This is a genomic window from Pseudomonas sp. 2hn, assembly GCF_019646095.1.
Taxonomy (GTDB): domain Bacteria; phylum Pseudomonadota; class Gammaproteobacteria; order Pseudomonadales; family Pseudomonadaceae; genus Aquipseudomonas; species Aquipseudomonas peradeniyensis.
The window spans coordinates 1698691-1756023 of sequence record NZ_CP081016.1 but is presented as its reverse complement, the minus strand read 5'-3'; the positions used below and the strand labels follow the sequence as shown (position 1 = coordinate 1756023).

At 63.9% G+C, this 57333-nt stretch carries 51 protein-coding genes (2 of these 51 cut by a window edge); 29 read left to right on the top strand and 22 right to left on the bottom strand.

Annotated features, from left to right (window positions below; all coding sequences use genetic code 11):
- Both pyk and K2O50_RS08130 read left to right on the top strand, forming a co-directional pair.
- A protein-coding gene (gene pyk / locus K2O50_RS08135; RefSeq protein WP_050706609.1) for a pyruvate kinase crosses the window boundary here: on the top strand, positions 1-1221 show its 3' portion. Its footprint begins 195 nt before the window's first position; only the last 1221 of its 1416 coding nucleotides appear in the window; the start codon falls outside the window, past its left edge; its stop codon occupies positions 1219-1221.
- 183 nt (positions 1222-1404) lie between these two features.
- On the top strand, positions 1405-2271 hold the full coding sequence (locus K2O50_RS08130) for an urea transporter (RefSeq protein ID WP_220689985.1): 867 nt from the start codon (positions 1405-1407) through the stop codon (positions 2269-2271).
- Here the strand turns inward: K2O50_RS08130 and K2O50_RS08125 are convergent.
- Positions 2264-3037, bottom strand: coding sequence for an RHS repeat-associated core domain-containing protein (locus tag K2O50_RS08125; RefSeq protein WP_082337807.1), 774 nt, complete (start codon positions 3035-3037; stop codon positions 2264-2266). The two genes, K2O50_RS08130 and K2O50_RS08125, sit on opposite strands and share 8 nt — an antisense overlap.
- Positions 3038-3202: 165 nt before the next feature.
- Between K2O50_RS08125 and K2O50_RS08120 the strand changes: the two genes are divergently transcribed.
- Positions 3203-4024 (top strand): ion transporter, encoded by an 822-nt coding sequence (locus K2O50_RS08120; RefSeq protein WP_050706611.1) that lies wholly within the window; start codon positions 3203-3205, stop codon positions 4022-4024.
- A gap of 221 nt (positions 4025-4245) precedes the next feature.
- Complete coding sequence (locus K2O50_RS08115; protein WP_050706612.1) at positions 4246-5244, top strand: sulfate ABC transporter substrate-binding protein; 999 nt, start codon at positions 4246-4248, stop codon at positions 5242-5244.
- 111 nt (positions 5245-5355) lie between these two features.
- Here K2O50_RS08115 and K2O50_RS08110 read toward each other — a convergent pair whose 3' ends face one another.
- A complete protein-coding gene (locus tag K2O50_RS08110; protein ID WP_050706659.1) occupies positions 5356-6285 on the bottom strand; it encodes a class I SAM-dependent methyltransferase in 930 nt (309 codons plus the stop codon).
- Positions 6286-6446: 161 nt separating this feature from the next.
- On the opposite strand from K2O50_RS08110, the gene K2O50_RS08105 reads away from it, so the two are divergent.
- From K2O50_RS08105 to K2O50_RS08090, 4 genes are all read left to right on the top strand, one after another.
- Positions 6447-7100 (top strand): DsbA family protein, encoded by a 654-nt coding sequence (locus tag K2O50_RS08105; RefSeq protein WP_050706613.1) that lies wholly within the window; start codon positions 6447-6449, stop codon positions 7098-7100.
- A complete protein-coding gene (locus K2O50_RS08100) occupies positions 7097-8200 on the top strand; it encodes an efflux RND transporter periplasmic adaptor subunit (protein ID WP_050706614.1) in 1104 nt (367 codons plus the stop codon). The genes K2O50_RS08105 and K2O50_RS08100 overlap by 4 nt, the downstream gene beginning before the upstream one ends.
- A 36-nt stretch (positions 8201-8236) precedes the next feature.
- Positions 8237-11314 (top strand): MexW/MexI family multidrug efflux RND transporter permease subunit, encoded by a 3078-nt coding sequence (locus K2O50_RS08095; RefSeq protein ID WP_050706615.1) that lies wholly within the window; start codon positions 8237-8239, stop codon positions 11312-11314.
- A 77-nt stretch (positions 11315-11391) separates the two neighbouring features.
- Complete coding sequence (locus tag K2O50_RS08090) at positions 11392-12759, top strand: TolC family outer membrane protein (RefSeq protein WP_050706616.1); 1368 nt, start codon at positions 11392-11394, stop codon at positions 12757-12759.
- A 635-nt stretch (positions 12760-13394) separates the two neighbouring features.
- Here K2O50_RS08090 and K2O50_RS08085 read toward each other — a convergent pair.
- Together K2O50_RS08085 and K2O50_RS08080 are read right to left on the bottom strand one after the other, a co-directional pair.
- Positions 13395-14294, bottom strand: a complete 900-nt coding sequence (locus K2O50_RS08085) for a LysR family transcriptional regulator (RefSeq protein ID WP_036986826.1) — start codon at positions 14292-14294, stop codon at positions 13395-13397.
- 450 nt (positions 14295-14744) lie between these two features.
- Positions 14745-14951, bottom strand: coding sequence for a hypothetical protein (locus K2O50_RS08080; RefSeq protein WP_162232977.1), 207 nt, complete (start codon positions 14949-14951; stop codon positions 14745-14747).
- Between K2O50_RS08080 and K2O50_RS08075 the strand changes: the two genes are divergently transcribed.
- From K2O50_RS08075 to K2O50_RS08040, 8 genes are all read left to right on the top strand, one after another.
- The gene (locus tag K2O50_RS08075) at positions 14874-16061 is read left to right on the top strand and encodes a hydroxymethylglutaryl-CoA synthase (RefSeq protein ID WP_050706617.1); all 1188 of its coding nucleotides are present in this window, start codon (positions 14874-14876) and stop codon (positions 16059-16061) included. The genes K2O50_RS08080 and K2O50_RS08075 overlap by 78 nt on opposite strands.
- Before the next feature lie 5 nt (positions 16062-16066).
- Positions 16067-16849, top strand: coding sequence for an enoyl-CoA hydratase-related protein (locus K2O50_RS08070; protein ID WP_052896064.1), 783 nt, complete (start codon positions 16067-16069; stop codon positions 16847-16849).
- Positions 16850-16929: 80 nt separating this feature from the next.
- Entirely contained in the window at positions 16930-18873 is a 1944-nt protein-coding gene (gene asnB / locus K2O50_RS08065; protein WP_050706618.1) for an asparagine synthase (glutamine-hydrolyzing), read from the top strand.
- Positions 18870-19994 (top strand): NAD(P)/FAD-dependent oxidoreductase, encoded by a 1125-nt coding sequence (locus tag K2O50_RS08060; RefSeq protein WP_050706619.1) that lies wholly within the window; start codon positions 18870-18872, stop codon positions 19992-19994. Before asnB ends, K2O50_RS08060 begins: the two co-directional genes overlap by 4 nt.
- A 10-nt stretch (positions 19995-20004) precedes the next feature.
- Entirely contained in the window at positions 20005-21081 is a 1077-nt protein-coding gene (locus tag K2O50_RS08055) for an acyl-CoA dehydrogenase family protein (RefSeq protein WP_050706620.1), read from the top strand.
- Between the two features lie 11 nt (positions 21082-21092).
- Positions 21093-21530 (top strand): PaaI family thioesterase, encoded by a 438-nt coding sequence (locus K2O50_RS08050; protein WP_028692820.1) that lies wholly within the window; start codon positions 21093-21095, stop codon positions 21528-21530.
- A 207-nt stretch (positions 21531-21737) separates the two neighbouring features.
- Complete coding sequence (locus K2O50_RS08045; RefSeq protein ID WP_050706621.1) at positions 21738-22385, top strand: FMN-dependent NADH-azoreductase; 648 nt, start codon at positions 21738-21740, stop codon at positions 22383-22385.
- 1 nt (position 22386) lies between these two features.
- Positions 22387-23247, top strand: coding sequence for a glutathione S-transferase C-terminal domain-containing protein (locus tag K2O50_RS08040; RefSeq protein WP_050706622.1), 861 nt, complete (start codon positions 22387-22389; stop codon positions 23245-23247).
- A gap of 208 nt (positions 23248-23455) precedes the next feature.
- Here K2O50_RS08040 and K2O50_RS08035 read toward each other — a convergent pair whose 3' ends face one another.
- Complete coding sequence (locus K2O50_RS08035; protein ID WP_050706623.1) at positions 23456-24361, bottom strand: DMT family transporter; 906 nt, start codon at positions 24359-24361, stop codon at positions 23456-23458.
- A gap of 133 nt (positions 24362-24494) precedes the next feature.
- On the opposite strand from K2O50_RS08035, the gene K2O50_RS08030 reads away from it, so the two are divergent.
- From K2O50_RS08030 to K2O50_RS08020, 3 genes are all read left to right on the top strand, one after another.
- Positions 24495-24932, top strand: a complete 438-nt coding sequence (locus K2O50_RS08030) for an Lrp/AsnC family transcriptional regulator (protein ID WP_050706624.1) — start codon at positions 24495-24497, stop codon at positions 24930-24932.
- Positions 24933-25429: 497 nt separating this feature from the next.
- Positions 25430-26965 carry an NCS1 family nucleobase:cation symporter-1 gene (locus K2O50_RS08025; RefSeq protein ID WP_050706625.1) on the top strand — a complete coding sequence of 512 codons (1536 nt, stop codon included), beginning with the start codon at positions 25430-25432 and terminating at the stop codon, positions 26963-26965.
- 18 nt (positions 26966-26983) lie between these two features.
- Positions 26984-27712 (top strand): aspartate/glutamate racemase family protein, encoded by a 729-nt coding sequence (locus K2O50_RS08020; RefSeq protein ID WP_028692810.1) that lies wholly within the window; start codon positions 26984-26986, stop codon positions 27710-27712.
- Positions 27713-27801: 89 nt separating this feature from the next.
- On the opposite strand, the gene K2O50_RS08015 is transcribed toward K2O50_RS08020, so the two are convergent.
- The 5 genes from K2O50_RS08015 to K2O50_RS07995 form a co-directional block, all read right to left on the bottom strand.
- Positions 27802-28995 (bottom strand): D-amino acid dehydrogenase, encoded by a 1194-nt coding sequence (locus K2O50_RS08015; protein WP_050706626.1) that lies wholly within the window; start codon positions 28993-28995, stop codon positions 27802-27804.
- 45 nt (positions 28996-29040) lie between these two features.
- Entirely contained in the window at positions 29041-29703 is a 663-nt protein-coding gene (locus K2O50_RS08010) for a histidine phosphatase family protein (RefSeq protein ID WP_186732943.1), read from the bottom strand.
- 300 nt (positions 29704-30003) lie between these two features.
- Positions 30004-30249, bottom strand: coding sequence for a hypothetical protein (locus tag K2O50_RS08005; RefSeq protein WP_156329660.1), 246 nt, complete (start codon positions 30247-30249; stop codon positions 30004-30006).
- 179 nt (positions 30250-30428) lie between these two features.
- Positions 30429-30767, bottom strand: coding sequence for an FKBP-type peptidyl-prolyl cis-trans isomerase (locus K2O50_RS08000; protein WP_050706629.1), 339 nt, complete (start codon positions 30765-30767; stop codon positions 30429-30431).
- Positions 30768-30840: 73 nt separating this feature from the next.
- Entirely contained in the window at positions 30841-31254 is a 414-nt protein-coding gene (locus K2O50_RS07995; RefSeq protein ID WP_050706630.1) for a GFA family protein, read from the bottom strand.
- Positions 31255-31403: 149 nt separating this feature from the next.
- Here K2O50_RS07995 and K2O50_RS07990 point away from each other — a divergent pair, with 149 nt between their 5' ends.
- The 5 genes from K2O50_RS07990 to K2O50_RS07970 all read left to right on the top strand — a co-directional run bounded on the left by K2O50_RS07990 (position 31404) and on the right by K2O50_RS07970 (position 40584).
- Positions 31404-31826, top strand: a complete 423-nt coding sequence (locus tag K2O50_RS07990; protein ID WP_220689984.1) for a hypothetical protein — start codon at positions 31404-31406, stop codon at positions 31824-31826.
- Complete coding sequence (locus tag K2O50_RS07985; protein WP_052896068.1) at positions 31774-33396, top strand: hypothetical protein; 1623 nt, start codon at positions 31774-31776, stop codon at positions 33394-33396. Before K2O50_RS07990 ends, K2O50_RS07985 begins: the two co-directional genes overlap by 53 nt.
- Before the next feature lie 256 nt (positions 33397-33652).
- Positions 33653-35878, top strand: a complete 2226-nt coding sequence (locus tag K2O50_RS07980) for an autotransporter outer membrane beta-barrel domain-containing protein (RefSeq protein ID WP_050706633.1) — start codon at positions 33653-33655, stop codon at positions 35876-35878.
- Positions 35879-36086: 208 nt separating this feature from the next.
- Positions 36087-38165: a hypothetical protein gene (locus K2O50_RS07975; protein WP_050706634.1), complete on the top strand. Its 2079-nt coding sequence runs from the start codon at positions 36087-36089 to the stop codon at positions 38163-38165.
- 304 nt (positions 38166-38469) lie between these two features.
- Entirely contained in the window at positions 38470-40584 is a 2115-nt protein-coding gene (locus K2O50_RS07970) for a hypothetical protein (RefSeq protein ID WP_156329661.1), read from the top strand.
- Positions 40585-40655: 71 nt separating this feature from the next.
- On the opposite strand, the gene K2O50_RS07965 is transcribed toward K2O50_RS07970, so the two are convergent.
- Together K2O50_RS07965 and K2O50_RS07960 are read right to left on the bottom strand one after the other, a co-directional pair.
- Complete coding sequence (locus K2O50_RS07965; RefSeq protein ID WP_050706636.1) at positions 40656-41444, bottom strand: PhzF family phenazine biosynthesis protein; 789 nt, start codon at positions 41442-41444, stop codon at positions 40656-40658.
- Between the two features lie 297 nt (positions 41445-41741).
- Positions 41742-42680, bottom strand: coding sequence for a 2-hydroxyacid dehydrogenase (locus K2O50_RS07960; RefSeq protein WP_050706637.1), 939 nt, complete (start codon positions 42678-42680; stop codon positions 41742-41744).
- Positions 42681-42929: 249 nt separating this feature from the next.
- Between K2O50_RS07960 and K2O50_RS07955 the strand changes: the two genes are divergently transcribed.
- A complete protein-coding gene (locus tag K2O50_RS07955; protein ID WP_156329662.1) occupies positions 42930-43712 on the top strand; it encodes a hypothetical protein in 783 nt (260 codons plus the stop codon).
- Between the two features lie 43 nt (positions 43713-43755).
- Here the strand turns inward: K2O50_RS07955 and K2O50_RS07950 are convergent, their stop codons facing one another.
- Genes K2O50_RS07950 through ccmA form a run of 10 tightly spaced genes read right to left on the bottom strand, consistent with a single transcriptional unit; the run spans position 43756 to position 51101 of the window.
- Positions 43756-44181 carry a hypothetical protein gene (locus K2O50_RS07950; RefSeq protein WP_050706639.1) on the bottom strand — a complete coding sequence of 142 codons (426 nt, stop codon included), beginning with the start codon at positions 44179-44181 and terminating at the stop codon, positions 43756-43758.
- A 12-nt stretch (positions 44182-44193) separates the two neighbouring features.
- Positions 44194-45381: a c-type cytochrome biogenesis protein CcmI gene (gene ccmI, locus K2O50_RS07945; RefSeq protein WP_050706640.1), complete on the bottom strand. Its 1188-nt coding sequence runs from the start codon at positions 45379-45381 to the stop codon at positions 44194-44196.
- The gene (locus tag K2O50_RS07940) at positions 45374-45850 is read right to left on the bottom strand and encodes a cytochrome c-type biogenesis protein (protein ID WP_050706641.1); all 477 of its coding nucleotides are present in this window, start codon (positions 45848-45850) and stop codon (positions 45374-45376) included. The genes ccmI and K2O50_RS07940 overlap by 8 nt, the downstream gene beginning before the upstream one ends.
- Positions 45847-46383 (bottom strand): DsbE family thiol:disulfide interchange protein, encoded by a 537-nt coding sequence (locus K2O50_RS07935; protein WP_050706642.1) that lies wholly within the window; start codon positions 46381-46383, stop codon positions 45847-45849. The genes K2O50_RS07940 and K2O50_RS07935 overlap by 4 nt, the downstream gene beginning before the upstream one ends.
- On the bottom strand, positions 46380-48353 hold the full coding sequence (locus tag K2O50_RS07930) for a heme lyase CcmF/NrfE family subunit (RefSeq protein WP_177330856.1): 1974 nt from the start codon (positions 48351-48353) through the stop codon (positions 46380-46382). The genes K2O50_RS07935 and K2O50_RS07930 overlap by 4 nt, the downstream gene beginning before the upstream one ends.
- 11 nt (positions 48354-48364) lie before the next feature.
- Positions 48365-48820, bottom strand: coding sequence for a cytochrome c maturation protein CcmE (gene ccmE, locus K2O50_RS07925; RefSeq protein WP_028691020.1), 456 nt, complete (start codon positions 48818-48820; stop codon positions 48365-48367).
- Complete coding sequence (ccmD, locus tag K2O50_RS07920; protein ID WP_011534872.1) at positions 48817-48993, bottom strand: heme exporter protein CcmD; 177 nt, start codon at positions 48991-48993, stop codon at positions 48817-48819. The genes ccmE and ccmD overlap by 4 nt, the downstream gene beginning before the upstream one ends.
- Positions 48990-49757, bottom strand: coding sequence for a heme ABC transporter permease (locus K2O50_RS07915; protein WP_050706644.1), 768 nt, complete (start codon positions 49755-49757; stop codon positions 48990-48992). Before K2O50_RS07915 ends, ccmD begins: the two co-directional genes overlap by 4 nt.
- A gap of 46 nt (positions 49758-49803) precedes the next feature.
- Positions 49804-50472, bottom strand: a complete 669-nt coding sequence (gene ccmB / locus K2O50_RS07910; RefSeq protein ID WP_028691018.1) for a heme exporter protein CcmB — start codon at positions 50470-50472, stop codon at positions 49804-49806.
- The gene (ccmA, locus tag K2O50_RS07905) at positions 50469-51101 is read right to left on the bottom strand and encodes a cytochrome c biogenesis heme-transporting ATPase CcmA (protein WP_050706645.1); all 633 of its coding nucleotides are present in this window, start codon (positions 51099-51101) and stop codon (positions 50469-50471) included. The genes ccmB and ccmA overlap by 4 nt, the downstream gene beginning before the upstream one ends.
- Positions 51102-51287: 186 nt before the next feature.
- On the opposite strand from ccmA, the gene K2O50_RS07900 reads away from it, so the two are divergent.
- The 4 genes from K2O50_RS07900 to K2O50_RS07885 form a co-directional block, all read left to right on the top strand.
- Positions 51288-52850, top strand: coding sequence for a flagellar hook-length control protein FliK (locus K2O50_RS07900; RefSeq protein WP_050706646.1), 1563 nt, complete (start codon positions 51288-51290; stop codon positions 52848-52850).
- The gene (locus tag K2O50_RS07895; protein ID WP_050706647.1) at positions 52847-53188 is read left to right on the top strand and encodes an EscU/YscU/HrcU family type III secretion system export apparatus switch protein; all 342 of its coding nucleotides are present in this window, start codon (positions 52847-52849) and stop codon (positions 53186-53188) included. Before K2O50_RS07900 ends, K2O50_RS07895 begins: the two co-directional genes overlap by 4 nt.
- Positions 53189-53293: 105 nt before the next feature.
- Positions 53294-56002, top strand: coding sequence for a dermonecrotic toxin domain-containing protein (locus K2O50_RS07890; protein WP_220690028.1), 2709 nt, complete (start codon positions 53294-53296; stop codon positions 56000-56002).
- A 116-nt stretch (positions 56003-56118) separates the two neighbouring features.
- Positions 56119-57333: the beginning of a dermonecrotic toxin domain-containing protein gene (locus K2O50_RS07885; RefSeq protein ID WP_050706649.1), read on the top strand. Its footprint extends 1503 nt past the window's final position; only the first 1215 of its 2718 coding nucleotides appear in the window; the start codon lies at positions 56119-56121; the stop codon falls past the right edge of the window.

Sequence of the window (57333 nt, the reverse complement as noted above, 5' to 3'; positions counted from 1 at the left end):
ATCCTCATGGACCTGCAGGGTCCGAAGCTGCGGGTCGGTCGTTTCGCCGACGGCAAGGTCCAGCTGCAACGCGGCCAGGCCCTGCGCCTGGACCTGGACAAGACCCCGGGCGACAGCCGCCGGGTCAACCTCCCGCACCCGGAGATCATCGCCGCGCTGGAGCCGGGCATGGACCTGCTGCTGGATGACGGCAAGCTGCGCCTGCGCGTCACCGCCAAGCACGGCGACGCCATCGACACCGAAGTGCTGGCCGGTGGCGAGCTGTCCGACCGCAAGGGCGTCAACGTGCCCCAGGCGGTGCTGGACCTCTCCCCGCTGACCGAAAAGGACCGCCGCGACCTGGCCTTCGGCCTGGAGCTTGGCGTGGACTGGGTAGCGCTGTCGTTCGTCCAGCGTCCTGAAGACATCGTCGAGGCGCGCCAGCTGATTGGCGAGCGCGCCTACCTGATGGCCAAGATCGAGAAGCCCTCGGCGGTCGAGCAGCTGCAGGCCATCGCCGAGCTGTCCGACGCGATCATGGTCGCCCGTGGCGACCTGGGCGTGGAAGTGCCGGCCGAGAGCGTGCCGCAGATCCAGAAAGGCATCATCGGCACCTGCCGCCAGCTGGGCAAGCCGGTGGTGGTGGCCACCCAGATGCTCGAATCGATGCGCTTCTCCCCGGCCCCGACCCGCGCCGAAGTCACCGACGTGGCCAACGCCGTGGCCGAAGGCGCGGATGCGGTGATGCTGTCAGCCGAGACCGCCTCGGGCGACTATCCGCTGGAAGCGGTGCAGATGATGAGCAAGATCATCCGCCAGGTGGAGAACGGCCCGGACTACCAGGCCCAGCTCGACGTCGGCCGGCCCAAGGCCGAAGCCACGGTGTCCGATGCCATCAGCTGCGCGATCCGTCGCATCAGCGGCATCCTGCCGGTGGCGGTGCTGGTCAACTACAGCGAGTCGGGGAATTCCACCCTGCGCGCCGCCCGCGAGCGGCCACGGGCGCCGATCCTCAACCTGACGCCGAACCTCAATACGGCGCGCCGCCTGAGCGTGACCTGGGGCGTGCACTCGGTGGTCAACGACCGCCTGCGCCAGGTCGACGAGGTGGTCTCCACCGCGCTGGAGATCGCCCAGGCACAAGGCATGGCCAGCCGTGGCGACACGCTGCTGATCACCGCCGGTGTGCCTTTCGGCAAGCCGGGTTCGACTAACACCTTGCGGATCGAGACCTTGGTTTGAGATCGCCGGGGGCGCTCTGCGCCCCTTTCGCGGCACAAGGCCGCTCCTACAGGAGACCGCGATCCCTTGTAGGAGCGGCCTTGTGCCGCGAAAGGAGGGCAAAGCCCTCCCGATGCACCGAACCTGCGGAAAACCGAGGCCCAAAGAGGCCCACCGCTCCCCCACTCACCTTGCCGACTGCCCATGTACACCAAGAATTTCGTTAACCCGTGCCCCGACTGGGCCACGGCCTTGCTCAACGGCTTCAGCCAGGTGCTGCTGCTGCGCAATCCCCTGTGCGGCCTGTGCTGCCTGCTGGCCATCCTGCTGACCGCGCCGAACCTGGTCGGCGGCGCCCTGCTCGGCGCCCTCGCCGGCCTGCTCACCGCCCAGCGTCGTGGCTACGACCGCGCCGACCGCCAGGCCGGGCTGTACTGCTACAACGGCGTGCTGATCGGCATCCTGATCAGCGCCGTGCTGCCTTGGTCGGCGATCCTGCCGCCGCTAATCATCGCCGTCGGCGGCCTGTCGAGCATGCTCACCCACCAGTGGCGCAAGCGCGGCGGCAAGCTGCTGGTCGCCTACACCGCGCCCTTCGTGCTGCTGGGCTGGGCCACCTTGCTGCTGGCCGAGCCGTCGGCCAATAGCTATGTCGAGGCCGATCCGGTGTACGCCCTGCTGGGCGGCGTGGGGCAGATCTTCCTGCTCGACAAGCCCATGGCCGGCCTGCTGATTGTCATCGGCATGTACTTCGCCAATCCCTATGCCGCCACCTGGGCGCTGATCGGCTCGGCCATCGGTGGTGGTGTCGCGTTGCTGGCGGGCGAGGCACAAGGGGCCTGGCTGGGACTGTATGGCTTCAATGCGACGCTGGCCGCGCTGGCCTTCAGTCGCCAGGGTGAGAAGCCTTGGGTACCCCTACTGGCGATTGCACTGGCGCTGCTGTTGCAGCCGCTGTTCAAGTTGTTGCCCATTGCCGGGTTGACTGCACCGTTCGTGATTGCTTGCTGGCTCCTGAACCTAATCATGACACTCATAAAGACAAGTAAGCGCATACCTCAAATCACTTAGAATTATTACGATTCGCCCCCATTTTATCCTGAACATAGGTCAAATCGCGCGAATATACAAAATCTTGTTTTGAAGCAGTACCAGTTACTTCTGGAATCGGTCCTTCCGGGGCCGGTTTAAACCCAAGGCCGCGCATCAACCCATATGTTTGATCGGTAGGATTAATGATAAATAAATCCCCCTTCCGATAAAACTCCTCAGAACCAGAAACCTCCTTAGGTCGCAGCCTAGTGATGGCCTTGCCCCCGATCATTCTGAAGTCCACCCCACCTTTTCTATCCTTGCCCGCGTGATAGAACTCGACTGTTTCACCTAGATTCAAGCGTGCTTTCAGGTAAGGTTTCAAATCGCTTGAAATCCCGGCATATTTCATCTTCTTAGTAAGATCTGTTTTCCCAAAAAACAATTTCTTGATACTGAATTTCCCATCAGGATCAAAGTTGTTAACCGGCTCACCTTCACAATAGGCATAAGCATTTAGCCCCCCTTCTCCAAATGGACTGAGGGCGTCTGGGCTTGAAAAACGCATAAACGGTAGATAATAGAGCCTGTGTCCATTCCCCAGCAGATAGCCGTGCACGTCACCTTCCAGCAACTGCCCATTGAAACCAACCGCGCCCTTGCGCACCGGGTCAGCCAAGTATCCATAGGCCGTGTAGCTCAGCATTCGCTGCGCCGTTCCGTGTGCGCTCAACACTGAACCTGCCAGATCACACTGAAGCAGCGCGCAGGCGGGCACCTTCAAATCATTGATCCGCTCAGACATGCCAAGAACTCCATCTCCAGGTAGGTTGCTTTTCAGGCCCATGGTGCGCCAACCCGGCAAGTCGCAAAACTGGCATTTCTACCAGGCCGCCCTGGCGGCTCAAGACGTTGCAACCAACGGCAGCAACCTTCTACGCTTGCTGTTCACGCTTTCGGAACCCGCCCCATGTCCACCCCGCCCTCCCTGCGCGAACGCCTCTACATCATCGTCTTCCAGACCGACACCGTCGCCGGGCGTCGCTTCGACAAGATCCTCCTGCTGATCATCCTCGCCAGCCTGGTCACGGTGATCCTCGACAGCATCGACGATGTTCACCAGAACTACGCCGGGCTGCTGGCCGGCATCGAGTGGGGTTTCACGGCGATCTTCCTCGCCGAGTACATCACCCGCCTGTACTGCTCGCCCAAGCCGCTGCGCTATGCCTTCAGCTTCTACGGGCTGGTCGACCTGCTGGCGATCGTCCCCGGGATCATCGCCCTGTACTACAGCGACGCCCAGTACCTGCTGATGATCCGCGTTATCCGCATGCTGCGGATCTTCCGCGTGCTCAAGCTCAGCCCCTACCTGAAGCAAGCCCACTACCTGCTGGCGGCGCTGCAGGGCAGCAAGCAGAAGATCATCGTGTTCCTGGTCAGCGTGTCGACCCTGGTCACGGTATTCGGCACATTGATGTACGTGATCGAAGGGCCGGAGCACGGCTTTACCAGTATCCCCAAAGGGATCTACTGGGCCATCGTCACCCTGACCACCGTGGGCTTCGGCGATATCGTGCCGAAGACGCCGCTGGGGCAGGTGCTGTCATCGCTGGTGATGATCACCGGTTACTCGATCATCGCCGTGCCCACCGGGATCTTCACCGCCGAGCTGGCCAATGCCCTGCGCGGCGAGCAGTTGCAGCATGACTGCCCGACCTGTGCCAAGCACCACCATGAGCATGGCGCGGCGTTCTGTTCGCGCTGTGGCAATGCGTTGTTTCCCAAGCAGTGAGGCTGCCTGTGCTGGCCCTTTCGCGGGTAAACCCGCTCCCACAGGGATATCGCAGTATTCAAGAGCTGCTCTATACCTGTGGGAGCGGGTTTACCCGCGAAGAGGCCGGCACTGACAACGACATAACCAAAGACCGTTTTGTTCTTTAACCCACGCAAAGCCACCCGCTATAGTCGCTGGCAAAGCGCCAACCCTTTGAACCAGAACAAGGAATGCCCCCAGTGAAAAAACTCTTCAGCGCCTCGCTGCTCGCCGCGGGCCTGGCCCTGGGCAACCTCGCCCAGGCCGCCCCGACCCTGCTCAACGTCTCCTACGACGTGATGCGCGACTTCTACAAGGACTACAACCCGGCGTTCCAGAAGCACTGGGAGAAAGAGCACAACGAGAAGGTCAACCTGCAGATGTCCTTCGGCGGCTCGAGCAAGCAAGCGCGCGCGGTGATCGATGGCCTTCCGGCCGACGTGATCACCATGAACATGGCCACCGACATCAACGCCCTGGCCGACAACGGCAAGCTGGTGCCGGACAACTGGGTGAGCCGACTGCCGAACAACAGCGCGCCGTTCACCTCGGCCACCGTGTTCATCGTGCGCAAGGGCAACCCCAAGGCGCTGAAGGACTGGCCGGACCTGCTCAAGGACGGCGTGCAGGTGATCGTGCCCAACCCCAAGACCTCGGGTAACGGCCGCTACACCTACCTCTCGGCCTGGGGCTACGTGCTCAAGCAGGGCGGTGACGAAACCAAGGCCCGCGACTTCGTCGGCAAGCTGTTCAAGCAGGCGCCGGTCCTGGACACCGGTGGCCGCGCCGCCACCACCACCTTCATGACCAACCAGATCGGCGACGTGCTGGTGACCTTCGAGAACGAGGCCGAGATGATCGCCCGCGAGTTCGGTCGCGACCAGTTCGAGGTGATCTACCCGAGCGTGTCGGCCGAGGCCGAGCCGCCGGTGAGCGTGGTGGACAAGGTGGTGGCCAAGAAAGGCACCCAGGCCGTGGCCGAGGAATACCTGAAGTACCTGTGGTCGCCCGAGGCCCAGGAGATCGCCGCGAACAACTACCTGCGCCCGCGTGACGCCACCGTGCTGGCCAAGTACACCGACCGTTTCCCGAAAGTCGACTTCCTGTCGGTGGAGAAGACCTTCGGCGACTGGCGCACCGTGCAGAAGACCCACTTCAATGACGGTGGCGTGTTCGACCAGATCTATACCAACAAATAACCAACGTCCCCTGTAGGAGCGGGCTTGTCCCGCGATGGCGTCAGACCAAGCAATGATGTTGCCTGTTCTGACGCCATCGCGGGACAAGCCCGCTCCTACAAGAGTCCTGCCTCAGGCCTGCTGGCGGAACACCAGCGCCTTCAGGCCACCTTCCGGATCCGCATCCGGAAACTCCGGCGGATTCTCCAGCCGCTCGACGAACGCCAACCCCGGCGCCTGCTCGGCCATCCCCTCGATGAGAAACTGCGGCCCGATCCCCGGATCGTTGACACAGGCCAGCACCGTGCCGCCTTCGTTCAGCAACTCCGGCAAACGCCGGAGGATCTTGGCGTAGTCCTGGGTCAGCACGAAGCTGCCGCGCTGGAAGGTCGGCGGGTCGATGATGATCAGGTCGTACGGCCCGTACTTGCGCACCTTGCCCCACGACTTGAACAGCTCATGCCCCAGGTACGCGACCCGCGAGGCGTCATGGCCGTTGAGCCGGTGGTTGTCGCGGCCCCGTGACAGCGCCGACTTGGCCATGTCCAGGTTGACCACCTGCTCGGCGCCGCCGGCGATCGCCGCCACCGAAAAACCGCAGGTGTAGGCGAACAGGTTGAGCACGCGCTTGCCGCCCGCCTGCCCGCGTACCCAGCGTCGGCCGTAGCGCATGTCGAGGAACAGGCCGTTGTTCTGGCGCACGCCCAGGTCGAGCAGGTACTTCAGGCCATCCTCGACCACCTCGCGCTGCTGGCACGGCTCGCCCCACAACCACTGGCCGGGGCTGTCCGGCAGGTAGCGGTGCTGCAGCAGGATGGCCTGGCCGGTCCACTGCGGGCGTTCGGCCAGCGCCATCAGCATCGCTTCGAGCTCCGCCAGCTGGCCCTCGGGCGGCTCGCGGAACAGCGCCACCAGCAGCACGCCATCGAGCCAGTCGACGGTGATCTGCTCAAGGCCCGGCCAGCAACGGCCACGGCCATGGAACAGGCGGCGGGTCTCCTGCGGGGCGGGATCGAGGGCGGCGAGCAGGTGCTGCTCGAGGGTGGCGATGGCTGGGCTCATGTCGGCTACGGTCAGGCAAAAGCGCCATTCTACCCGCTCGCGGCCGGGCCGGGCGGTCATCGATGAAGGGGATGAGAGGGTTTGCGGCACTTTTGTCGCTTTTTTCTTGCCGGAGCGCTGTGGATAGTGCGGCCATCCCTCCCAGAAACCGGATCACTGCCATGTCACCCTTGAAAGTCGAATTCTTCCACGATGTCGTCTGCGGCTGGTGCTTCGTCCTCGCCCCGCGCCTCAAGCAGCTGCAGGACGAACTCAACCTGGACATCCAGCACCGCAGCTTCATCCTGCAGACCAGCCGCGAGGCGATGGTCGAGCGCTTCGGCTCGATGCCCAAGGCCAAGGAAACCATCCTCAGCCACTGGCTGTCGTGCTCGCGCGCCGAGGACGTCAAGCGTATCAACATCGAAGCCATGCGCCAGCAGGACTTCGAATACCCCACCGGCCTGCTCGCAGGCCTCGCCTGCCAGACCGCCAAGGCACTGGGCGGCAACGAAGGCCATGAGCGCCTGTTCGACCGCCTGCAGGAAGCCCACCTGGTGCAGGCCCGCAACATCGGCGACCGCGCCACCGTGCTGGCGGTCGCCGCCGAGGCCGGCTTCGACCCGCAGGCCTTCGCCACGGCATTCGACCAACAGGCCCCGCAGATGCTCGATGAAGAACTGGCCCTGGGCCGACGCCTGGGCATCAGCTCCGTGCCCAGCCTGGTGATCGATGGCCGCTACCTGGTCCCCGGCGCCCTGAGCCTCGAGCAACTGCGCCAGACCTTCATCCAGGTCCGTGCCAACCAGAACCAGGCACAAGGAGCCGCACAATGAACAATCGCTACTGGATCGCCGCCGGCGCCTCGCTGTCGCTGCTGACCATGGCCCTGCTGCCCGCCCCGAAGGTGATGGCCAACGACGCCCCCGCCGCCCAGGTCAACGCCACTCCGGTGGCGGTCGCCCGGGTGCAGTCCGGCCCGATGCCGCAGGTGCTCAGCGCCGTCGGCACCCTGGAGGCGGTGCACCAGGTCAATGTCTCGCCGGAAGTCGGCGGGCGCATCACCGCGCTGGAGTTCACCGCCGGCAAGGCCGTGGCCGCCGGCCAAGTGCTGGTCAAGCTCAACGACGCGCCCGAGCGCGGCGAGCTGGCCAAGCTGCAGGCCCAGGCCAAGAACGCCAAGCTGGCCCTGGAGCGCACGCGCAAGGTGCTGCCGCTGGCCTCCACCCAAGCCCAGCTGGACCAGGCCCAGGCCAACTACGACCAGTTGCTTGGCGAGATCGCCCAGGTCCAGGCGCAGATCGCGCAGAAGACCATCCGCGCCCCGTTCGCCGGCGTGCTGGGCATCCGCAAGGTCAACCTCGGCCAGTACGTCAGCCCCGGCGACAGCCTGGTGACCCTCACCGAGCTGTCGCGCCTGCACGTCAACTTCCCGCTGCCCGAGCAGTCCGCCGCCGCCCTGCAGGCGGGCCAGGCCATCACCCTCAAGGTCGATGCCTGGCCGCAGCAGCGCTTCGTCGCCGCGGTGACCACCCTGGAGCCGCAGATCGATCCGGGTGCCCGCTCCATGCAGGTGCAGGCGACCCTCGACAACCCTGGCCAGCAACTCAAGCCGGGCATGTTCGCCAACGTCAGCATCGAGCTGCCGAGCCACGCCGACGTGCTCAGCGTGCCGGAAACGGCGATCAGCTACAGCGCCTACGGCAACTCGCTGTACGTGCTGCGCGAGAAGGACGGCGCGCTGCGCGTGGAGCAGGTGTTCGTCAAGCTGGGCGCGCGCCGCGACGACCGCGTGGTGGTGCTCGATGCGCTGACCCCGGGCGACCGCGTGGTGGTGTCCGGGCAGATCCGCCTGAGCAATGGCATGCCGGTGCGGGTCACCGACGACACCCTGGCCGCCAGCACCACGCGCAAGCCGGACCTGGCCCAGCAGTAATGGGTTTGCGTGCCACTGAAAAGGACCTGTAGCACCATGAAATTCACCGACCTGTTCATCCGCCGCCCGGTACTGACCCTGGTGGTCTGCGCGATGATCGTCATGCTTGGCCTGCTGGCGCTGCTGAACCTGCCGATCCGCCAGTATCCGCAGCTGGAAAGCGCGACCATCACCATCACCACCGAATACCCCGGCGCCCGCTCGCAACTGATGCAGGGCTTCGTCACCCAGCCCATCTCGCAAGCCGTGGCCTCGGTCGACGGCGTCGACTACCTGAGCTCGACCTCGACCCAGGGCAAGAGCGTCATCAGCGTGCGCCTGAAGCTCAACGCCGACTCCAACAAGGCCCTCACCGAGATCATGGCCGCCGTCAACCAGGTCAAGTACCGCCTGCCCGAAGGCGCCTACGACTCGGTGGTGGCCAAGTCCTCCGGTGAAGGCACAGCGGTGATCTACATCGGCTTCTCGAGCAAGGACATCGGCCTGCCGGCGATCACCGACTACATCTCGCGGGTGGTGCAGCCACGCGTGGCGGCCATCGACGGCGTGGCCGAGGCGCAGATCCTCGGCGGCCAGAAGCTGGCCATGCGCCTGTGGCTGGACCCGGCGCGCATGGCCGCGCGCAACCTGTCGGCCAGCGACGTGGCCGAGGCCATCCGCCAGAACAACTTCCAGGCCGCCCCCGGGCAGACCAAGGGCCAGTACGTCTCGGCCAACATCAACATCAACACCGACCTGACCAGCGTCGACCAGTTCCGCCAGATGGTGGTGCGCCGCGACGGCGACACGCTGATCCGCCTGAGCGACATCGGCACCGCCGAGCTCGGCGCCACCTCCTATGACACCAGCGGCATCATGGACGGCGAGCCGGCGGTGTTCATCGGCCTGCACGCCACCCCCGCCGGCAACCCGCTGACCATCGTCGGCGCGGTGCAGGAGATGATGCCGCAGATCCGCGAGACCATGCCGCCGGGCATGACCGCCAACATCGTGTTCGAGGTGGCGCGCTTCATCCAGGCGTCCATCGATGAAGTGGTCAAGACCCTGATCGAAGCCGTGGTGATCGTCGCCGTGGTGATCTTCCTGTTCCTCGGCTCGCTGCGCAGCGTGCTGATCCCGCTGGTGACCATCCCGCTGTCGCTGATCGGCGCGGCGGCGATCATGAGCCTGTTCGGTTTCAGCATCAACCTGCTGACCCTGCTGTCGATGGTCCTGGCCATCGGCCTGGTGGTGGACGACGCCATCGTCGTGGTGGAGAACGTCCACCGCCATATCGAGGAAGGCAAGTCGCCGTTGCAGGCGGCGCTGGTCGGCGCCCGCGAGATCGCAGGCCCCGTGATCGCCATGACCCTGACCCTGGCTGCGGTGTACGCCCCGATCGGCCTGATGGGCGGGCTCACCGGCGCGCTGTTCAAGGAGTTCGCCTTCACCCTCGCCGGCGCCGTGGTGGTGTCCGGCGTGGTGGCGCTGACCCTGTCGCCGGTGATGAGCGCCTTCCTGCTCAACCGCCAGGCCAGCGAAGGGCCGATGGCCCGTGGCGCCGAGCGCTTCTTCCAGTGGCTGGGCAAGGGCTACGGCCGCGTGCTGGACGTGTCCCTGCACCACCGCTGGCTGACACTGGCAATTGCCGCGGCGGTATTCGTCAGCCTGCCGATCCTCTACCTCGGCGCCCAGCGCGAGCTGGCGCCGGTCGAGGACCAGGCCCAGGTTCTGGCGGTGGCCAAGGCGCCGCAGTACGCCAACATCGATTACACCGAGATGTACGCGCACCGCATGGACCGCCTGTTCGCCACCTTCCCGGAAACCGACATCACCTGGGTGGTCAACGGCAACGACGGCCCGCGCACCGCGTTCGGCGGCGCCAACCTGAGCACCTGGGAAAAACGCCAGCGCAGCGCCGACCAGTTGCAGGCCGAAATCCAGAAAGCCGTCGGCGAGATCGAGGGTGTGGCCATCTTCGCCTTCCAGCTGCCGCCGCTGCCCGGCTCCACCGGCGGCCTGCCGGTGCAGATGGTGATCCAGAGTTCCCAGGACCACCGCGTGGTGTTCGACGCCATGGACAAGATCAAGCAGGCGGCCATGGCCAGCGGCCTGTTCGCCGTGGTCGACAGCGACCTGGACTTCAACAGCCCGCTGGTCAACATCAACATCGACCGCAGCAAGGCCAACGACCTGGGCATCAGCATGCAGGCCATCGGCGACGCCCTGGCGGTGCTGGTGGGCGAGAACTACGTCAACCGCTTCGCCCTCGACGGCCGCTCCTACGACGTGATCCCGCAGGTCGCGCGGGCCCAGCGCCTGTCGGCGGAGATGCTGGTCGGCCAGTACGTCAAGGCCGCCAACGGCGCCCAGGTGCCGCTGTCGACCCTGGTCAGCTTCGACATGTCGATCGAGCCCAACAAGCTGACCCAGTTCAACCAGCTCAACTCGGCCACCCTGCAGGCGGTGCCGGCGCCGGGCGTGAGCATCGGCGACGCGGTGCAGTTCCTCGCCGCCCAGGCCAATGCCCTGCCCACCGGCTTCAGCCATGACTGGCTGTCCGATGCCCGCCAGTTCGTCCAGGAAGGCAGTGCCCTGGTGGTGACGTTCATCTTCGCCATCCTGGTCATCTACCTGGTGCTGGCGGCGCAGTTCGAAAGCCTGCGCGACCCGCTGGTGATCCTGGTCAGCGTGCCGATGTCGGTGTGCGGCGCGCTGATCCCGCTGTACCTGGGCTACGCCACGGTGAACATCTACACGCAGATCGGCCTGGTGACCCTGGTCGGCCTGATCAGCAAGCACGGCATCCTCATGGTCGAGTTCGCCAACGAGCTGCAGCAGGCCGACCAGCTCGACCGCCGCACGGCCATCGAGCGCGCCGCGCAGATCCGCCTGCGGCCGATCCTGATGACCACCGCGGCCATGGTGGTGGGCCTGGTCCCACTGCTGCTGGCCAGCGGCGCCGGTGCCCACAGCCGCTTCAGCCTGGGCCTGGTGATCGTCATCGGCATGCTGGTCGGCACGCTGTTCACCCTGTTCATCCTGCCCACCGTGTACTCGCTGCTGGCCAAGGACCACCGCGCCAGCGAAGACCCACGCCTGCAGGAACTGGCCGCCTACACCCAGCCGGCCTGACCCCTTCGCCCGCCCTCCCCGTGGCAGCCGTGATCGGCTGCCCCTGGGAGCGGCCGGCCCGAATTAAGAGAAACGACATGCTACGTAAGACCCTTCTGCCCCTGCTGCTCCTGGCGCCCCTGGCCCAGGCCGTTGCCGCCGAGCGTGCGACGCTGATGTCGGTGTACGCCCAGGTGGTCGAGCACAACAGCGACATGGCCGCCGCCCGCGAGAACTACCTGGCCCGCCGCGAGGCCGTGCCCCTGGCCCGCGCCCGCCTGCTGCCGCAGGTGGCCCTGGATGCCGAGGCCGGCGACGTGCGCAGCGACCGCCGCCAGGTCGAGCAGCGCAGCGGCAGCCTGTACCGCCTGAGCCTCGACCAGCCGTTGTTCGACCTCAGCCGCTGGTTCGACTTCAAGGCCGCGCAGTCCGAGAACGAACAGGCCGAACTGGACTTCTCGGCGTTCCAGCAGCAGCTGATCCTCGACACCGCCAGCAGCTACTTCGACACCCTGCTGGCCGAGGACAACCTGGCCACCGCCAAGGCCGAGCTGCGCGCCTTCGACCGCCAGTTGCAGCAGACCCGGCTGAGCTATGACGCCGGCCTGTCGGATCAGAACGACATGCTCTCGGCCCAGGCCAGCTTCGATCGCGCCAGCGCCAACCTGATCGACAGCCAGCGCCGCAGCGAGGACGCCTACCAGGCGCTGATGCGCCTGACCGGCCAGGCGCAACCGGCATTGGCCGGGATCCGCCACAGCCTGCCGGTGCAGGCGCCGGTGCCTGAGCGCGCCGACGCCTGGGTCGAACAGGCCATGGCACAGAACCTGCGCCTGCGCGCCAGCCAGGCCGCCGTCAGCCAGGCCGGCCAGACCCTGCGCAGCAGCAAGGCCGATCACCTGCCGACCTTCAACCTGGCCATGGGCTACACCGAGGGCGACAGCGACCTGATGGACTCCAGCGCGCACTTCGGCCAGCGCCCGGGCAACCAGCGCGACAGCTCGGTGATGGTGCAGATGAAGCTGCCGCTGTTCAGCGGCGGCGGCACAAGCGCGCGGGTGCGCCAGGCCACCCATGAGCTGGCGCGCACCGAGTACGGCCGCACCAGCCTCGAGCGCGAGGTGCTGGAAGGTTCGCGCAACGCCTTCCGCGCGGTGGTCAGCGATGTCGAGCAGGTGCGGGCGCGGCGCCAGAGCATCATCTCCAGCCAGGGCTCGTTGCGAGCCACCGAGGCGGGGTATGAGGTGGGCAGCCGCAACATCGTCGATATCCTCGATGCGCAGCGCGACCTGTACAACGCGGTGCGCGACTACAACGTCTCGCGCTATGCGTACATCGTCGACAGCCTGCGGCTCAAGCAGCAGGCCGGCAGCCTGAGCCCGGATGACCTGCGCGAATTGGCGGGGTATCTGAAGCTGGATTACGAGCCGGAGCGGGACTTCCTGCCGAGTGATCTGCGGGGTTGACTGGGAGCACTGCCCAGCTCGATCTTTCTCACGAAGTAGGTGGCCGCCGTACGCGGGGTGAGAAACCGACGCACTGAAGCCGGCCAGACCAAAGTCTGCCCGCGTACGGCAACCATGAAGCATTGGCCTGGCAGCGCCCGAATCGCGGCAAGCCCGCTCCCACGACAGCGCTTTGGAGCGAGAAGCAAATGGTGGCAGCCGTGCACGGGGTGAGAAACCGAGGCGCAAGAAAAACTCGGCCAGACCGAAGTCTGCCCGGGCACGGCTGCCATAACTGGATTGCCGATACTTTACGCCTCGGGTTCTCACGCCCGGTCACCTGGTGTGGCGACCCAGTGAAGTTATCTGCGGGGTATTTCCCCGACAACGCGGCGGCTTCCGGCAAGCGCGTAGGGTAGATCCCAAGCTTTGCTGGCTGAAGCATTTGGTTGGGGGCTGCTGCACAGGGAGCAGAGTTCCAGCGTGGGAGCGGGCTTGCCCCGCGATCACCGGCGAAGCCGGTGCCAAACACCGCATCGCGGGGCAAGCCCGCTCCCACGCTGCCCGAGCTAGATCAAAGAATTGTTTTTTGCTTCATGAAAGCGGCCTTGTGCCGCGAAAGGGCTGCACAGCAGCCCCAGCTACCGCCCCAACAATCACCCCGGCCGATACTCCCGGCACCGCTCCCGCAGTATCTGCGCCAGCAACCGCACCTCGGGACTGTGCCGGTACTCCTCGGGATACCCCATGTACATCGGTACCTCCCGCTCCCGCTGATGCTGCAGGTTGACCCGCACCAGCCGCCCTTGCGCCAGCCCCTGCTGCACCCGATGCTCCGGCAACCAGGCAAAGCCCATCCCCCGCTCGACAAAGCTCTCGGCCGCCGCCAGGCTGCTCACCGTCCAGCGCTGCGAGGTCCCCAGCCAACCGCTGTTCTGCGAATTGCGCGTGCCGGAATCGCGGATCACCACCTGCCGGTGGTTCTTCATGTCGTCCAGGCTCAACTCCCCCTGCGCCGCGCTCAGCGGGTGGCTGGCCCCCACTACGCAGACCAGCGAGACATTGAGCAGGAACTCCTGCAGGTAGCCGGAAGGCAGGCTGCTGGCGATGCCCAGCTCGACCTTGCCATCCTCCAGCAGCTCGCGGGCCCCGGACAATGCCGTCTCGTACAGGCGGATACGGTGATCCTTGTACTCCAGGGCAAACTCCTGCAATGCCTGCTGCAGCAATTCGATGGGGAACAGCACATCCACCGCCAGCGCCTGCTCGGTGAACAGCCCGGGCTGGTACTGGTTGGCCAGGTGCTCGAGCTTCTGCGCCGCGCCCAGCAGGTGCTTGGCCTGGGGCAGCAGGGCCTTGCCCAGGGAGGTGAGCACGGCCTTGCGGCCTTCGATGATGAACAGCTCCTGGCCCAGGAGCATTTCCATGCGGTTGACCGAGTGGCTGATGGCCGACTGCGACTTGTACATGTGCTCGCCGGCCTGCTGGAAACCGCCGCACTCGACCGTGCAGACGAACGCGCGCCACTGATCGAGACTGATCTTGGAAAACACCATCACCTCCTTGTGTACCCGAAAACCGGGCGACGAATCCTGTGTCCTGCGGCGTTGTACCACAGCTGCGCACGACACATGAAGACCATGCCGCGATGCACGCACTTTTTGTCACTATTCGCCCAGGCCACTTCGTGCGACAACAACGTCCCGGACAGTGTCCGGCACTAATGGATGAATAATGGACAAGGAGCGTCCCCCATGCAGAGATGCACAAGCGATACGGCCTAAATCAACAGCCGGAACAACACGGCAAAGTATGCGGCGATAACGCCATAAAATTTTCATATTAATTTAATTGAAAATTTTAATTGCCCTATTGTTCAACAACCCCCTCCCAAACCTTTATGGAAGCCGCGTGGCAGCACGGGGCCCGCGCCTGCGCGCACTAAAAAAAACGCATAACTTAATAGCCAAAAAAACCATGAACAGGCGTCATCAATCCCATCGGAATTATTCGCTTTTTTTGGCAAAAGCTTCAGCCGCAATAATTAAATGGCCAGCAGGGTCTGGCACCGGAACAACAAGACCGGTTGTGTATTTTGGGATTTTTTCAACAGTGAAAAATAATTGGGCATACACATGAAAATCGGCATTGATGATATTGGGCTGTCTGTACCGCAACACTTTTTCGCACTGGAAGAACTTGCCGAACGGCATGGTATCGATCCACAGAAATACCTGGTCGGCATCGGCCAGGAGTTCATGGCCGTGCCGGCCCCGGACGAAGACATCGTGACCCTGGCGGCCAACGCCGCCCTGCCGCTGCTCGACGACGCCACCCGCGCCTCGATCGCCACGGTGATCCTCGCCACCGAGAGCGGCATCGACCAGTCCAAGGCCGCCGGCCTGTTCGTCCACAGCCTGCTCGGCCTGCGCGCCGACTGCCGCGTGGTGGAGTTCAAGCAAGCCTGCTACGGCGCCACCGCCGGCTTGCAGATGGCCCGTGCGCTGGTCGCCCAGCGTCCTCACGAAAAGGTACTGGTGATCGCCACCGACATCGCCCGCTACGAGCAGAACTCCGAGGGCGAATGCACCCAGGGCGCCGGCGCCGTGGCCATGATCGTGGCCGAGAACCCGCGCCTGCTGGAACTGCACCCGCACCAGGGCCGCTACAGCCTGGACGTCTCGGACTTCTGGCGGCCGAACCTGCGCAGCACCGCGCTGGTCGACGGCAAGCTGTCGATCGAGGTCTACCTGGAGTCGCTGCGCAACGCCTGGCAGAGCTACCGCGCCGACGGCGGTCTGGGCCTGGAAGACATGAGCTTCCTGTGCTTCCACCAGCCGTTCACCAAGATGGCGAAGAAAGCCTTCTCGGTGTTCGAGGCGATCGAGCCTGAAGCAGCCAAGGCCCTGGGCGAGAAGGCGTACTCCACCAGCCAGCTGTACGGCAAGGCCATCGGCAACTGCTACACCGCCTCGCTGTACATCGCCCTGCTGTCGCTGCTGGACAACAGCGACGAGGACCTGACCGGCCGCAACATCGGCCTGTTCAGCTACGGTTCGGGCAGCGTCGGCGAGTTCTTCAGCGCCACCGTGGTGCCGGGCTACCAGGCCCATTCGCGGCGCAAGGCGCATGCGCGCATGCTGGCCAGCCGCACCCGCCTGGGCCATGAGCAGTACAGCACCTGGTTCTACGGCGACAACCACCCGGCCGTGGCCGACTACAGCACGCCGTACGTCACCGGCGGCGCGTTCCGCTACGGCGGTTGCGAGGGCTATCGCCGTCAGTACGAGAGCACCGCCCTGTCCCTGAAGATGGCGAGCTGACGACCATGAGCGACGTGCTGCTGAGCTGGCCGCAACCCGCGATCGCCTGCCTGACCCTGAACCGTCCGCATGCCGGCAACGCCCTCGACGAGGCCCTGCTCGGGGCCTTGCACGAGCAGCTGCAGGCCCTCGCCGAGCACCCGGGGCTGCGCGCCCTGGTGCTCGACGGCGCCGGCGAGCACCTGTGCACCGGGGCGGACCTGGAGTGGATGCGCCGCAGCCGCGACTTCGACCATGCGCGCAACCTGGAGGACGCCAGCCTGCTGGCCAACGTCCTGCAGCGCCTGGACGACTTCCCGGTGCCGGTGCTGATGCTGGCCCGCGGCGCGGTGTTCGGCGGGGCCCTGGGCCTGTTGTGCTGCGCCGACCACGTGCTGGCCGCCGAGGATGCGCGGTTCTGCTTCAGCGAGGCGCGCCTGGGCCTGGCCCCGGCCTTGATCAGCCCCTACGTGGTGCGCGCCATGGGCGTGCGCCAGGCACGGCGCTACATGCTCTCGGCCGAGGTGTTCGGCACCGAGGACGCGCTGCGCCTGCAGCTGGTCCACCGCCTGGTGCCCGCCGCCGAGCTGGAGCAGGCCCGCGACCGCTGGCTGGCCACCCTGCTGCAGACCGGCCCCCAGGCCAGTCGCGAGATCAAGCAGATGCTGGCGCGCCTGGCAGGCCGCGACCACCTGCTCGACGAGCAGGGTTGCAACCTGCAGCTGATCGCCCGCCTGCGCACCTCCAGCGAGGGCCAGCACGGTCTTGCCGCCTTCTTCGAACGCAGCCGCCCCGACTGGGCGCAATGAACCCTGGGTGCGCGGACCACGAAGCCCGCGCCGTTCCGGCGTCGCCGACGACGCCCGACCTATGAGAAAAGGATTTTGCCATGTGTGGTTTCATCGGTGTCTACCAGTCCAAACGCAACAGCATCAGCGACCAGTCGATCCTCGACGCCCTGGCCGCCATCAACCACCGCGGCCCGGACGAGCACAGCCTGTGGCGTGACCCGGGCGAGCGCGCCGTGCTCGGCCACACCCGCCTGAGCATCATCGGCCTGGACAACGGCATGCAGCCGATCGTCGCCGACGAAGGCGACCTGGCGGTGATCGTCAACGGCGAGTTCTACGACCACGAGCGCATCCGTACCGAACTGCAGGCCGAAGGCGCGATCTTCAAGACCGCCTCGGACAGCGAGATCGCCCTGCACCTGTACCGCCGCTCTGGCATGGCCGGGCTCAAGGAGCTGCGCGGCGAGTTCGCCATGGTCCTGTTCGACCGCCGTCGCCGCCTGATGCTGGCGGTGCGCGACCGCCTGGGCATCAAGCCGCTGTTCTACACCCAGCATGAAGGCAACTGGTACTTCGCCTCCGAGATCAAGGCCCTGCTGGCCGCCGGCGTCAACCCGACCTGGGACGAAAACGCCTACGCCAGCCGCGCCTTCTACCTGCGCGACCACACCCTGTTCGAAGGCGTGCGCAGCGTGCAGCCGGGGTGCTGGGTGATGGTCGACCACGGCGGCCTGCACAGCGGCCGTTACTGGGACATGGAATTCGCCCGCCGCGACACCCCGGCGCCGAGCGACGAGGCCGGCATGATCGAAGCCGTGCGCGCATCCATCGAGGAAGCGGTGCGCCTGCGCCTGCGTGCCGACGTGCCGATGGGCGTGTACCTGAGCGGCGGCATCGACTCCTCGGCGATGCTGGGCATGGCCACCGCCCTCAAGGGCGAGCCGCTGGACGCCTTCAACCTGTCGTTCACCGACATGGACGACTACGACGAGAACCGTTTCGCGCGCATGGCCGCCGAGCACAACGGCGCGCGCTTCCACACCATCGAGATCACCCAGGACGACCTGGCGGACAACTTCGAGCAGGCGGTGTGGCACAACGAGACGCCGTTCTTCAACGCCCACGGCGTGGCCAAGTACATCCTCAGCAAGGAAGTGCGCAAGGCCGGCCTGAAGGTGGTGCTGACCGGCGAAGGCGCCGACGAAGTGTTCGCCGGCTACCCGCACTTCCGCCGCGACATGCTGCTGTACAACAACGAGCAGCAAGACCCGAAAGTCATCGACCTGCTGCGCCAGCGCATCCAGGCCAACGAGCAGGGCTACACCAACGCGCACATGCCCCACGACATCCACTGGATGGTCGAGCAGCTCAAGCACGGCGTGTCGTGGCTGGACAACCAGGCCGGCTGGTTCAAGGCCCTGGAAAGCCTGTACCGCGGCGACTTCCGCGACCACTTCAGCGGTGTCGACCCGTACCGCCAGTTCTTCGACCGCCTCGACCACGGCAAGCTCGCCGATCGCGACCCGGTGCACAACTCCATGTACCTGTGGGCCAAGTCGTACCTGCCGAACTTCGTCCTCACCACCCTGGGCGACCGCATGGAGATGGCCAACAGCATCGAAGGCCGCGTGCCGCTGCTCGACCACCACGTGGTCGAACTGGCCTGCCAACTGCCGGTGTGGATGAAGGTGCGCGGCGCCACCGAGAAGTACGTGTTCCGCGAAGCCATGCGCCCTTACCTGCCCAAGGCCCTGTACGAGCGCAAGAAGCACTACTTCCGCGCCCCGCCGGCCACCCTGCAGCAGCAAGGCCGCCTGTGGCAGCTGGTGCAGGACACCCTGCACAGCCGTGACCTGGACGCGCTGCCGTTCTTCGACGCGGCCAAGGTACGCACCCTGCTCAAGCAGCTGCCGACCCTCAGCGCACAGGAACAGGGCCTGCTCGACCCGATGCTGATGGAACTGACCAGCCTGTGCCTGCTGCAGCGCCGCTACCGCATGAGCGGCCAGAGCTGGAACACCCTGAGCGAGGTGGCCGCATGAAGATCGCGATCATCGGCGCCGGCCTCAATGGCTTGGCCTGCGCCCTGATTCTCAAGCGCTTCGGCCTCGAGGCCACGGTGTACGAGCGGGCCCATGGCCCGCGCGACTCGGGCACCGGCATCTACGTCTGGCCCCAGGGCGTGCAGGTGCTGCGCTTCCTGTTCAACGACACCGGCTTCATCGGCCGCGGCAAGGCCATCGAGTTCCTCGACACCCATGGCCGCGACGGTCGCCTGATCCACAGCCAGCCGGTGCGCCCGGACGGCCTGGGGATCCCGGCGCCGGCGGTGATGTTCCCGCGTCCCGAGCTGTTCGGCCTGCTGCGCGAACGCCTGGCCCCCGGGCAGATCCGCTACCAGATGGGCTGCGAGAAGGTGGAGAAGGTCGGCGAACAGGCGCGGGTCACCTTCAGCAACGGCGAGCAGGAAGACTTCGACCTGGTGATCGGCAGCGACGGCGTCGGCTCCACCGTGCGTCAGTGCCTGGAGCCGGGCCTGACGCCCTACGACACGGGCCTGGTGGCCAGCCGCGGCATGGTCGAGTTCGACTCGCCGCTGCTGCTGCCCGACCGTTGCCAGATCTTCGCCTCGGAGTTCTCGCGGGTGGTCACCTACCCGCTGGCGGCCGACCGTCCGTACCGCTACTGGTTCGCCGCCTACCAGCACCGCAACCAGCCGCTGCTCGACCGCGACGGCCTGGTGCGGCTGTTCGCCGACCTGCCGCCGGATGTGGTGCGGATGATGCAAGCCACCGAGCACGAGCAGATCCTCACCCACAAGATGATGGCGCTGACCGGCGCCGGCTGCTGGCAGAACGGCCGCGTGGTGATGCTCGGCGACAGCATCCACGCCATGCTGCCGACCCTCGGCTACGGCCTGACCCTGGGCCTGGAGAACGCCTTCATGCTCGCCCAGGCCCTGGTCGGCTGCTGCGACGAGCGCCTCGACAGCGCCCTGCAGCGCTACGAGATCCGCGCCGCCGAGCGCTCGCGAGTGATGCTGGAAGTGATGCGCGACATGACCGACCTGTACTACTTCGAGGAGGACAGTGCCATGACCTCCTCGCGGATCCGGCCGATCGTCGAGCGCTTCCACGACCTGGCCCTGACCACGGTGTTCTGAGGAGATCGCCATGAGTGACGCATACCGCCAGCGCCTGCAGGCCTTCGTCAGCGAGCGCATCACGCCGAACGTGGCGGCCTGGGAGCAGCTCGGCGCCTACCCGGCCACGCTCAACCGCGAGGCCGGCGCCGCCGGCCTGCTCGGCCTGGGCCACGACCACCGCCAGTTGCCGGACGACCCGCGGGCCGTGGCGGTGCTGATCGAGGAGCTGACCCGCAGCGGCGCCCAGGGCATCACCATGGGCCTGGGCTCGCACTTCGTCAGCCTCAAGGCGGTGCAGGCCACCGGCCACCCGATCGTCCACGACCTGGTGCCGGCGGTGCTCGACGGCCGCCAGAGCATCGCCCTGGCGATCACCGAGCGCCAGGCTGGCTCCGACTTGCGCGCCCTGGAGTGCCGGGCCACGCGCCAGGCTGACGGCTACCGGCTGAACGGACACAAGGCGTTTATCTGCAACGCCACCCGCGCCGACTGGCTGCTGATGGTCGGCCACTGCGAGGACGGCCTGGCGCTGTTCCTGGTCGAAGGCTCTGCCGCCGGCATCCGCCACACCCCGCGCCAGGCCCTGGGCTGGCGCTGCCTGCCGCTGGCCGACCTGGAGCTTGTGGACGTGCCAGCGCTGCGCCTGACCGGCAAGGGCGGCGTCGGCCGCCTGCTGCAGGCCAGCCTGCAGCAGGAGCGGCTGAACCTGGCGGTGATGGCCATCACCAGCGCCGACATGGCCCTGCAGGCCGCCATCGACTGGTGCAAGAGCCGTCAGGTCGGCGGCAAGGCGCTGTTCGACAAGTCGGTGATCCGCCAGCGCCTGGCCGAGCACTACGCACAGCTGACAGTCAGCCGCCAGTTCGTCGACACCTGCGTGGCCCGCCAGGCCGAAGGCACCCTGGACCCACACCAGGTGGCCATCGCCAAGAACAGCGCCGTGCAGACCCTGGAAACCCTGGCCCGCGACGCCGTGCAGCTGCATGGCGCCCACGGCTGCGTCGAGCCCTCGCTGGTCGAACGCATCCACCGCGACGCCCGCCTGCTGGCCATCGGCGGCGGCACCCACGAAATCATGCTGGAAATCATTGCCCGGCACCTGTGAAGGATCACACCATGAGCACCATCAGCGACCACGCCGCCGCGCACTCGCGCGCGCTGCTCGAACACGCCTACCAGCGCTACTGCGGGCTGGAAATGCTGGAACAATCCCCCGGCCAGTGCACCTGCCGGCTGACCGTCACCGATGCCATCGACAACCTCAGCCAGACCCTGCACGGTGGGGTGATCTACTCGATGCTCGACGTCACCAGCATGCTCGCCACCCTGCCCTTGCTGGGGCCTGACGAGTACGCCCTGACCAACAGTTTCAACACCCTGCTGCTGTCGGCCACGCCACGGGACACCGAGGTGCTGTTCCACGCCAAGGTGATCCGCGACGGACGCAACCTGATGTTCACCCAGGCCGAGGCCTGGCGGGTCAACGCCGACGGCAGCCAGACGCGCATCGCCAGCGCGCAGCTGAGCAAGTTCAGGCTCAAGCGCGAGTGGTAATGGCGTAATCACCCATCACGTTCATCGCGGGGCAAGCCCGCTCCCACGCGATTTGCGGGAGCAGGCTTGCCCCGCGATCGTTCCAGCCCAGAGCCCCTTGGCGATACATGACAACCTTAAGGGTAATACCCTGATTATCTGCGCTTTTCACTCCCGCCCGATTGCTCAAGACTGGCTATCACACACATCACAGAAAGGATTCTCGCAATGAATCACAAGGTCCTGGTCATCCGCTCCTCGATCAAGTCCGATGGCGGCTTCTCCGGCCAACTGGTGGACAACTTCCTCAAGCAGCTCAAAGAGGTCAACCCCGAAGCTTCGGTGGTGGTACGCGACCTGCACGCCCAGCCCATCCCGCACCTCAATGCGGTGACCATGGACGCCCTGTTTGGCGGTGACGCCAGCAGCATCGAGGCGGCCGCGGCGCTGAAGCTGTCCAACGAGCTGATCGAAGAGATCCAGGAAGCCGACCGCGTGGTGATCGGCCTGCCACGCTACAACTTCGGCGCACCGTCGATCCTGCACACCTGGGTCGACTACATCGTGCGCGGCGGCGTTACCTTCACCTACGTCGACGGCGCCCCGGTCGGCCTGCTGGATGACAAGCCAGTGCACGTGCTCAACGCCAGCGGCGGCGTCTACAGCCAGGGCACCGACACCCTGGCCGGCTGGCTGTCGCAGACCCTGGGCTTCGTCGGCCTGAACAGCGTCGAGTTCATCTACGCCGAAGGCCTGGGCATGGGCGAAGAAAGCCTGGCCGCGGGCCTGGCCGCCGCCAACCTGAAGATCCAGCACAGCATCGCCGCCCTCGGCGAACGCCCATGCCCAAGCCTGGCCACCGCCGTAGGGAGGTAAGATGACCCGCAGCCAAGACAACCCGTCGGTCCAGGAGCTGTTCCTCAGCGAACTGGTGGCCGAGCCCAATCGCTACCACCTGTACATCTCCCACGCCTGCCCGTTCTCGCACCGGGTGCACCTGGTGCAGAGCCTGCTGGGCCTGGAAGACGCGCTGGACGTCACCTCGGTGGCGGCGCGCCGCCACGACCAGGGCTGGGAGTTCGACGAGCACGACCAGGACCCGCTGCACAAGGACGTCACCCTGCTGTCGAGCCTGTACGAGCGCTCGCGCCCGGGCTTCACCGGCAACCAGTCGGTGCCGGTGCTCTGGGATCGTCAGCAGAACCGTATCGTGCACAACGATTCGGCGGAGCTGGCGCTGCAGATGGCCACCCGCCTGCTGCCCCTGGCCAAGACCCCGATCGACCTGGTGCCCGACCGCTCCAGCTGCGACATCGTCGAGCTCAACCAGTGGCTGCACACCAACATCAACCGCATGGTCTACCACATGGGCTTCGCCGCGGACCAGGCGAGCTACGACCAGGCCTTCCAGCAGTTCTTCGCGGCCATGGACACCCTCGAGCACCGGCTGCGCAAGCAGCCGTACCTGGTGGGCGGCAAGCTGAGCCTGTCGGACCTGTTCCTGCTGCCCACGCTGATCCGCTACGAGGCGGTGTACTACGTGCACTTCAAGACCAACCACAAGACCCTGGCCGAGTACCCGGCGCTATACCAGTACCTGGTACGCCTGACGCAGATCCCGGCGATCTACCGCACCATCGACATGGCGCATATCAAGCTGCATTACTACTACTCGCACAACCACATCAACCCGACCCGGATCGTGCCCCAGGGGCCGGCGTTGAGCTGGTTGAACTGAGCAGTCGGCGTTTGCGGTCTTTTCCGGCCGGTCCGACGCCTCGGCAAGGCCGCTCCTACAGGAGGCGCATCCCCCTGTAGGAGCGGCCTTGTGCCGCGAAAGGGCTGCCTCGCAGCCCCGGCGGTTGAAGCCGAATACCGACTCCGGACGACTTCAACACCTTGAGGCTGTTACACGCCAAGACCACGCCGATCTTACAAACTGAACCTCATTCAGGCCTTGCCACGCCGCGGCCGCTGGCCGGGTGGAACCACCAGCCCTGCTGCATGCCCGCAGCCGCCAGCAGGATCAGCCCCACCCCCAGCCACTGCACCGCCGCCAGGCGATGGTCGAAGGCCACCCAGTCGACCAGGATCGCCGCGATCGGGTAGATGAACGACAGCGCCCCGGTCAACGCCGTGGGCAGGCGCTGGATGGCGCTGTACAGCAGCACGTACATCAACCCGGTATGCACGATCCCCAGCGTCACCAGGCTGCCGAGCGCCGGCAGTTCACCCGGCAGTCCACCAAGCTTCACCCAGGGCGCCAGCAGCAATACGCCAGTGCTCACCTGGATCAGCGCGATCAGGTGCGGCGGCGTGCCGGTCAGGCGCTTGATGATCAACGCCGCCACGGCGTACAGGAACGCCGCGCCCAGCGCCAGAACAATGCCCAGCAGGTACTCGTCGCCACTGGCCTGCCCCGCGCCATGGGCGCTGACGATGGCCAGCATGCCGAGGAACGCCACGCTCAACCAGGTCAGCTTGGCCGGGGTGATCTTCTCACCGAGAAACAGCGCGGCCAGGCCCACCAGCATGAACGGCTGGACGTTGTACACCGCGGTGCCGATGGCGATCGAAGCCCGCGAGTAGGAGGCGAACAGCAGCACCCAGTTGCCGACGATCGCCACCCCGCTGACCACCGCCAGCAAGAAGGTGGCGCGGGTCAGCACGCCCGGCTTGAGAAAGCCCATGGCCGCGCAGATCAGCAACAAGGTGCCGGCGCCGAACACGCAGCGCCAGAACACCACTTCCAGCACCGGCTGCCCGGACACCAGCACGAACCAGCCAATGGTCCCGGAGATCAGCATGGCGGCGATCATTTCCAGCGAGCCACGGCGCAGCGAATTGTCCATCTCACACCTCCTGTCGACGATGGGCACAGTATGCGGAGGGTCGAGGGGGACCTTCCAGCGGATAAGCAAGGCATATCGGTGCTCTCGCCTTTACTATCAAGGCACATCTTGAAAATCACCTAACGAGGCTGCCATGACCGATGCAATCGACCAGTTGCTGATCAACGCCCTGATGGAAGACTCGCGCCGCTCGCTCAAGGCCCTGGCGCAGATCAGCGGACTGTCGGCGCCCAGTGTCAGCGAGCGCCTGCGCCGCCTGGAGGAGCGCGGCGTGCTGCGCGGCTACACGGTGGAGGTGGACCCGCGCTGTTTCGGCTACCAGTTGCAGGCGATCGTACGGATTCGCCCGCTGCCGGGGCAGTTGCAGGAGGTGGAGCGGCAAATCATCGCCATTCCCGAGTTCACCGAATGCGACAAAGTCACTGGAGAGGATTGTTTCATCGCCCGCCTGCATGTGCGCTCGATGGAGCAACTGGACACACTGCTCGACCGCCTCAACGTGCTGGCCGAGACCAACACGGCGATCATCAAGAAGACGCCGGTGAAGCGGCGGTTGCCGCCCATGGCGTGAGGGAGGTTTTGCAGCTGCAGGCCCTATCGCGGGGCAAGCCCGCTCCCACGCAGTCGGCCCGGCCAAAACTTGTACACATGAATGTCACCATAAGTGCCATTTTTGTGTGCACTTTTGACCGGTAACGCCCCATTAAGTTACATACTCCAATCAACTAAATCTGACCATTCGATCAACTAAAATGTCGAGCAAAAAATATTACCTGTTCATTTGGTCAGCTTATATTTCCTTTATTTCATCAACTTATCTTTCAAATAGATAGATTCAAATTAGTAGCAACCTGAAAGCGAGTTGATCGCTGGCATGGAACTGGCTTTTATGTGTTTGCGTTTTGTATACAAGTTTGACGAAACATAAATACACAAGAACCCGCAGCGTCACCCCACCGGTGACCGTTGCGCCCAGAACCCAGTGATGCCAACGCCTGCACCGACGAGATGGCGAGCCCGTGCGCCAGCGCCCGCTCATCGCAGTCACACGCATCAGGAGCCGCCGGAATGAGTAGCAGCCTCCCCCTTGCCCCTGAACTTTCCGTTGCCAGCACCCATCCCTCGACCACCACCCTCGAAGGCCAACCCGCCGATCTCGAACTGAGCCCGCGCCTGCACAACCGCGACCTCGCCCCGACCAAACTGGCAGGCCGCCGCTGGGGCGGCTACAGCATCTTCGCGCTGTGGACCAACGACGTGCACAACATCGCCAACTACTCCTTCGCCATGGGGCTGTTCGCCCTCGGCCTGGGCGGCTGGCAGATCCTGCTGTCGCTGGCGATCGGCGCGGCGCTGGTGTACTTCTTCATGAACCTGTCCGGCTACATGGGGCAGAAGACCGGCGTGCCGTTCCCGGTGATCAGCCGCATCGCCTTCGGCATCCATGGCGCGCAGATCCCGGCGCTGATCCGCGCGGTGATCGCCATCGCCTGGTTCGGCATCCAGACCTACCTGGCCTCAGTGGTGCTGCGGGTGCTGCTGACCGCCGTGTGGCCACAGGTGGCCGCCTATGACCACGACAGCATCCTCGGCCTGTCGAGCCTGGGCTGGGTGTGCTTCGTGGCGATCTGGCTGGTGCAGCTGGTGATCCTCGCCTACGGCATGGAGATGGTGCGCCGCTACGAGGCCTTCGCCGGCCCGGTGATCCTGCTGACCGTGGCGAGCCTGGCAGTATTCATGTACTTCAAGGCCGATGCGCGTATCGCCTGGTCGGTCGCCGAGCCCCTGAGCGGCTACGAAATGTGGCGCAATATCTTCGCCGGCGGCGCGCTGTGGCTGGCGATCTACGGCACCCTGGTGCTCAACTTCTGCGACTTCGCCCGCTCCTCGCCGTGCCGCAGGACCATCCGCGTCGGCAACTTCTGGGGCCTGCCGGTGAACATCCTGGTGTTCGCGGCGATCACCGTGGTGCTGTGCGGCGCGCAGTTCCAGATCAACGGCCAGGTCATCGACAGCCCGACACAGATCGTCGCCAGCATCCCCAACACCGTGTTCCTGGTGCTGGGCTGCCTGGCCTTCCTGATCGTCACCGTGGCGGTGAACATCATGGCCAACTTCGTCGCCCCGGCCTTCGTGCTCAGCAACCTGGCGCCGCGCCACCTGAACTTCCGCCGCGCTGGGCTGATCAGCGCCACCCTGGCGGTGCTGATCCTGCCCTGGAACCTGTACAACAGCCCGCTGGTGATCGTGTACTTCCTCTCGGGCCTGGGCGCCCTGCTCGGCCCGCTGTACGGGGTGATCATGGCCGACTACTGGCTGCTGCGTAAGGGCCGTATCAACGTGCCCGAGCTGTACAGCGAGAATCCCGCCGGCGCCTACCACTACACCCGCGGCATCAACCTGCGCGCCGTGGCCGCGTTCATCCCGGCCGCGCTGCTGGCCATCGTCCTGGCCCTAGTGCCCAACTTCCACGGTATCGCGCCGTTCTCCTGGCTGATCGGTGCCGGCATCGCCGCCGCCGTCTACCTGCTGATCGCGCCACGCCACCGCCAATACCTCGATGTCAGCGGCGAATGCATCGCCGTCGACCACAGCAGCCACTGAATTTCAGGGAGATCCGTCATGCGTATTCTGATCGCCAACGTCAACACCACCGAAGCCATCACCGAAGCCATTGCCGAGCAAGCGCGCAGCGTGGCCGCACCCGGTACCGAGATCGTCGGCCTGACCCCGTGGTTCGGCGCCGAGTCGGTGGAGGGCAACTTCGAGAGCTACCTGGCCGCCATCGCGGTGATGGACCGGGTGCTGGCCTATGACCAGCCCTTCGATGCCGTGATCCAGGCCGGCTACGGCGAGCATGGCCGCGAGGGCCTGCAGGAGCTGCTGGACGTGCCGGTGGTGGACATCACCGATGCCGCCGCCAGCACCGCCATGTACCTGGGCCACGCCTACTCAGTGGTGACCACGCTGGACCGCACCGTGCCGCTGATCGAGGACCGCCTGAAACTGTCCGGGCTATACGAGCGCTGCGCCTCGGTACGCGCCAGCGGCCTGGCGGTGCTGGAGCTGGAAAGCGACCCACGGCGTGCAGTGGAAGCCATCGTCGAGCAGGCCGAACGGGCCGTGCGCGAGGACAAGGCCGAGGTCATCTGCCTGGGTTGCGGCGGCATGGCCGGGCTTGACGAGCAGATCCGCCAGCGTACCGGGGTGCCGGTGGTGGACGGTGTGAGCGCGGCGGTGACCATTGCCGAGTCGCTGGTGAGGTTGGGGTTGAGTACCTCCAAGGTGCGCACCTATGCCACGCCGAGGGCGAAGAAGGTGGTGGGTTGGCCGATGCGCTTCGGTCGCTGATCTGCCCATCGCGGGGCAAGTCGCATCGGCGCACTCCCGCACCCACACCTTCGTGGGAGCGGGCTTGCCCCGCGATCAGATCCGCACAGTCAGCGCAGTAACTTCGCCAGTCGCTCGCCACTGCCACAGGCAAGGGTAAACCCCAAGGCCCCATGCCCCAGATTCAGCCACAGGTTGCGATACCGTGTGGCCTCGATGATCGGCACCCCGGTCGGCGTAGCCGGCCGCATCCCAGCCCACTCCACCGCCTGCCCGTAATCAGCGGCCTCCGGCAGGGTCTCGCGCGCCAGCCGTCGCATGCTCGCGAGCCTGCCGGCATCCACCGACTCGTCGTAGCCGACGATATCCACCATCGCCGCCACACGCAGGTGATCCTCCAGCCGGGCATAGACGATCTTGCGTTCGTAGTCGGTGATGCTCACCTCGGGCGCCCGATGCGCGGCGCCAATCGGCGCGGTCAGGCTGTAACCTTTCAAGGGATAGACCGGCAAATTCAAGCCCGGCAATGCCAGGCCGGCGCTACGGTGCCCGGTACTTAGCACCAGGCGCTGTACTTCCAGCCGCTCATTGCCCATCTCAAGGGCCAGCACCTGATCATCGTGCGCTATCAGCCGTGTCACCGGCCGCCCCAACAGCAATCTGCATTGCCCGGATGCCTCCAGGCACTCGGCCAGGCGCAGGCAGAAACGGTGGCAATCGGCGACTTCCTCGCCCGGAGTGAACACGCCGCCAACGAAAGGTGCATCTGCCAGTGCCGGGTCGAGTCTACGCAGTTCGGCAGCATCCAGTGTTCGCTGGCTTTGGGGATCAAGCAGGTGTTGGCGCCCGTGGTCGAATGCACGCTGGGTACGGAATGCGACCAGCTTGCCATTGCGCCGCCAGGCGAAATCATCGAGGCCGTCCTGCTCGCGCCAGCGCTGCAAAGCCGCCTGGCTTTCGAGCGCCAGACTCAGCAGCCGAGCGGCATTACGGCGATTGACGGAGGTGCGGCAGGCCATGACGAAAGCCGCCAGCCAACGCCACTGTGCAGGGTCCAGACGCAACCGAAGGCGCAACGGCGAGTCCCCCTGCAGCAACCAGCCAAGCGCCTGCCACGGCACACCGGCATCGGCCAGCGGCGCCACATAGCGATACGAAAGCTGCCCACCGTTGGCGAAGCTGGTGGCGCTGGCCAGGCTGTCGCGGGCCTCGACCAGGTCGACCTGCCAGCCGTCGCGCACCAGCGCATAAGCCGTCGCCAGGCCGACCACCCCGCCGCCGATCACTGTCACCCGCTGGTTCATGCGTCCATTCCCGTCCCGGCCTGATGGCCAGACAGTAACAGCAGGTCAGGTCGGGCAGCCAGACTCGCCGTGATCGAGCCCCTGGCGCACGTTGCGGCTGAGCAGGGTCGCCTTGCCATCGCGCCAGGTCAGCGTGAGCACGTACAAGGTGTCGAAATCGTCGCGATGCCAGTCTTCGGTGAGCACCCGCTCCTCGCCCAGGGCCTTGCCGGCCACGGTGTTGATCAGTTCCGGAAGATAGCCGCGTGACCAGGCGGTGTAGACCGTCGCATTGCGGTACTTGCTACTGAGCAATTCGTCAGCCAGATCGTCGGTGTCGTTGGCGCCATAGTCGATGTTCACCGGCAAGCCGAGGCGGATGGCGCTGGGGCTGATGGTCATCAGCGGGCGGATATAGCTGTAGCGCTCATCCTGGCTACCTTCCTCGACACCCCGCGAAGGGTTGGCGGCGAATACGTAGTCAGCCTTGCCGAAGCGCTCGGGCAGCAAGGTGGCGAGGTCCAGGGCGCGGTTGAGTCCCTGGCAGTTCAGCTGTCCCAACCCCTCCCCGGGTTTCTCGGCATGGCGCAGGAAGACCAGGGTCTGGGTGCCATCCACGGGTTGCGCGCGACTCTCGACCACAGCCAAGGCCAACGGCACGGCCGCAGCAGCGAGCGTCAGGCTCAACAACAGGTGACGACGACGGCGAAGGAAGGTGGGCAGCTTCATCTGGGATGAACTCTTGTGGCAAGCGGTACTGGGTTGCCCCGCCACATGGTCCTGCAGCCTTGGCTGCTGGTCGTCCTTGTCGTGAATCCCTTCCGTGGCAGCGAGTGAGGGTCAGAGTGCCCTCGACCCGTTTGGTTCCTCCCTGGGCGCACATGCCGTTCCATGGACATAGGCCACGTTAACGCCTGTGTGTTGCTGAATTATTGCTCGTGGCTCAATCGTCGCGGGTCAGCACAGTTTCGGTCTATCGCAGGACCGGTGAGCCCCGAATGCTTGAGTCAAAGTGTTGAGAGAGCAACGTCACGTCGCATCCTTGTAGCGGTCGCTGAATACAATCAGGCATACACCCAGCACGATAGCGAAAGACTTCCACAGCACCACATCAGCACCATTGAGCGTTTCACGGTGCAAGAACAGCATACCGAGCCCCCCCGTAGTGAGAAGACTCACGCCAACCCAGGTACGCAGCCGGGGTGACCTCAGCCAGCGATCAATCGCAAAGCCTATGAACAGCGACAGGGCGATCTGAACAGGATCCTCGTACATCAGTGACTCTCGGGTAGTTAGGCTCTGGACAAAGAGCCAGGAGAACCTGAGACGATACCTGCGGAAATACCACTCCATATGCCAGCCAACGCCTGACAAGCACGTGGGAAATTTCCCAGATCAGGCAGTTAATACCCCAGCGCAAGGTTTCATCACCCGACTCCCCGCCATCGCGCCCCTCAATCGTCCCGGGTCAGCACCTCCAGCAACTCGATCTCGAAGGTGAGGTCCGAATTCGCTGGAATCGACCCGACCGAACGCTCGCCATAGCCCAGGTGCGCCGGCACCAGCAGCTTGCGCTTGCCGCCCACGCGCATGCCCATCAGGCCCTGGTCCCAACCCTTGATCACCCGGCCGGTGCCGATCACGCACTGGAACGGCTTGCCGCGCGACCAGGACGAATCGAACTCGCTGCCGTCGGCCAGGGTGCCGCGGTACTGGGTGGTGATCAACGCGCCCTTGACCACGGCCTTGCCGTCGCCTTCCTGTAGATCGATGACTTGCAGCTCACTGCTCATGGCAGGTTCCTCGAGACGGTTTTGATGGGCGCCCTTTTCTCAGGAATATGCGGGTTTGGCAAGGCGGGTCGGCTCAGGACGGGGCGAACTGGTCGAAGATCTGTTGGCCGGTGAGGTTCTTGGTCTCGTTCTTGAAGCAGTACCAGGCGGGCTTTTCGTCGATGAAGATCTGCTCGGTGAAGGTCCAGTTTTCCGTGCCGTCCAGCAGGCCGACCGGCACGACGTAGAGGTTGCTCTCTTTCAAGCGGTAGAACAGGTGCGTGCCGCACTGGCCGCAGAAGCCGCGCTGGGCCCAGGGGGAGGAATCATAGGCGCTCGGGGTTGGGCCCTGGAACTTCGGGGGCTCGGTGCAATGGACCGCCAGCAGCGGGCCGCCGGTCCATTTGCGGCACATGCTGCAATGGCAGGCGCTGACATGGGTATTGTCGATTGTTGCGCTCAGGCGGATTGCGCCACACAGGCAGCTGCCTTGTTTTTCCACGGGCATCTTGGGGCTCCTTGCGGTTGTTCCGGGGAGTTGCAGTATAGGCGCAGGCTCCAGGCATCTCCGGTATCGCCCTGACTCAGCCCAGCATCCTGGCCAGGCGCTCGTAGGCAAGTGTGCATGGCCGTACCCTGGATAATCCAGGCGCGCCCATGCCCACTCGACCTAGCATTTTTGCCAGTTGTTGCACATCAGTACAATTCCTAACTTGGGAGCTCCGGCAATGCCTGTCCCCCGCGCCGGCCAGGAGAAGCACCTATGAGCAGCACGTCCAATATGCCCGCGAAAACCAGCGCTACCACACCCCCTACAACGACAACGACGCCCACACCCGCGACCACAACTACAACTACAACTACAACCACAACTACAACTACAACTACAACTACAACTACAACTACAACTACAACTACAACTACAACTACAAACTCAACCACAACCACAACTACAACCACAACTACAACCAGCACAACTGGTACCTGCACCGGCCCCACTCCCTCCGCCAACCTGATGCCTCCGAAAATGACGGATGCCGACGACGATGGCCATGGGAATGGTGGTCTCGGCTACTATGACTTGTTGCACAACCCAAAGAAGATTCTTGAAACGCGTGTTGGCCCATACCTCGACGTAGCGGATGGCGATGACATTCAGCTATTTCTGGACGACACCATGATATACAGTCGATTCGTCAAAAAAGACGAGACCGGCGTCATAGTGCTAGAACCTACTGCGGAACACTTTATAAATACAAACGAAGGCTTGTATGGCCTCTGGTACAAGTTCATAAGTTTCCCAGGTGGCATAGAGTTCCCCTCGGATGAAACTGAGCTCTTCATAAAGACCACGATCCCCGGAGACCCTGATAAAGCCCTGCCGCTCCCAGAGGAAAACTACAAGCTGGAAAAAGCGTCGATCGTCCCTGAGTGGTTGGCAGGGGACACCGAGAAGGTCACCATAACGGTCCCCAAATGGACTTACCAATCCGGATACGACACGTTGACAATACATTGGTCCGGTTTCGAACACAGTATCCGAATTGATGATATTTATAATGACACGGTGATCGTCCTCGACGACTTGCGATCCAAGATCCCTGGCGGCAGAACTTCGCTGACCTACAGCATTACCGACGATGCAGGCAATTACTCGCTCCTGGCCCCGCCCACGACGGTGGACGTGGACTTCGACTATCCCGAACAACCTGGCGCGCCGCGCGTTCTTGTCGACGGTCATGAAGACCAAGAGATCGACATGAGGTACCTGTTGACCGCTGACCTAGTGGTGGTGGTGCCTGCGAATGAGAATCTGCAGCCAGGACAAGCTGTCGTCGTTGAGGCATACGGTCGCAACGCCGACGGCGAAGACATGACTTCTACAAGTGACCCACAGAACGCCGGCTCTCCGGTTGAAGACATGTTGTTCAAGATTCCCAATGACTTCGTAAAAGCATTGGTGAAAGGTTCGATCCGTGTCGCCTACCACGTCGACGGTCAACATCTGTCGAAAAGTACTTTCCGGCTGGTCATCCACACCGTCATAGCAGCCCCCACGCTTCCCCAAGCCAAGAACGACAAGCTGGATTACCTACGCGATGTGCTGCCCGATCAGCATCTCAAGGTCGATGTGGAGCCTTACCCCGGTATGCGAGCTGGACAAAAGGTCACTGTCGTGTGGAAGGCAACGGGCGTTGTTGAATGGCGCAGCGAGGAGAAAATAGTCCGTTCGAGGGAGACCCTGAATTTCTTGTTGCCGGACTCGCTGGCGATGGGGGGCTACTCGAGCGAGGTCTCCGTGACCAGCTTTGTAAATGGCATAGCTTCCACACCACGCGAAGTGGCCATTGAGCCTCAAGCGGTGGAAACTCCGGCCATCAAAATCATCCCTGATGGTGACAAGTATACTGCCGAAATCGAGTTCCCAGACTGGGAAGATAGCGACAAGGTTAACCTCATAATTAATGGCCGAGTGGCAAAGCGCTCTATTGGATATCGCCAATTTGATGAACCTAAAAAAGCTAAAATTCTGGCGCTAGACTCCTGGATAGAAGAAAACCGAGGCGGCGCCGTCTTGTTCAACTACGGTATCCGGCGCGACAAGGATACAACCTTCCTCTACTCACCTCCCGGGCTCATTCAGCTCTGAACTACCACCAGGGCCCTATCCGGCCCTGGCTCTCCCTGCCACGCTACCGAGGCACGAGAACTAGCATTTTTGTCAGGTTACTTCCCATCACCCTTGGCTCAAGCTACCCGCACGCATGAGCCAGGAAGTGACGCCCATGTTCACCTTTTCCCACAGCATGCTCAGGCTATTCCTACAGCCTCAGTTCACTTCTTCCCGCACTCTTCAGCGCTCCCCGAATGCTTGTCCCACTTACTTATTCGCGTCGGAGTCTACGATGAAAAAAGACCTGTGCTTGCGTGCCCGCCGGCCATATCGATTCGCCTGTGCCCTGCTGCTCGGCTGCACGCCCCTGGCCACCGCAGGTGTCCTTGAAGGGCGCAGTGAACAGGCCACTCTCGAGGCCGGCAGCCCTGTGGAGTCCTGGCAGGTGAGCAATGGCGCCACCCTGAACATGAACGCCGGCAGCCAGGCCGATGCCTCGGATTCGTCATCGGGCGTGGCGATCTCACTGACCCAAGGCGGTAACCTTAACGCCACGGGCGCCACCATCAGGGCCGCCGGGCGCGCGATTATCAACAACGACAGCAACGTCACCCTGGAGCGCACCCATGTGATCGCCACCAGTGATGGCACCAGCGCTTTGTCTGGCGTCGCACTGCAGATGTACGGCGGCACCAGCACCATCGGCGACGAATCGAAGCTCGAGGGCGACCTCCACGCCATTGCCATCAGCTCGGACAGCCGAGGTGATAACCCCGGTAATCAAGAAGCCACCCTGAACATCGCCAACAGCACGCTGATCTCGACCACCGGCAGCGCGATCCATGTCGGCAAGGCCTTCGACTCGGAACCTATCGCCCCGATAGCCCATATCAACCTTAGCGATGGCACCGTGGTGGAAGCAGGGAACGGCAACCTGCTCGAGGTGGAAGACGACGCCAGCGTGTTCCTGACCATCAAGACCAGTGAAATCGAAGGCGATATCATCTCTGCCGACACCGCCACGACCCATGTGGCGCTCGGTGAAAACGCCATCTTGCGTGGCGCGATGCAGGGCGTGGACCAGCTCGATGTCGGCGGTTCCGGGCAATGGATCGTCACTGCTGACTCCTCCATCGACGAACTGCTCACCAACAGTGGCAGGATCACCTTTCAAAACGACAGGGAAGGCGACAAAGCCGGCCGGATTCTGACCGTGCACGGCGACTACGTCGGCGATGGCGGCAGCATAGAATTCAACGCCAAGCTGGAGGGCGATGCCTCGGTAACCGACAGGTTGATCATCGAAGGCGATACCAGCGGCACCACGTCGGTCAGCGTCAACAACCTCGGCGGATCTGGTGCCAAGACCTTGAACGGTATCGAACTGATCACCGTCGGCGGCGCCTCCAACGGGGAATTCACTCAGGCAGGTCGTATCGTTGCCGGAGCCTACGACTATCAACTGGTACGAGGTGAAGGCGACAACTACGGCAACTGGTACCTGCGAAATGAACTGATCGATCCCGGCAACCCTGACGCGCCGATCCTGATCGTACGCCCCGAAGGCGGCGCCTACGCGGCCAACCTGTACGCCATGAGCACCTTGTTCGATGCCAGTGTCGGCCAGCGTGGCGGCGACACCGAACGTGCCGACACCCTGGCGGCCGATGGCCGTTCGACCAACCTGTGGATGAAGCACAGCGATGGACACCAGCGCAGCACCGACAGCAGCGGGCAACTCAACACCCATGTCAGCCGCAACGCCACGCTGTTCGGCGCCGACCTCGCTGGCGGCTCCACTCGTGCCGGCGGCGCCTGGCGCACGGGGGTCTTTGCCGGCTACGGCAACAGCCATGGCAACAGCACCTCGCAGCTGACCAACCACTCCGCCAGCAGCCAGGTCAAGGGCTACACCACCGGTGTCTACGGCACCTGGTACGCCAACGGCAACAGCGAACAGGGCCTGTACACCGATGCCGTGCTGCAGTACAGCTGGTTCGACGCCCAGGTCTCCGGCGACGACGTGGCCACCGAGCGCTACAGTGCCAAGGGCGTTTCCACCTCGCTGGAGGCCGGCTATGTGTTCAGCGACCGCTTCGACGACGGCGATGCCTGGTTCCTGCAACCCAAGGCCAGGGTGGTCTGGTCGGGCGTGACGCCGGACGATCACCGTGAAGACAACGGCACCGTCGTCTCCACCCAGGGCAGCGATACCCTGAGCGTCAGTGTCGGCGCCCGCGCCTCGCTCAAGCTGAACTACACCGGCGATGACACCCTGGTCGACAGCTTCAAGCCCTTTGTCGAAACCAACTGGATCCACAACAGCCGCCAGGCTGGCGTCAGCCTCGACGGCGTCAGTGTGACCCAGGCCGGCACCCGCAATATCGCCGAATTCAAGGTCGGCGCGGAAGGCCGCATCAACCGTGATCTGACCATCAGCGCGTCGCTGGCCCAGCAAGTGGGCAGCAACGACTTCTCCGATACTGCGGCCTCCCTGGCCTTGCGCCTGTCGTTCTGACCGCCTGAGCATGCGTCGGCCAAACCGACGCATACCCCTCCCGCCAGCGCGACCTAGTAATTCTGTCAGCTTACAAGTTCGCGCTTTTTCCCGACTATGAACCTGCGTTCGTTTGCACCGTACCCGGTATCGAAACGACTTGAAGCACTGCCAAGGCCCGTCACCGCCTGCCCCAAACCTGAAGCCCTGACAGCACAGGAAAACAACCATGTCCGAACGTTACTTCATCGCCGAGTATAGGCCTGCCCCCCTGCCGGCCAAGTCCATTGCCTCGCAATGTGGTTGCCATAGCCGGCGCACCTACAAGGCGGTCCGCAAACCTAGTCGCAATATCGCCAAGTGGGGCTTTGATGAGAAACTGGTGTTTCCCAAGGATGCGCTCGCTCCGCCTCTCCCGGGTGTCGAGCCAGACAACCTGTTGCTGACAGCCTTCAGGAACTACCCCATCACGCTACGGTTCAGGATCCCGGCGAAAGTTGTCGACCCAACCCAGGATGCCGTACTGCTTCTCGTGGACGGGAGCGCGTTCAGCATCCCGATCACCTTCGAGGGCTACAAGGCGGGGGACATCTTTTCCATCGAGCTGCCCGCCAGCGCTCGCAAGGAAGGCACTCATACAATCCAGTACCGCATACATTACTCGAACAACCAGTCGGAGGACGGCCCCCTTCAATCCTTCAAGGTCGATCTGACAGCACCTGGCCTGCCGTCACTGGCCGAGTTGAACGTTGATCCCGCCATCCGCGATGGCGGGGTCACCTCGGCCACCCTCGAAATCCACAATGGCAAGCACTATCTCAGAACGACCCTCAATGGCTACAACGGTCTTGGAATTGGCGACAGGATCCGTGGCGTGATCGCCGACCTCGACGGGTTCGGCAGCACAACTGATGTCGAGCAGGAATTCGGGCCTGGCGACGAGATCATCCTGCGGTTCCTGAGGGAGGACATCGAACGCGCAGGGGATGGCCTTAAAACTTTCGCCTACACCATCACCGACCGCGCTGGCAATGTTTCGCCCCCCTCGCGCCCCGTGACGCTCAAGGTACTGCTCGAGGGAGAACTGACGGGCCTGCTGGCGCCGGAAGTGGCGGACAGCGCTGACGGCATCATCAATGATGAAGAAGCGCGCAAACCGCTTGAGGTGATCATCCCCGCCTATGCGATCAACACCCGGAAGAGAAAGTCGAAACGCATCCCGAAAAAACGCCTCAAGAAAGGTATTTTGCCAGGCGATGCCATCGAGTTGATCTGGGGCGATGCCTACCACGAACTGCTGCCCTACCCCGACGGTGAGGAAGGTGCCCGCCTGCCTATCTACCCGGACTATGCGGCCCTCTACGACACCTGGAAGGCGCAATCGCAGGGGCGGGATAAAGTCGCGCGCATCACGGTGCGCTACCGGATCATTCGCGAAGGCATGGTGGCCGGCACCTCCGCAGGATTGGACGTGAACATCAACCTGCACCAGGTGGGTGGCGATCCAGAACCCGGGGTACCGACCCACCCGAACCTGCGCCCAGCCGTGCTGATGTCCTGGTCAGGGCAGCTCAACTACATTCCCAAGGATGACTACGACAAGGACGCCAGGCTCTTCGTGCCATGGTTCGACCGGCACTCACCGACGGCACCGGTGCTGATCAAGGGCGATGTGGTCCGGCTCAGATACGGTACCTATGCGTTTTCCCCCCGGACCGTCAGCGACGCTGACGTCGGCAGGAAGGCTGACCTCGAATTTGCCCTCACGCCCGACCTGATCGCAGAACAAGCGGGAGGTACACAGGCCGTGGTCTATGAGGTGGAGCGCCCTGTCCAAGGCCCGACCTACAACACGTCACAGGGGCCGGTCCAACCGGTGCTCGTTGACGCGGATGAGCAACTGCCTGGCGATGGCGATCTGGGAGAAGGTGAGTACGCGCCCCTCAAGTCCGCCTGCTGCATCATCCCGGCTGATTTCGAAGATGACAAGATCGTGTATTTCGTAACGCCGGCCTACAAGCACAAGCGACCAGAGGACGTGATTGAGATTAACCTGGTGCAAGTAGAGGGTATTGAACACACGGGTAATGAGGAGTTCTTGGAAGAGTCGAGAATCATCTGCTCCTATACGGTGCGCGATATTAGCGAAGGGACCGAGGCGTACCCATTTCCCCTTCCAACGGACAAGCTGCTCGCTCCCAACAAACGCTGCCATATACATTCCACCTGGCGGGTCATCAGGAATGGCAAACCGGTAGAGAACGACACCACCGCCCTGCTGATCGTGGACTCCCGCGGCACGCGGTGAACCGCGCACGGCATTCCAGCCCTCCGTCCACGGGAACCCTTCGGTCGATACCGAGGGGCCTCCCACAACGCGTGCGATAAAAGCGCACTTCTTGCCTGCCTCCTTCATCGGGCACGCCCGCTTGCCACTGGCGACCTGGCAATTCTGTCAGGTTACAAGCGCGCGCTTTTTTCCGATCATGACCTTGTGATTACATCGGCTGCGCCAGGTACCGGGACAGCCAGTAGAACTGCCGTGGCAACGCCCGACGGGGCACATTGCACGGCAGCAACCCTGTGAATCCCCCAGCCACTGGAATGCAACCATGTCAAAACGATCTTCTCGCATCGCCGTGGACACACCCGGCAAGGTGCCAAGCCAATCCATTGCCTACTCCGGGCGTTGCAAGTGCCCAATCGTCTACAAGGCAAAACGCAAACGGTCACCAAGTATACTGGGTTTTCCTGATCCCTTGGTGTTCCCGGCGGACACCCTGGCGGAATTGCCGCCATCCGGCGTTGCAGACAATTTATTATTGGCAAGCGTCGAGAAGGATACGCTCAAGCTCACATTTCCAGTGCCTGCCACGATCAAGGACCCGGTCAAGGATAAAGTGCAACTGGTAGTAGATGGTGTTCCATTGGAGCCGCCCGTCACGTTCGAAGGTAAAAAACCTGGGGACACTTTTGAAATCGACTTGCCTGCTTCTGTTCGCACGGAAGGCATCCACACGATCATCTACAAAGTCATATACTCCGGCACTGGAACAGAGAGCGGCCCACCACAATCCTTCATTGTCGACCTGACCGCGCCTGGCGAGCCCTTGCTGGCCGAGTTGATAGTTGACGAGCTAATCAAAAAGAACGGGCTGACCTCGGACAAGCTTAAGGAAGACAACGGCGAGCAATACCTGGAATGCACCGTTGCCGGCTATGGCGGCATAGCGCCCGGCGACATCACCGAGGGGACGATCAGCAGCACGTTACGTTCTCGACGCAAAGCCCGGGGGAGCATGCGTCGTCGTCCCCAGGACGGATTGACGCTGCGCTTCCTGCGGGCAGATATCGAGGCCTTGGGGGACGGTACGCTCGATTTCACCTACACAGTCACGGATCGGGCGGGCAATGTTTCGATGGTGTCCCTCCCACTGAGGCTGAAGGTACTCCTCAAGGGTGAACTGACAGGCCTGCTCGCCCCGCAAATTGCTGCCCACAATGACGGTCTCATCATCGATGCAGAAGCACGCGCACCTCTGCAGCTGGTCGTACCCGCCCATCCTGGCCCGCCGGCTATCCAGCCGGGTGACATGATTGAACTGGTGTGGGGTAACGCCGTGCATGAACTGGTGGCTATCCCTCGTGGTGAAGAAGGCGACCCGCAGACTTTGTATCCCTCTTATGCAGCCCTCTACGATACCTGGAAGCAGGCAACGGCAGGTGCCAACCTGGTCGCCAGTATCGACGTGTTCTACCGCATTATTCGAAACGATATTGTTGCCGGCACCTCTGCGATCACCACAGTGGCGGTCAACTTGTTTCAGGTTGGCGGCGATCCAAATCCAGATCCGGAAGATCCGGTGCATCCGAACCTGCGCCCCCCCTACCTGGAAACCGCAAGCAAACAATACAATGAAATCCCCAGTGACGAATTCGACCAGGACGCCACGATCTACATACCGTTGTACGATCGAACATTCCCACCCAGGAAGGTCTTGGAGGAGGGCGACAAGGTCTCGGTCATTTATGGTGCGATAGCGTTTCCTGTACGTACTGTCACCGAACAGGAAGCGGACGGTACGGCCGATCTGCAATTTACGCTGACTGCCGCCCAGATCGCGCAGGAAGGCTCTGGTTCAAAACCGCTCTACTTCATGGTAACCCGCGCGATCACAGGAGGGGCGGAGAATACTTCGCTGTCCTATGAACAACCGATCACGGTGCACGGAAACGATGAACTACCGGGCGAAGGAAGCCTCGGGGATGGCGAATATATCCCTCTCAATGGCGACGGCAGAATCACAGTGGACGAGATCAAGCGGGGGGTCAAATTCATTACACCGTACTTTAAGAACAAGCAGAAGGGTACCACTATTTCGGTCGAGGTGTTCCAGGCCGTTGATGATACACACGACGATAGCGAAACGCCTATCGAAGGGAGCAAATACACCTTCTCGAAACCCGTTGGTGAAGACGATAAAGACAAAGAAACAGAGTTCGAAATCCCTGCACATCATCTGTTGTTCCCAAATGATTTTTGCCATATCCATGTCACCTGGACCGCGACAAATGAATTTGGGTCTGTATCAAATTCCACGACTCCCTTGGTAATTGTCGACACCCGCGGCGAAAACGCTGAGTCTAAAAACAAGAAAAAGGGCAAGGGCAAGGGCAAGGATCAGACTAAAACCAAGTCTAAGTCTAAATCCAAGCCCAAACCCTGATCCCTGCTCTCATGGTTCATGGCAGACGATGCGACATCAGCGTACCCCTCCAGGGGGGTACGCCTTCTGCGTTACAGAGTCACCGTACCGCGCAAGTACAAAGCCGCATGGCCACTGATGATTACCCGACCATTGCCCGGCAGCTCACAGACCAGTTGCCCCTTGCGCGTCCCACCCTGCTCACAACGAAGCCGTGCCAGCCCAAGCCGCTCAGCCCAGTAAGGGACCAACGAGGTATGCGCCGAGCCGGTGACAGGGTCTTCATTGACCCCGACCCGCGGCCCGAACCAACGTGTGACGAAATCGAACCCTCCCCCCGGCGCCGTCACCGCGATGCCACGCACGTCGAAGCGAGACAAGGCCACGAAATCGGGCTGCAAGGCCGCGAGCACCGCCGGGTCATCGATCACCACGATGTAGTCGTCGGTACGATACAGGCCTCGCGCACTGGCCAAGCCCAGGGCCTCCAGCAACCCCGCTGGTATCTCCACTGCCAGCGGCTGCTTGGCCGGGAAATCCATCGCCAGCAGGCCCTCGGCGCCGCGGCTGACCCGCAGTTCACCGCTGCGGGTGTTGAAGCGCAGCACCTCTCGCTGCTCGCCCAACTGCTCGAACAGCACCCAGGCCGACGCCAGGGTGGCGTGGCCGCACAAATCAACTTCGACCGTCGGGGTGAACCAGCGCAGGTCGTAGCTTTCACCGTTGCGAACGAAATAGGCGGTTTCGGACAGATTGTTTTCTTCGGCGATACGCTGCAGCAGCGCATCGGGTAGCCAGCTCTCCAAAGGGATCACCGCCGCTGGGTTGCCGCCGAACGGTTTGGCGGAAAAAGCATCGACCTGGAAGATCTCGAGTTGCATGCATGCACTCCTTCAAGTGAGAGTTATGGGCTGACTGGGGCTGCTCTGCAGCCCATCGCCGGCAAGCCGGCTCTCATGGAACAAAACACAACTCTTTGATTTGACTGGGACAGCGTGGGAGCGGGCTTGCCCCGCGATGCGGCGTTTGGCACCGGCTACGCCGGTGATCGCGGGGCAAGCCCGCTCCCACGCTGGAATTCTGTTCCCTGCGCGACAGCGTAGCCCGGAGGGCTGGGCGATCTCCCACAGGGAATAGAGATGACCTGTGGGAGTTGGCTTTCCGGTGACGGGTACAGGCTATCCGCGTACCGGCGTGAGCACCGGATCGCCGGCAAAGAACGCCTGCAGGTTACGCAACACCAGGCTGACCGTGTCGCGGGCGGCCTCGGGCGACTGGCCGGCGACATGAGGGGTGAGCACGGTATTGCCGAGGGCCTTGAGGGCATCGGGCACGCCCGGTTCATCATCGAACACGTCGAGTGCGGCGCCGGCAATCCGCCCCTGGGCCAAGGCGGCAACCAGCGCCTGGGTATCGACCACGCTGGCGCGGGCGATATTCACCAGGTATCCCTCGGCGCCCAGCGCGTCGAGCACCTGCGCGTCGACCAGGTGCTGGGTGCCGGACCCGCCTGGGGTGGCGACGACCAGGATATCCACGGCATCGGCCAGGTGCAGCGGGCTGTCGTACCAGGTGTAGGGCACATCGTTGCGCGGAGTGCGGCTGTGATAGCTGACGGGCATGTCGAAGCCGAGGCTGGCACGCTTGGCGATTGCCAACCCCACCGCGCCCAGCCCCAGGATGCCCAGGCGTTTGCCGCTCACCGACGGGCTGATCACCCGCTGCCATTCGCCACGGCGGGTGCTGGCGTCGGCACGGTGGATGTCGCGTAACAGGGCCAGCAGCAGGGCCAGGGCGTGATCGGCCACGGCGGAGGCATTGGCGCCGGCGCCATTGGTGACGGTGATGCCACGGGCAGCGGCGGCGGCCAGGTCGACCTGCTCGTAGCCGGCGCCTATCACGCAGATGATCCGCAACCGGGTCAGTGTGGCAATTTCATCCGCCGTGAGGCCCAGCGGGCCACGGGTGAGCACGGCGTCGATTTCGCCGGCGTGACGGGCGATGGCGTCGGCGCGCATCTTCGGCGACGGTGCGCGGATCAGGCGATAGCCGGCCCGTTCCAATAGCGGCAGGTAGTCATCGACGGTTTCCACCAGCACCAGGACTGTCTTGCTCATGCCACCCTCCGGTTGAATGCGAAGGGGGATTATGCGCGGACAGTTCCTACAGGACCACCCACGGCAAACTAGCAGTTTTGCCAGGTGCCGGCTTCGGGCGTTCTTGCAATGCTTGCGCAACTGACAACTTCCAGGGCCATTCACATGAACCTAAGAGTACTTGTTCTGACCTGCCTGCTGGTCTCGGGTTGCGCCACCCCGCCACCTACCGCGAACAGCCCCTCTCAAATGACTCAGGATGGCGCCCTGGTGGCCGCACGCCTGAACGAACGCTACAACTATGCACCGCCCGACTGTGGCGAGGACTCCAAACCGGCCTTCCTCTGCAGCGGCGTGATTTTCAGAGCCACCCGATACTCACCTGAGTACGACTCGTGGAACCCCAGCCCTAACTCGGTGGCCAGTGGGGGAGTTTCATTCTCCTATCTGCGCAAAGACGCCAAATTCAAGAACATGGTGCCAGGGCAGCACAATGGCTTCATCTTCCATCCGGTCCTCAATACGCCTTTCGGCAAGCAGACATTCAATATCCTGTGCTACTTCCCGATCGACGCCGACACCGACCAAAGGGAAAAACCGGGCTGTGGTGAGCACAAGGACTACCCCAGCGTTAGTCGCTCCTGCGAGCTACAGAATATCGATGCCGCTCTGGCTTGGCATATCCACTACCTCGCGACGCAGATGACGCGTGAAAGCCAATGCGGCTTCAATATCCGCGACGACCGCAATGAGGCCGCCGGCCCGGCCTTCAAGCAGGCCATGCTTGTACATAACATCTCCGGCGCAATTCAGGATCACCTGTTCCAGACGGCAAACGAGTTTCGCATTGCCACCTGGCCACAGAACATCCCTAATGAGCTACCGATCGAAGCATTCTTCTATGTCGATTCGACCGGACTGGGTAATGCCAGGAAAGATCGTGACAACTTCCAGAACAAGACCGGCACACGCATGCCACTGATCAAGATGACCCTGCCCGCTACCCTCCAGCAAGAGGCGCGTTTCGAATACATACCTGGCGACAATGGTTGATGCCGAAGCCAACACGACTCGAAACATTCGGCTGGTACGCTGACTACTGGCCGAACGCCCTGCCCAACCCACCCGGCACGCCACTGCTGTCAGTGTCCTGCCACGGCCCGTTGGGGCTCAGCGACCAGCTCCAGCCATTGTTCCAGCGGTAATAGGTGCGCTGGCGGTAGAACGTGTTGGGCTGCTTCTCCAGCACATAGACCCCCAGCTTCGGGTCCCAGTGGCTGGCGCCCCCCGGCGGTGGCGCGAAGCTGGCGGAGGTACGCGGCATCGGCTTGGGAATCGCCGCCGGCTTGCTCGGCTGGGTGCCGGGCTGGCCACCTGGCAGGGGCTTCACCACCGGCCCCTTGTGCGGCGGCGGGGTGGTCTCGATCGGCGGCAACGGCTCACGCTCCCCGGGCTGATGCACCGTACACGCGGAAAGACCCAGGGCCAGGGAAATCAGGGTCAGGCGGACGGTGCTGTTCATGGGGCTGCTCTCTTATGAGTCGGGGCTGTCGATGGTCACATGCTGGGTGCCCCGGGTGCCGGTGGCCAGCGGGGCGCTCTGGCCCTTCCATTCACCTTCGGTGGGCTGTCCGGCGCGCGAGACCCGGGCAACCAGTTGGACTTCGGCGAAGTCCGACAGTTTCATCTGCGGCATCATAGCATCGGCATCGGACAGCTCCACCTCGATCGGCAGCTGCGCCACCGTCACCCGCTTGGCCGCCAGCGGCATGGGCGGGCCATTGCTGGCGCGGGCAAAGATGAACACGGTGTCGTCCGGGCGCACCTTGTCCTTGAGCGCTGCGGCCAACTCCACCCGTACCTTCAGGCGCGACTTCTCGGCGACCTTGCCGCCACCGGCCTTGAGCTTGTCGGCGGCGCGGTCGATGCCGCCCTGCAGCGCGTCACGGGACGCATCGCCCTGCGGCAACTGCGCCAGCAGACGCTGCCAGTAGTCGATGGCCTCCTGGTAGCGCTCGCCCTCGAAGGCGGCGATGCCGCGCAGGCCGAGGCTGGTGACCTCCCGTGGGTCGGCCTTGAGCGCTTCGTCGGTAAGTGCCTGCAATTGCGCCGACCACTGCTTGTCTGCAGCGAAGTACAGCGACTGCGCCCACTGCCCGAGCAGCTCGGGCTGGCGTCCGGCCAGGGCCACGGCGCGCTCGAAGGCCTTGGCCGCGTCGGCTGGGCGCTGCTCGGCCATATAGGCACGACCGAGGAAGTACAGGCCTTCTGCAGAGTCGGGCTGGGCCTGCACCGCACGTTCCAGGCGCGTGGTCATTTCCGCCATCGACTGCGGCGCGCGGGCGAACTCCTGGGTCAGCTCGACTTTGTCCGCGGCGCCGAAGTGCAGGTACAGCCCCAGGGCCATGGCCGGCACCAGCACCGCCGCCAGCAGCGGCACGGGCTTGCCCAGGTGGCCCTGACGCGTCACCTCGCCGCGCTCGGTGTCGGCCAGCAACTCACGGGCGGCCTCATCGCGGCCATTGGCCAGTTGCTGTTCGTCGAGAACGCCTGCCGCCTGCTGGGCGGCCAGTTCGGCAACGCGCTCTTCATAGAGCGCGACATTGAGGGCGGTACGATCCTGCTCTGCCTGCTGACGGCGACGACCGCGCAGGATCGGCAGCAGCAGGAAAGCCAGGGCGGCGAGCAGCAGCAGGCCCGCGCTAAGCCAGAATTCAGTCATGGGTACGTTCTTTATCCAGCAGTTTGGCCAGACGCTCGCGTTCGTCGGCGGACAGTTCGGTGTTGCCGGCCACGGACTGGCCACGGCGACGGCGCACGATCAGCGCCAGCACCACGAAACCTCCAGCCAGGAGGATCCCCGGGCCAAACCAGAGCAGCCAGGTGCGCCCGCTGAGCGCCGGCTTGTAGCGCACGAAGTCGCCATAGCGATCGACCATGAAATCGACGATCTGCTGGTTGTCCTTACCCTCGCCCAGCATGCGGAAAATCTCGCGGCGCAGGTCGGCGGCGATGGGCGCGTTGGAGTCGGCGATGTCCTGGTTCTGGCACTTGGGGCAGCGCAGTTCCTTGGTCAGTTGCTGATAGCGCTCGCGCTCGGCGTCGTCGCGGAACTGGTAGGTGTCGATGGCCGCCTTGGCCACCCCGACCAGGCTCAGGCCGAGCACGGCGGCCGCCAGCCAGCGCCTCATGGCCGGGCCTCGTCGACCAGTCCCTGGTACAGCGGCGCCAGCTGTTCGCGCCACACCGTGGCATCGACCACGCCCACGTGCTTGTAGCGGATGATGCCCTTGGCGTCGATCAGGAAGGTTTCCGGCGCGCCGTACACGCCCAGGTCCAGGCCCAGCGAGCCTTGCTGGTCGGCGATGTTCAGCTGGTACGGGTTGTGGAACTCGGCCAGCCACTTCAGCGCGGCGGCGTTGTCGTCCTTGTAGTTGACCCCGTGGATCACCACGCCCTGCTCGGCCAGCTGGTTCAGGTACGGGTGCTCGACCTTGCACGACGGGCACCAGGTGCCCCACACGTTGACCAGTGCCGGGCGGCCGATCAGGTCGGCCTGGGTGAGGCTGCGATCGCCCTGCACGCTCGCCAGCGCGAACGCCGGGAACGGCTTGCCGATCATCGCCGATGGCAGTTCGTCGGGCTTGAGGAACAACCCCTTGTAGAGAAAGACCGCCACCAGCAGGAACACCGCCAGCGGCACCACCATGATCCAACGCTTCATGCAGTCGCTCCAGACACGCCCAGGGCCTCACGCACCCGGGTCTTGACCTTGACGCGGTAGCGTCGGTCGAGGGCCGCCAGCAAGCCGCCCAGGCCGGTCAGCAGACCGCCCAGCCAGATCCAGCGGACATAGGGTTTGATATGCACCCGCACCGCCCAGGCGCCGTTCTCCAACGGCTCGCCCAGGGCGACGTACAGATCGCGAGTGAAGCCGGCGTCGATGCCGGCCTCGGTCATCATCGACTGCTGCACGGTGTACAGGCGTTTTTCCGGGTGCAACACGGACACTTCGCGGCCATCGCGCGAGACCCGCACGGTGCCCTTGTCGGAAATGAAGTTCGGGCCTTCGAAGTGCTTGGCCCCCTCGAACAGGAAGTGATAGCCACCCAGCTCGACGGTCTCGCCCGGCGCCATGCGCAGGTCGCGCTCGGCGCTGTTGTTGCTCGACAGCACCACGCCCAGGGCGCACACCACCAGGCCCAGGTGCGCCAGGTGCATGCCCCAGTAGCTGCGGCTCAGGCCCGCCAGCCCCTTGGCCAGGCCTTTGTGACGGGTCTTGTCGAGGATGTCGCGCACGCCGCTCAGGACCACCCAGGCGGCCAGGGCGAACACGCTCAGGGCCGGCCAGTCGAAGTCGTCGACGAGCAGCCCGGCGAGTGGCGCCAGCACCGCGCTGCCGACCAGCACCGGCGTCAGCATGCCGGCCAGCCACTTACCCGGGGTATCCTTCCAGCGCACCACCACGCCCACGCCGAGCACCACCATCAGCAGTGCCATCAGCGGCAGGAACAGGGCGTCGAAGTAAGGCGGGCCGACCGACAGCTTGGCCCCGGTCAGGGCGTCGAGCACCAGCGGGTACAAGGTGCCCAGCAAGATCATCGAGGCGGCCACCACCAGCACCAGGTTGTTGGCCAGCAGCAGGGTTTCACGAGACCACAGGGCAAAGCCCACCTGGCTCTTGACCACCGGCGCGCGCAGGGCGAACAGGGTCAGCGAGCCGCCAACCACGAACAGCAGGAAGATCAGGATGAAGATGCCGCGCGACGGGTCGGCGGCGAACGCATGCACCGAGGTCAGCACGCCGGAGCGCACCAGGAAGGTCCCCAGCAGGCTCAGGGAGAACGCGGCGATGGCCAGCAGCACAGTCCAGCTCTTGAACACTCCGCGCTTTTCGGTGACCGCCAGCGAGTGGATCAGCGCCGTGCCCACCAGCCAGGGCATGAACGAGGCGTTCTCGACCGGGTCCCAGAACCACCAGCCACCCCAGCCCAGTTCGTAATAGGCCCACCACGAGCCGAGGGTGATGCCCACGCCGAGGAAGGCCCAGGCGACGATGGTCCAGGGCCGCGACCAGCGCGCCCAGGCGGCGTCGAGACGCCCGCCGAGCAAGGCGGCGATGGCGAAGGCGAAGGCCACCGAGAAGCCCACGTAGCCCATGTACAGCATCGGCGGGTGGACGATCAGGCCGAAGTCCTGCAACAGCGGATTGAGGTCGCGACCATCGCCCGGCACCTGCGGCAACAGGCGCGAGAACGGGTTGGAGGTGATGATCAGGAAGCTCAGGAAGCCCACGCTGATCATGCCCATCACCGCCAGCACCCGCGCCAGCATCACCTGCGGCAACTGCCGCGAGAAGATCGACACGGCGAAGGTCCAACCGCCGAGGATCAGCGCCCACAGCAGCAGCGAGCCTTCGTGGGCGCCCCACACAGCGCTGAACTTGTAGTACCAGGGCAAGGCACTGTTGGAGTTGCTGGCGACGTAGGCGACCGAGAAGTTGTCGGTCATGAAGGCGTGGGTGAGGCAGGCGAAGGCAAACGCCAGGAAGGCGAACTGCCCCCAGGCCGCCGGCCGCGCCAGGCCCATCCACAGGCTGTCGCCGCGCCAGGCGCCGAGCAGCGGTACAGTGGCCTGCACGGCGGCGAAGCAGATCGCCAGGATCATCGCCAGCTGGCCGAGCTCGGGGATCACCAGGGCCGCATTCATGGCTTGGCTCCCGCGTCGCTGGCGGCCTGGCCGCTTTCCTTCAGGGCCTTGGTGACTTCCGGCGGCATGTATTTCTCATCGTGCTTGGCCAGCACCTCGTCGGCCACCACCACGCCGTCGGCGTTGAGCTTGCCGAGGGCGACGATGCCCTGCCCTTCGCGGAACAGGTCGGGGAGGATGCCGCGGTAGGTGATCGGCACCGACTTGGTGTAGTCGGTGACCACGAAGCGCACGTCGAGGGAGTCGGCCGAGCGCTGCACCGAGCCTTTCTCGACCATGCCGCCGGCGCGGATGCGGGTGTCCAGCGGCGCCTCGCCGTTGGCGATCTGCGTCGGGGTGTAGAACAGGTTGATGTTCTGCTGCAGCGCGCTCAGGGCGAAGCCCACGGCGACGCCGACACCGGCCAGCAGGCCGAGGATGATGAACAGGCGTTTCTTGCGCTGCGGATTCACGGTTTGCTCTCCCGGCGCAGACGACGCGCCTCTTCTTGCAGGTAGCGGCGACGGGCCAGCAGGGGCGCGGCGACATTCAGCGCCAGCACCGCCAGGCAGATGCCGTAGGCCGACCAGACGTACAGGCCATGGTGGCCCATGGCGAGAAAATCACTGAAGGACGCAAAGCTCATCGTACCGCCTCCCGTCCGAGCTGCCCCAGCACCTCATCCTTGACCCAACTGGCGCGGGCTTCGCGCTTGAGCACTTCAAGGCGCATGCGCAGCAGCAGCACGGCGCCGAAGAAACAATAGAAGCCCAGCGCGGTGAGCAGCAGCGGTAGCCACATCTCAACGGGCATTGCCGGTTTTTCGGTGAGGGTGAAGGTGGCGCCCTGGTGCAGGGTGTTCCACCACTCCACCGAGTACTTGATGATCGGGATGTTGACCACGCCGACGATCGCCAGCACTGCGCAGGCCTTGGCCGCGCTGTCGCGGTTGCTGATGGCCTGGCCCAGGGCGATGATGCCGAAGTACAGGAACAGCAGGATCAGCATGGATGTCAGGCGCGCGTCCCAGACCCACCAGCTGCCCCAGGTGGGCTTGCCCCAGATCGCCCCGGTCACCAAGGCCACCGCGGTCATCCAGGCGCCGATGGGCGCCGCGCACTGCAGCGCGACGTCGGCCAGCTTCATCTTCCACACCAGCCCCACCACCCCCGCCACCGCGAGCATCACGTAGCACGACTGGGCGAGCATGGCGGTCGGCACGTGGATATAGATGATGCGGAAACTATTGCCCTGCTGGTAGTCCTGGGGGGCGAAGGCCAGGCCCCAGGTGATGCCGACCAGCAGCAGCACGATAGAGGAAACGGTCAGCCACGGCAGCATGCGGCCGCTGATGGCATAGAACCATTTGGGGGAACCCAGCTTGTGGAACCACGTCCAACTCATTTTCATCAGGGTACATCCAGGGTATTGGCCGGGCTGCGGTGCCCGGGACTCGTTATTCGCCGACGCTGATCTTCAGGCCGGCCGCGATCGCAAAGGGTGCCAGTGTCACCGCCAGCGCCGTCAGGCTGGCGAGCCAGAGCAGATGGCCGGTGGCTGGCATATTCTGCAACGCCGCCTGCAACGCACCACTGCCCAGGATCAATACAGGGATATACAACGGCAGAATCAGCAACGCCAGCAGCAGGCCGCCGCGCTTGAGACCGACCGTCAACGCCGCGCCCACCGCGCCCAGCAGGCTCAACACCGGCGTGCCCAGCAGCAGGGAGGCGAGCAGCACCGGCAGGCAGGCGCTCGGCAGGCCCAGCATCAATGCCAGCAGTGGCGCCAACAATACCAGCGCCAGCCCGGAAAAGATCCAGTGCGCCAGCACCTTGGCCAGTACCAGCAAGGCCAGCGGGTGCGGCGAAAGCACCCACTGTTCGAGCGAACCGTCCTCGAAATCGCTGCGGAACAACCCGTCCAGCGACAGCAGCACCGCCAGCAGGGCCGCGACCCAGACCAGTCCCGGCGACAAGGTTTGCAACAATTGTGTCTCAGGACCGACCGCCAGCGGAAACAGGGCGACGACGATGGCGAAGAACACCAGCGGATTGGCCAGCTCCGCCGGGCGGCGGAACAACAGGCGCGCCTCGCGGCGCAACAGCAGAAGGAATACGCTCATGCCGCCCACTGCCCCAGGTTCAGCTCACGGTAACCGGATGGCTTGCGTTCGAGCGTGTGATGGGTGGTCAGCACCACGGTGCCGCCCTGCTCGCAGTGGGCCGCAAGGTGGGCCTCCAGCTGGGCCACGCCCTGCTTGTCGAGGGCGGTGAACGGTTCGTCGAGGATCCACAGCGGCGGGCTGTCCAGATAAAGCCGTGCCAGGGCGACCCGGCGCTGCTGGCCGGCGGACAGGGTGTGGCAGGGTACATCCTCGAAACCGCGCAGGCCGACAGCCTCCAGCGCCTGCCAGATCGCCTCGCGACCGGCCGGCCGGTGCAGGGCGCAGAGCCAGGCAAGGTTCTCTTCGGCGGTAAGCAAATCCTTGATCCCGGCGGCATGGCCGATCCACAGCAGGATGCTGGCCAGGGCATGGCGTTGTTCGGCCAATGGCTGGCCGCCGAGCAGGATCTGCCCGGCGGTGGGTTGCATGAGCCCGGCCAGCAGGCGCAGCAAGCTGGTCTTGCCGCTGCCGTTGGGGCCGCTGATCTGCAACATGTCGCCGGCGCCCAGCTCGAAATCGAGTTGCTCGAACAGCAAGCGCCAGTCGCGCTCGCAGGCCAGGCCTGCGGCTTGGAGGTGAAGGGTCACGGTTTCGCCTTATCTTTGTAGGGCTTCGGCGCGGTGTCGCCTGCTTCGCGGGTAACGCCGCTCCAAAGCCCCTATGTCTCAAGTCGCCCGCCGCGCTGCCGTTATACTGGCAACAATGGGCGGTCGGCATTATTACACGCGTCACCGCGCTGCCAAGAGGCCGAGTTCGACAGGTTGTATACAATCATGACTGAAATCAATAGTCTCGGCGCACAAACCGTGCCAGGGCCCCAGGCGGCCAAGGCGGCCATGACCGGCGAGCTGCTGCGCCTGCTGCAAGCGCAACCCGGCCTGCTGGCCCCGGGTGAGACGGCACGTGCCGAGGTCATGTCGATGCGCCAGGTCGGCGTTGATTTCCAGCTATCGCTGCGTCTGACCCAGGGCAACGGCAACCAGACCCAGTTGCAGGCCAATGCCAGCCAACCCCTGCCCCAAGGCAGCCAGGTCACGGTCACGCAGACTGAAAGCAATCGCCTGGCGGTCATGGTGCAGAAGGTCCACGCCAACAACATCACTACCCTCACCCGCCTGGACACCGGCCAGGTTCCAGTCGGCACACTGCTGCAAGGCAAGGTCCTGACCAGCCAGCCCCTGCCGCAGAACGCAGGCGAGATCGCCAGTTTCCGCTCGCTGGTAAGCCTGCTCAACAGCAGCCAGGCCGGCGCCACCCTGGCCATCGACAGCCCGCGGCCACTGCCCGTCGGCAGCCTGCTCAGCGCGCTGGTACAAGGTGACCAGTCGCTGCGCTTCGTTCCCTTGAGCGGCCGCCAGGATCAATTGGCCATTGCCCAGCAGCTGGTGACCCAGCAAGGCCGACAGGCCTCGCTGCCTGGCTTGCTCAATGCCCTGCAGCAGGTCGCCACCTCCGGCGACACTGGCACACAACTGCGCGCCAGCGCCGAACGCTTGCTGGCCAGCCTGCCCGATGCCCGCCAACTGGGTGATGCGAAAAATCTGGCCCAGGCGCTGAACAACAGTGGCGCCTTCCTTGAAGCCAAGCTGCTGGGCGGCCTGGCAAGCGGCGTGGCGCCCGACCTGAAGACACAACTGGTCAGGCTGATCGCACAGTTGCCCAATCCCCCCACGGGACAAGCGCTCACGCCCGCACAGACCAGTACGCTGGCCCATGCCCTGCCTGGTTTCGCCCGCAGCGCCCTGGGCATGCTCGGCCAGGTCAGCCCGCGCCCGCAACCTGGAGCCTTCCCGTTGCCCTCGCGGCTGTTGCAGAGCCTGGAAAACGAAGGCGACCTGCAGCAGTTGCTGCGCCTGGCCGCCGCCGCCATCTCGCGCCTGCAGAGCCACGCACTGTCCAGCCTGCAGCAATCCGGACCACTGGAGAACGGCAACCAGCAGACCACCTGGCAAACCGAGATCCCCATCCGCCATGGCCAGGAGTTCATTCCCCTGCAGGTCAAGCTGCAGCGCGAGGAAACGCCGGAGCAGCAAGCGGATCGCGAACGTGAAGGGCGTGATCCACTGGAGGCCATATGGCGGATCGAACTGGCCTTCGACCTGTCACCGCTCGGCCCGCTGCAGGTCCAGGCGCAACTGCTGCAAGGACGTCTGTCGGGACAGCTGTGGGCAGAGCAGGAACAGACCGCCCGCCTGATCGACAGTCAGCTCGGCACGCTGCGCGAACGCCTGCTGGCCCGCGGCCTGGATGTCGGTGATTTGGAGTGCCACCCCGGCACGCCACCGCAAGGCCCACGCACACGCCTCGAACAACGCTGGGTGGATGAAACCGCATGAACAAGCAACCACGCCAGGCCATCGCCCTGAGCTACGACGGCCAGCAGGCGCCGACCCTGAGCGCCAAGGGCGACGACGAACTGGCCGAGGCCATCCTCGCCCTGGCCCGCGAACATGAAGTGCCGATCTACGAGAACGCCGAGCTGGTACGCCTGCTGGCCAGGCTGGAACTGGGCGAGCAGATTCCCGAGGCGCTGTACCTGACCATCGCCGAGATCATCGCCTTCGCCTGGCAATTGCGCGGCAAAGTGCCGGTGGGCTTCGACGACCAACCTGCGCCGCCACGGGATATCACGCCCGAGCAGCTGTTCCTGCCGGCAGGCGTGGATACGCACTGACCCCTTTGGGAGTGGTGCCATGCTTGCGCGATAATTCATTACCGCTCCCCGCCATTGGGGTTGAGTCACCGTTGTGCCTGGTTTCTCACACAGGTCGACTCAATCATGCCTTTACCCTTCATCACCAACTTGGGTGTACAGCTCGTCCGCGATCACCTGCAGGCCATCCCCCGCCCCGACAAGCACGCCGCCCAAGCCATCCGTGACTGGGCCAAACACCAGGGATCGGACCTGGATCCGGATCAGACCGACGTCGTCACCCTGCACTATCGAGGCCACCAGGCTGTCATCGTCCAGCGCCTGTCACTGACCGAAGCCGTGCTCTCAAACTGGCAAGGCGAGACCGACAAGAACCTGATCGGCCAACTGCTCCCGGGTCATTGGTCCGGCACACTGCCGTCCGGCCCACTGCAGATCGTCGATCGACTTCCAGCTCGCGGACCATGGGCCAACGGTGCCGATCATTCGGTATTCAATGGTTTGTTCCGCCGCACCGGCAACGGCCAATACGACAGCACGACGCATCTTGCCGTGGATGTCGAGGCCCTGCAGCGCTTCATCTGGAACCTGGACTTTCACGCCCGCTTCACCGCCATGCTGGACGACTACTGGCAGCACGCCCTGCATGGCCACCAGTTGTCCATGCGGATCAGCTTCATCACCGCCTGCAACAAGCAAGTGAGCGAAGGCTCGTTGAGCGATAACGCGCGCCAGCTGGCCTGGCAGGCTGCCGGCCTGGCCCCCCGGGCGGTCGGCCTGCGAATCAGGCCACTGAACGTCTACGGCTACAGCGCCACCGATCTGCTGTGCATCACCGACAAATCCCAGCCGCTCACCCTGCTCTACCTGCCAGGCAACGCCTCCCCCCTTCACGAGTTCGCCAACATGGCGGCGCTTCAGGACTGGTTCGCCAAGCAATGCCAAAACCCTGAAAAACGCCAGCGACTACGCCAGCACTTCAGCCTGGACGACACGCCGGATGGCCTTGATTACAGCGGTCTGGACACAGCCCTCGAAGGCCTTGGCGCCTACCCTGGCATACACTACCGCTCGGCAAACCGACCGGGATTCACCACCGACGGCCGCTGGTCCCCCAGGGACTACGTCAACTACCGTCCGGACAAATACAGCCCGAAGCTCGACGGCGATCTGTTCGAAGCCCTGAGCCTGCGCCAGCGCAAGCGCAACTATGCCAACGCCGACTTCATCGTTACCAGCAATCAGGAGGTGACCAAGTCGCGCTGGCGCGGCTACGTGATCAATACAATCAATCTGCTGGCACCCTTGGCCGTGGTACTGCCAGAACTGGCGCCGCTGCTTGCCCTGGGTGGCATTGCCCAGTTCGCGGCTGGAATCGATCAGGCAATCAACGGCAAGTCACTCGAAGACAAGGCCGAGGGCGTGACGAACATCGAGTTCGGCCTGATGAACGCTGCACCACTTGCCTTGCGGCCATTGGCGGAACCTCGCGTGATGTACCCCTCCCAGGGCAGACGTTTTGTCTTGCCCTGCCGGGTAAACCACCAACTGGGCTACCCGCTCAGCCCGATCACACCACCCGCGCTGCCTGAGCGCAAACTGGTCGGTTTGTTTGGCTCGACGGTGCCGCCCTTGCCTGGTGGCGATACCGCCATCACCCAATGGCTGGCGCGCGTGCCGGTCTCTGCGGACTCGGAAGCGCAGCTGCAGTCCCTGTTGAATGGCTACAACACACTGGTTCTCTACGACAGTGAACATGATGCGTTCATCCTCGAGTCCGAGGCGAACGAGATAAGGCCAACCTACTACCGGGTATCGCCAGAAGGCCACGGACTTGTCGAGATGACCCCGAACGCCCGGACAGTCACCGACCCGATGCGCATGAGCAGTCTGCGAGCCATGGGCGTGGATGTGCAACTGCCTTTGGAAGTCCCGCCTTTCGAGGCACACCTGCGCCAGCCGATCCCGCGCAAGATCTCAAGCATCTGGGTGGGCGACAAGGTGATCGCCCCCAAACTGTTGACCACGCTGGCACGCAACCAGCAGCGCCTGACGACCAGCCAGTATGCCTATCAGCTGTTCCTGTCCAACGCCAATGCCCAGGCCTTCAGCGAGAACCTTCGGCTGTTGGCCGCGCACGCACCGAATCTCGATGTACTGACCCTGGAGGAGCAACCGTTTTTCGCAAGGTTGCGCGACAGCAAATACTTCGAGCAGTATCAGGATGCCGTTAGCGGCGCAGGTGCAAATTTCTCCTCGGCATCCGACATCCTGCGCTATCCCCTGCTCACCGAAGAAGGCGGGTTGTACCTGGACGTCGACGATACCTTGCTCGCCGACCCGGCTCATCCAGACAATCCAAACCGCGCCGCGATCGACTCGGTGACCCTGGCCACCACACCGGACAGCCTCATTTTAGGTGTCCCGATGAACAACGACGCCCTGGGGATGTACTGCCAGTACAACACCAACATGATCGCCAGCCATGCCGGCAACCCGACGCTGCAAGCGATCTCGGACGCCATGCACGAACGCTACCTGGCCAACCGTGACTTCTACGGCAACAGGCCCGTAGTGAAGGGGCCCGAATTCGATGCCTATGCCTTGCGCCTGAGCCACATGACCGGGCCTGGCCTGCTGAACGATGTCATCGACCAGCGCCTGCCACGGCTGCGGGAACTGCGGCGAATCATCAACCTGCACGCCTTGCCGCAACACAATGCGCTGTACCTGGTGGCCCCCGTCGAGCAGGCATTGCGTGAAGCCGCGACAGGCGACATACCGCTCAACCATGTAGCCGAAGTCGGCAACTACCACTCTTGGGCCAAGCCCTGATACAGCCGGGGCGGCCTGACGGCCGCCTTTATCATCCTGGTGGTAAACATATACGTAAGCTTGGGTAACCGCCGTCGCTACCGTAGAGCCTCATTTATCCACGCGGTTCGATTCCAATGGCTTCCACTTTTGTAAACAACGCGGGCGAACAGTTCATCCGCCGCCACCTGCAGAATATTCCCAGTCCTAACCTGTATGCCGCCAAGGCAATCCGTGAATGGGCAGAGCAGGAGCAGCATCAGCTTGACCCCGACCAGACCGACGTCGTCACCCTGCACTACCGGGGTAATCAGGCCGTGGTTACCCAGCGCCTTTCGCTCACCCAGGCGGTGCTGTCGAACTGGCAAGGTGAAAACAACAAGGACCTGATCGGCCAGCTATTCCCGGGAAACTGGGCAGGCACCTTGCCAGACGGCCCGCTGACCATTGTCGAACATCTGCCGGAGCCCGGCCCGTTCGACAACAGCGCACGTTTCTCGGTCTTCAACGGCATCTTCAGCAGGTCCACCCCGGCGCGCTACGACAGCACCACGCACCTGCCGGTCGATGTCGAGGCCATGCAGCAGTTCATCTGGAACCTGGACCTGCACGCCCGCTTCGTCACGATGCTGGACGAGTATTGGCAAAAGACCAGCAAAACCCATCCACAGTCTCTGCAAATAAGCTTTATCGCCGCCTGCAACAAACAGGTCCAGGAAGGCTCCTTGAGTGACGCTGGCCGTCAGTTGGCCTGGCAAGCGGCGGGACTCATGCCGAGCGCTTCGGGCCTTGAAATCAGGCCTTTGAATGTCTATGGCTACGCCGCCACCGACATCATCCAGATTGCTGACCCAGCACATCCGCAAGTACTGCTGTACCTGCCGGGCAACTCATCACCCTTCCATGAGTTCGATGGCATGAACGCCCTGAAGGACTGGTTCGCCGAACAGTGCCGTGACAGCGAAAAACGCCAGCGCCTGCGTCAGTATTTCAAACTGGCCGACACCCCCGACGGCCTGGACTTCAGTGGGCTGGATACCGCGCTGGACGGCCTTGGCACCTACCCACGCTTTCACACCCGGTCGCCCAACCGACCCGGTTTTACCGTCGATGGTCCTTGGCCGCCCAGGGACTACGTCAACTACAAGGCTCACAAGTACAGCCCATTGATAGAAGGCGACTTGTTCGAAGCCCTCACGCTGCGCCAGCGCAAACGCAGCTATGCCGACGCCGACTTTCTCATCACCAGCAAGACGCAAGTGACCAAGGCCCGCTGGCGGGACTACCTGGTGACCTCGATCAATCTGCTGGCGCCCCTGGCGCTAGTGGTTCCTGAACTCATACCGCTGCTG

Excerpts from the sequence above, each read along its gene's own strand:
- K2O50_RS08130 (WP_220689985.1), top strand. The coding sequence starts at position 1,405 with ATGTACACCAAGAATTTCGTTAACCCGTGCCCCGACTGGGCCACGGCC.
- K2O50_RS08125 (WP_082337807.1), bottom strand. The coding sequence starts at position 3,037 with ATGTCTGAGCGGATCAATGATTTGAAGGTGCCCGCCTGCGCGCTGCTT.
- K2O50_RS08120 (WP_050706611.1), top strand. The coding sequence starts at position 3,203 with ATGTCCACCCCGCCCTCCCTGCGCGAACGCCTCTACATCATCGTCTTC.
- K2O50_RS08110 (WP_050706659.1), bottom strand. The coding sequence starts at position 6,285 with ATGAGCCCAGCCATCGCCACCCTCGAGCAGCACCTGCTCGCCGCCCTC.
- K2O50_RS08105 (WP_050706613.1), top strand. The coding sequence starts at position 6,447 with ATGTCACCCTTGAAAGTCGAATTCTTCCACGATGTCGTCTGCGGCTGG.
- K2O50_RS08100 (WP_050706614.1), top strand. The coding sequence starts at position 7,097 with ATGAACAATCGCTACTGGATCGCCGCCGGCGCCTCGCTGTCGCTGCTG.
- K2O50_RS08095 (WP_050706615.1), top strand. The coding sequence starts at position 8,237 with ATGAAATTCACCGACCTGTTCATCCGCCGCCCGGTACTGACCCTGGTG.
- K2O50_RS08090 (WP_050706616.1), top strand. The coding sequence starts at position 11,392 with ATGCTACGTAAGACCCTTCTGCCCCTGCTGCTCCTGGCGCCCCTGGCC.
- K2O50_RS08085 (WP_036986826.1), bottom strand. The coding sequence starts at position 14,294 with ATGGTGTTTTCCAAGATCAGTCTCGATCAGTGGCGCGCGTTCGTCTGC.
- K2O50_RS08075 (WP_050706617.1), top strand. The coding sequence starts at position 14,874 with ATGAAAATCGGCATTGATGATATTGGGCTGTCTGTACCGCAACACTTT.
- K2O50_RS08080 (WP_162232977.1), bottom strand. The coding sequence starts at position 14,951 with ATGCCGTTCGGCAAGTTCTTCCAGTGCGAAAAAGTGTTGCGGTACAGA.
- K2O50_RS08070 (WP_052896064.1), top strand. The coding sequence starts at position 16,067 with ATGAGCGACGTGCTGCTGAGCTGGCCGCAACCCGCGATCGCCTGCCTG.
- asnB (WP_050706618.1), top strand. The coding sequence starts at position 16,930 with ATGTGTGGTTTCATCGGTGTCTACCAGTCCAAACGCAACAGCATCAGC.
- K2O50_RS08060 (WP_050706619.1), top strand. The coding sequence starts at position 18,870 with ATGAAGATCGCGATCATCGGCGCCGGCCTCAATGGCTTGGCCTGCGCC.
- K2O50_RS08055 (WP_050706620.1), top strand. The coding sequence starts at position 20,005 with ATGAGTGACGCATACCGCCAGCGCCTGCAGGCCTTCGTCAGCGAGCGC.
- K2O50_RS08050 (WP_028692820.1), top strand. The coding sequence starts at position 21,093 with ATGAGCACCATCAGCGACCACGCCGCCGCGCACTCGCGCGCGCTGCTC.
- K2O50_RS08045 (WP_050706621.1), top strand. The coding sequence starts at position 21,738 with ATGAATCACAAGGTCCTGGTCATCCGCTCCTCGATCAAGTCCGATGGC.
- K2O50_RS08040 (WP_050706622.1), top strand. The coding sequence starts at position 22,387 with ATGACCCGCAGCCAAGACAACCCGTCGGTCCAGGAGCTGTTCCTCAGC.
- K2O50_RS08035 (WP_050706623.1), bottom strand. The coding sequence starts at position 24,361 with ATGGACAATTCGCTGCGCCGTGGCTCGCTGGAAATGATCGCCGCCATG.
- K2O50_RS08030 (WP_050706624.1), top strand. The coding sequence starts at position 24,495 with ATGACCGATGCAATCGACCAGTTGCTGATCAACGCCCTGATGGAAGAC.
- K2O50_RS08025 (WP_050706625.1), top strand. The coding sequence starts at position 25,430 with ATGAGTAGCAGCCTCCCCCTTGCCCCTGAACTTTCCGTTGCCAGCACC.
- K2O50_RS08020 (WP_028692810.1), top strand. The coding sequence starts at position 26,984 with ATGCGTATTCTGATCGCCAACGTCAACACCACCGAAGCCATCACCGAA.
- K2O50_RS08015 (WP_050706626.1), bottom strand. The coding sequence starts at position 28,995 with ATGAACCAGCGGGTGACAGTGATCGGCGGCGGGGTGGTCGGCCTGGCG.
- K2O50_RS08010 (WP_186732943.1), bottom strand. The coding sequence starts at position 29,703 with ATGAAGCTGCCCACCTTCCTTCGCCGTCGTCGTCACCTGTTGTTGAGC.
- K2O50_RS08005 (WP_156329660.1), bottom strand. The coding sequence starts at position 30,249 with ATGTACGAGGATCCTGTTCAGATCGCCCTGTCGCTGTTCATAGGCTTT.
- K2O50_RS08000 (WP_050706629.1), bottom strand. The coding sequence starts at position 30,767 with ATGAGCAGTGAGCTGCAAGTCATCGATCTACAGGAAGGCGACGGCAAG.
- K2O50_RS07995 (WP_050706630.1), bottom strand. The coding sequence starts at position 31,254 with ATGCCCGTGGAAAAACAAGGCAGCTGCCTGTGTGGCGCAATCCGCCTG.
- K2O50_RS07990 (WP_220689984.1), top strand. The coding sequence starts at position 31,404 with ATGCCCACTCGACCTAGCATTTTTGCCAGTTGTTGCACATCAGTACAA.
- K2O50_RS07985 (WP_052896068.1), top strand. The coding sequence starts at position 31,774 with ATGACGGATGCCGACGACGATGGCCATGGGAATGGTGGTCTCGGCTAC.
- K2O50_RS07980 (WP_050706633.1), top strand. The coding sequence starts at position 33,653 with ATGAAAAAAGACCTGTGCTTGCGTGCCCGCCGGCCATATCGATTCGCC.
- K2O50_RS07975 (WP_050706634.1), top strand. The coding sequence starts at position 36,087 with ATGTCCGAACGTTACTTCATCGCCGAGTATAGGCCTGCCCCCCTGCCG.
- K2O50_RS07970 (WP_156329661.1), top strand. The coding sequence starts at position 38,470 with ATGTCAAAACGATCTTCTCGCATCGCCGTGGACACACCCGGCAAGGTG.
- K2O50_RS07965 (WP_050706636.1), bottom strand. The coding sequence starts at position 41,444 with ATGCAACTCGAGATCTTCCAGGTCGATGCTTTTTCCGCCAAACCGTTC.
- K2O50_RS07960 (WP_050706637.1), bottom strand. The coding sequence starts at position 42,680 with ATGAGCAAGACAGTCCTGGTGCTGGTGGAAACCGTCGATGACTACCTG.
- K2O50_RS07950 (WP_050706639.1), bottom strand. The coding sequence starts at position 44,181 with ATGAACAGCACCGTCCGCCTGACCCTGATTTCCCTGGCCCTGGGTCTT.
- ccmI (WP_050706640.1), bottom strand. The coding sequence starts at position 45,381 with ATGACTGAATTCTGGCTTAGCGCGGGCCTGCTGCTGCTCGCCGCCCTG.
- K2O50_RS07940 (WP_050706641.1), bottom strand. The coding sequence starts at position 45,850 with ATGAGGCGCTGGCTGGCGGCCGCCGTGCTCGGCCTGAGCCTGGTCGGG.
- K2O50_RS07935 (WP_050706642.1), bottom strand. The coding sequence starts at position 46,383 with ATGAAGCGTTGGATCATGGTGGTGCCGCTGGCGGTGTTCCTGCTGGTG.
- ccmD (WP_011534872.1), bottom strand. The coding sequence starts at position 48,993 with ATGAGCTTTGCGTCCTTCAGTGATTTTCTCGCCATGGGCCACCATGGC.
- K2O50_RS07915 (WP_050706644.1), bottom strand. The coding sequence starts at position 49,757 with ATGAAAATGAGTTGGACGTGGTTCCACAAGCTGGGTTCCCCCAAATGG.
- ccmB (WP_028691018.1), bottom strand. The coding sequence starts at position 50,472 with ATGAGCGTATTCCTTCTGCTGTTGCGCCGCGAGGCGCGCCTGTTGTTC.
- K2O50_RS07900 (WP_050706646.1), top strand. The coding sequence starts at position 51,288 with ATGACTGAAATCAATAGTCTCGGCGCACAAACCGTGCCAGGGCCCCAG.
- K2O50_RS07895 (WP_050706647.1), top strand. The coding sequence starts at position 52,847 with ATGAACAAGCAACCACGCCAGGCCATCGCCCTGAGCTACGACGGCCAG.
- K2O50_RS07890 (WP_220690028.1), top strand. The coding sequence starts at position 53,294 with ATGCCTTTACCCTTCATCACCAACTTGGGTGTACAGCTCGTCCGCGAT.